The sequence below is a fragment of the Undibacterium hunanense genome, assembly GCF_014284335.1.
Taxonomy (GTDB): Bacteria; Pseudomonadota; Gammaproteobacteria; order Burkholderiales; family Burkholderiaceae_D; genus Undibacterium; species Undibacterium hunanense.
Genome location: NZ_JACOGF010000004.1, coordinates 461,373 through 519,043, shown reverse-complemented (window position 1 = coordinate 519,043; position 57,671 = coordinate 461,373). Strand labels below are relative to the sequence as shown.

Sequence of the window (57,671 nt, the reverse complement as noted above, 5' to 3'; positions counted from 1 at the left end):
GCCCACGCCCCAAGGTCGCGCTGGTCCTGTCTGGCGGCGGTGCCCGTGGCTTTGCCCATATCGGCGTCTTGCGCGCACTGCGCAAACTGCGCGTGCCGGTGGATATGGTCGTAGGCACCAGCATCGGTGCCGTTGTTGGTGGTGCCTATGCAGCCGGCCGTTCTGCTGACGAACTTGAACAGATCGTGCGTGACACCAACTGGGACAACGTGCTGGCCGACCGCCCTGCCCGTTATGACCTCGATTACCGGCGCAAGGAAGAAGATTTTCTACTACCTTCCCGCATAGAATTTGCGGTAACCAAATCCGGCGTCTTCCTGCCACCTGCAGCAGCTGGTAACGCAGCGCTGGAAAATGCATTGACCCGTCTGATGCCGGAAGGCATGCGCGACCAGCCGGTTGATCAGCTAACGCTGCCTTTCCGCTCGGTTGCCTCTGACTTGCTGACTGGGGACATGGTAGAACTGAACGACACACCTTTACTAATGACCATGCGCGCCTCACTGGCACTGCCTGGTGTATTTGCGCCGGTCCGTATCAAACAGAAACTGGTAGTGGACGGTGGACTGGTCAGCAATCTGCCGGTAGAACTGGCACGTTCCATGGGTGCAGATATCGTCATTGCCGTGAACGTGGGCACGCCGCTGGCAAAAGAAAGTGAATTGAACAGCGCTATTGATGTCACCAAACAAATGCTGCAAATCCTGACCGAACAGAACGTACAACGCTCGATCAGGCAAATGCATAGCAGCGACATCCTGATTGCGCCAGAATTATCCGGTGTCAATTTTCTCGATTTTGCTGAATATGTAAAATCCATCAAGGCAGGTGAAACCGCCACCCACAAAATGGCCGATAAACTGGCAGCCCTGCGCGTCACTGATGAGCAATATGCCAGCTTTGAATACCAGCGCTCCACCGGCACACTGACTGCCAAATCCAGCACCGGCAAACTGCCATTGGCCAAGGTGGAAGTGGAAGGCCCACGCTATATCAATCCCAAAGCACTGATCACGCAAACCGGCCTGCAGGAGGGACAGGTGCTGACGCCAGAACAGATACGACAGGCCTCTGCCCGCTTGTATGGACGCGGCGACATCGATAATGTGGAAACCGTTATCACCGATGCAGAAGGCAAGCGCAATGTGCTGATACGGCCAACAGAATCCAATTCCAGCCGCAATCGCCTGCGCGTGGGTCTGGAGCTGACCAGCGATTTTGCCGACGAAAACCGCTTCGCCTTAAGTCTCATGCATATCGCTTCATCACTCAACAGTTACGGTGCTGAACTGCGCAGCGTCGCGCGCATAGGCAGCGAACGTCAGTTGGGCACGCAATTCTGGCAGCCCATTGGATCAGGGTCCCCCTGGTTCCTGGCCCCTTCCATCCAATACAATGGCAAAAGCCTGGACTTGTTTAACGATGGCCGCAAGATTGCCCGTGTCGGTGTGCGTGCCACCCAGGCAACCATGACCTTTGGTCGTCTGCTGGACAACTGGGGCAAGATAGAAGCAGGTATCACGCGCGGTTTTGGTAAAGTCGATTTGCTGCTGCCAGCTAATACCAGCCAGGACAGTGTGCGTTATTTTGATACGACGCAATTTGTCAATTTCCAGCTCGATACACTGGATTCACTGGCTTACCCAAGCCGTGGAGATCGTATCGCCGTAACCTGGGAAAGAGCACCGTCCAAGGGACCAAGTGAACCTTCCCAGGCTCAGTCTGAAATCGACGTACTGACCGCCTTCCAGTTCGGCGAATGGGCTGGTCACGTATATGGTGAATGGGGTAAATCGCAGCGCGGCAGTGCGCCGAATCCGCTGGGTGGATTCCTGCGTCTGTCCGGCACGGCAAATAATTCATTGACGGGCAATGCCACCGCATTCAGCCGGATACTGCTGGCACGGAAGATAGGTTCACTCCCGAGCACAGTGGGCGGTGCCATACGCCTGGGCTTTTCTGCCGAGATCGGCAATGCCTATGGCGACAAGCAGCCGCTGCGCTTCAATACCCTGAAGCAGGCAGCCAGCGCGCACATATCGATTGATACCCGGTTTGGCCCGCTGTTTTTTGCCGCCGGTGCAACCCGCGGCAACGGTTCCTCGCTTTATCTTTTCCTTGGCCCTATCTGGTGAGTCAGGCTCTTGACAACGGGCGCTGCTTCCGGGCGGCGCAACGCAGTGAAGGCTGAAAACTCCCAGGAGCGGAAACCCACCAGCAAGGTGAAGCCATCACGCTCTTCCGGCTTCAGACGCCGGTCATCCTGATGCAGCCTGGCCAGCTCGGCTGCCAGTTGCTGGATCTTTTGCACCAGTTCCTGTGCGCTGTGTGAAGAAACCCTGGCCGGTACAAACAGCAGGGTTTCACCAGGCCCGTCAAAGCTGCCGGCGAAGTAATCGCTGACCACCACATCACGAAAATATTGCTGTATCGGGCCGTCCGGACGCCAGTGAAATGCGGGCGACACATTCAGGCGATAACGGTTATGCGGGCGCAGTTCTATCAGGGCCAGCTTGTCGAGCGCTATCATTTGCAATATGCATTCCGATTCGGACATGTGATAGGTTTCGATGATCTGTTCCAGCGTCCAGTGTCCAAGGCAGCAAATTGCCACCAGCAAAAGCTTGGGGTCAGCCATCAGCGATTGTTCCTGTTCCAGGCTGAGGGTGTCAGATTGCGGTGTGACATCCGCTGCCTGTCGCAATATATCTTCCATGGCAATGCCTGCTGCCTTGCAGATTTCTGCCAGACGCGAAAGGCTCATGTCCTTTTGCCCGAACATGCGCTTCATGCTGGATTCGCTCATGCCTATGCGTTCTGCCAGCATTTTGTATGTCACGCCTGCTGCCCGCAATTCTGAACGCAAGACTTTCAAGACCAATTCGGGTGAACTCATGAACGCTTCCTGAGGAAAAGTTAAATTTTGCAAATAGTACCGTATTTCAATACCAAAAATAGTGATAAACAATGCTTTTAGTAATTTTATGGTACGTAATTTTAATTATTGCGACACTTCGACTCGCAATAACAGTGTGAAGTTCAACCCGTTGTGAAACTGCTTAGGGATTTTCAAAAAGATCCTGCCTGTCACATCACTGTCGCGTAAATAGGGTGTTGTCGTGTATTTGCGCAGTCCAGTCCGATAGTGCCGTCCAGTTTTCAGCGCGATGTCAACTCTGATGCAGAGGAGCAAATATGGGCAGGGAAGTGGTAAGTAGAACAAGGCCGACAATCAAGGCCATCAATATGGAAACAGCCAGCAGATACCTCATCAGCATCTGCCTGACAATCACAATATTCGGGCTGGGCTATTTTTGCGGCACACAGGCAGAAAAAGAAACCCGCTTTAACAGGCATTTACATATCGGCACCCCTGCCACCAGTGCGACGGCAGATACCAGCCCCGCCAGCGTGCCTGCAGAAACACTGCGTCAGCAACCCATGCCGCGCAAGGCGGGATTGCTGGTGTAATAAAACAGTTCAGCTTGCCTGAAAAGACGGCAAAAACTGTCCGACAGGTGTGCCGTTAAAACCGTTTGTTTGTCACCGGATCAAACCAGTGCATTACATCGGCCGCAAAACCAACCGAAGTATGCTCACCGGCTTCCACTGCCGTACCGGTAGGCGTTCTTATCACCACAGGCTGTTCACCACAGAGTCCATGTACCAACAAATCCGCTCCCAGCGATTCCACCAGTTGTACTTCCAGTGGCAACCCAGGCATGCCTATGAACAAATGTTCTGGTCGCACGCCCAGTATCAGGTCACGGTGTGCGACGCGCTCTGCTTCGCTTTGCACCAGCGGCAATGACACCAGCGACTGCCCTATCTTCATCTGGCGGCCAGTTTCACTGAGCTTGCCGCGCAACAGATTCATCGGTGGCGAGCCAATAAAGCTGGCGACAAAGGTAGTGGCTGGTGCGCCATACACTTCTGCCGGGGTACCGATCTGCTCTGCCATGCCGGCATTCATGACGATCATGCGCTGCCCCAGCGTCATGGCTTCCACCTGGTCATGGGTGACATACAGGCTGGTCGTGCCCAGGGTTTTGTGCAGGCGTTGAATTTCCAAACGCATCTGCACCCGCAGTTTGGCATCCAGATTCGACAGGGGTTCATCGAACAGAAACACTGCCGGTTCCCGGACAATGGCACGGCCCATCGCCACCCTTTGCCGCTGCCCACCTGATAACTGGCGCGGCGTTCTTTGCAACAGCTCGCCGAGTTCCAGTATCTGCGCTGCCTTCTGCACCCGGATTTCGATATCGGCTTTGGAAAAGCCGCGTATCTTCAACCCATAAGCCATATTCTGGTAAACGCTCATATGCGGGTATAGCGCATAGTTCTGGAAAACCATGGCAATGTCGCGGTCCTTGGGTTCAAGTTCATTGACGATGCGTTCACCAATGATGATATCGCCGGACGTGATTTCTTCTAGCCCGGCCACCATGCGCAACAAAGTGGATTTACCACAACCTGACGGACCCACCATGACGATGAATTCACCATGCTGTATGTCTATGGAGATACCATGAATGATATCAACGGCCTTGTCCCCTTTGCCGTAGGTTTTTTTGACGTTTTTTAAATGAACCTGTGCCATATGTTTATTATGTAACTCCATACGAATTGAAGCCTGACCGAGCATTTGTCATTTTTTGCTAGGGCTTTTATTTCTCGGCATCGACCAGTCCTTTGATAAACCATCTTTGCATGACGACCACGACCAGAGCTGGCGGCAGCATGGCCAGCAGCAGGCTCGCCATCACCATATTCCATTCAACCGCAGAATCGCCACCGGCAATCATGCGCCGGATGCCGACGCCTATGGGGTACATATCCTGCTCTGTCGATACCAGCAAGGGCCACAGGTACTGGTTCCAGCCATAAATGAACATGATGACAAACAGGGCAATCACATTGGTGCGTGACAAGGGCCACAGAATATCGACAAGAAACCGTACGGGGCCAGCACCATCTATGCGCGCAGCTTCTGCCAGTTCATCCGGCACCGTCAAAAAAAACTGGCGGAACAGGAAAGTCGCCGTCGCTGATGCAATCAGCGGTACGGTCAACCCGGCATAACTATTGAGCATGGACAGATCAGACACAACCTTGTAGGTAGGACTGATACGTACCTCCACCGGCAGCATCAGGGTAATGAAGATCATCCAGAAAAACAGGCTGCGCCCCGGGAAGCGAAAATACACCAGCGCAAATGCAGACAACATGGAAATGGATATCTTGCCCACGGCGATCATCAGCGCCGACACCAGGCTGACCCACAACATGCGCCCTACCGGGCTGCTGGCAACATTGCCGGACGTGCCGCTGCCAAGTACCGCACTCAGGTTATGCCATAGCTGATCGCCAGGAATCAGCGACATCGGCGCCAGTGCCGACTGCTCCGCTGTTTGCGTGCTGGCGACAAAAGCAACATAGACAGGAAACGCCACCAGACTGACGCCCAGTATCAGAATAAGGTGGCTGAACATTCCCAGAAAAGGACGGCGTTCTATCATGTTCAATACTGCACTTTCTTTTCTACATACTTGAACTGCAATACGGTAAGGACAATGACGATGCTCATCAGTATCACCGACTGCGCCGCTGCACTGCCCAGGTCACCGCCCTTGAAGCCATCATTGAACACCTTGAACACCAGGATTTCAGTATCCTTGCCAGGCCCACCCTGCGTGGTTGCTTCCACGATCGCAAAGGTATCAAAAAAAGCATAGACAACATTCACCACCAGCAGAAAAAAGGAGGTGGGCGTCAGTAAAGGAAAAACGATGGTAAAAAAACGGCGCCAAGGCCCGGCACCATCAATCGCAGCCGCTTCTATCAGGGATTTGGGAATCGATTGCAAACCCGCGAGAAAGAACAGGAAGTTGTAACTGATCTGCTTCCACACAGCAGCCAGGACGATCAGTATCATGGCATGCTGGCCATTCAAAAGACTATTCCATTCGACACCCACATGCCGCAAGCCATGGGCCACAATACCCAGCGTGGGATTGAGCAAGAACATCCATAACACACCGACCACCACAGGCGATACGGCATAAGGTAGGATCAGCATGGTCTTGTAAAACGAACTGCCCCTGACCACGCGGTCAGCAAACACGGCCAGCAGCAATGAAATACTCAAGCCCAGCACCGCCACCAAAAACGAGAACAAGGCCGTCGTCTTGAAGGCCGCGAGGTAAGTGGGATCGGCAAACAAGTCCTTGAAATTATCCAGCCAGACAAACTGAGAAGCTATGCCAAATGCATCCTGCAACAGTACCGACTGATACAGGGCCTGGGCCGCAGGCCAGAAAAAAAACAGTATGGTTACCACGATCTGCGGCAGCAGCAACAGATACGGCAACCAGGCAGATCGAAAACGTGCGCGTTTTTCCAAAGAATCCTCGAATGCTTAAATACTAAAACGGTAAAACCAAAAAGCTCACCATAGAGGCACAGAGACACAGAGAAGACAAAAAGGAGAGGCTGTGGATCAAACCACTTACTTAATGAGAAGTTTTCCGCACTTCCTCTGTGCCCCTCTGTGCCTCAGTGCCTCTGTGTTGAGAGGTCTTGATTTTACTTATTCGCTTTTTCGAAACGTTCCAGCAATTCATTGCCACGGGCGACCGCGCTATCCAGTGCTGCCTTGGCCGGTTTTTTACCGCTCCAGACTGCTTCCAGTTCTTCATCCATGATAGTGCGTATCTGTACGAAACTGCCCAGACGTATGCCGCGCGACTTGTCGGTGGTCTTGACAATCATCTGCTGCACGGCGACGCCAGGGCCTGGTGTCTTTTCATAAAAGCCCGAACTTTTGGTCAGTTCGTATGCAGCGTTGGTGGTGGGCAGGTAGCCGGTTTCCTGATGCCATTTGGCCTGTACCTCTGCCTGTGAAAGGAATTTATAGAACTTGGCAACACCTTTGTATTCTTCCGTCTTCTTGCCATTCATGGCCCATAGTGATGCGCCGCCTATGATGGTATTTTGTGGCGCACCTTTGACGTCAGAATAATAGGGCATGGGCGACACGGCAAATTTGAACTTGGCGTTTTTTGCCACATTGCCATAAGCAGAGCTGGATGAGGTCAGCATGCCGCATTCACCGGAGTAAAACTTAGCCTCTGGCTCATTCTTGCGGCCAGCGTAGGTAAAGTAACCTTGTTTGGCCCAATTTTCCAGATTTTCTATGTGTTTGACGTGTAAGGGGCTGTTGAACTTCAGCCGCGCATCCAGACCGCCGAAACCATTGCCTTTGGATGCAAATTCGACGTTATGCCAGGCAGAAAAACTTTCCAAGTGCACCCAGGTTTGCCAGCCGGTGGTATAAGCACATTTTTCGCCATTGGCTTTCAGACGAGCGGCGGCGGCCACCACTTCCTGCCAGGTAGCGGGTGCCTTGTTGGGGTCCATGCCGGCTTTGGCAAACATGTCCTTGTTATAGTAAAACACGGTAGTCGAACTGTTAAAGGGGAAAGACAACATCTCCCCTTTCGGCGAGGTGTAATACCCGGCGACCGCCGCTACATAACCCGAGGTATCAAATTTCTCGCCCGCCACCTTCATGACTTCCGACACCGGCTTGATGGCACCTTTGGAATACATCATGGTAGCCGTACCCACTTCAAATACTTGCAGGATATGCGGGGCATTACCGGCGCGGAATGCAGCGATGCCAGCAGCCAGCGCTTCATCATAGCTACCCTTATAGACAGCCGTCACACGGTATTCTGTCTGGCTTTTATTGAATTGATCTGCCAGGCCGGTAACGCGGTCACCCAGCGCACCGGTCATCGAATGCCACCAACTGATTTCGGTCACGGCATGGGCAGAACCGGCAAGGCCCATGCACACGGCGGCACTTACCAGTTGCAATTTGGTCGTAAATTTCATAGATGTCCCCGAAGATTTTATTAGCGTACTGTTTCTTGCAATAACACTACGATAGCATTGCCAACTGTCCAATGTATAGATAACACTTATAATTCTGCCTATGTGCAACAACAAAGCTGAATCATGAACCGCCTGTATTCTCGTCTGCATCTGTATTTCAAGCTGGTCAGGCTGGACAAGCCCATAGGTATCCTGTTATTGCTGTGGCCAACCCTGGCGGCGCTGTGGCTGTCCTCACAAGGGCAGCCAAGCTGGCAACTGGTGCTGGTTTTCAGTGTGGGTACGGTGTTGATGCGCTCTGCCGGTTGCGCTATCAATGATTATGCAGACCGTGATTTTGACCGGCACGTCAAGCGCACAGCCGAAAGACCGCTGACCAGTGGCAAAATCAGTGGTAAGGAAGCCGTTGGCGTAGCCGTGGTGCTGGCCCTGATCTCTTTTGCCCTGATCCTGCCCTTGAACACGCTGACCAAGCAATTGTCGGTCGCTGCCGTGCTGGTGGCGGGCAGTTACCCTTATTTCAAGCGGTTTTTTGCCATCCCGCAGGCGTATCTGGGCATTGCTTTCGGCTTTGGTATCCCTATGGCTTATGCTGCAGTGCAAGATACAGTGCCCATGAGTGCCTGGATATTATTGCTGGCAAATGTCTTCTGGGCCGTCGCCTATGACACTGAATATGCCATGGTGGACCGTGACGATGACCTCAAAATCGGTATCAAGACCTCAGCCATCACTTTTGGCCGCTATGACGTGCTGGCCATCATGCTGTGTTATGCCATCAGTTTTGTCCTGATACTGGCAGTAGGCTGGCAAGCTGGCCTGCGTACCTGGTTTGTGGCGGGCATGGGTGTGGCCGTATTGTTCGCGATTTACCATTACAGCCTGATACGCGAGCGTGAACGCATGGCCTGTTTTGCCGCCTTTCTGAATAACAATTGGCTGGGTGCAGCAATCTTCGCTGGCATTGCGCTGGACTATGCAGTAAAGTAAAACCATAGATTGCTACTTATTCAATTTTCTTGCGGGTCCTTGCGTTTCGACAAACCAGCCCCCATCTTTTTGCATAGACTGAATTTAATTAACTTATTTAATTCACTTGTTAATTCACTTCCCAACCAGAAAGGAAACATCATGAGTACAGTAGATGAACATAAAGAACAATTGATGAATGACCTGCATCTTGTTATCCGTGATGCAGAAGATTTGCTGAAAAACACCGAGCAACAAAGTGGTGAAGGTTTCAGAGCAGCCAAAGCCAAGTTTGAAAAAACCCTGAAAAATGCCAAGGCAGAAGTCGAACGCATTGAAGACCTGGTCGTCACCCGCACCAAAGAAGCAGCGCGTGCCACCGACGTCTATGTCAAGGAAAACCCATGGCAGTCTGCCGGCATTGCTGCCGGTATCGGCTTGCTGGTAGGTTTGCTCATCGGCCGTAGTAAATAAGTTCATGGCCATTACCGATTCGCTGGCACAACTGGCATCGACACTGATCAACAGTGTCCATACGCGCCTGGAATTAGCCTCGGTAGAGCTGGAAGAAGAGCTGAGTCGCTTTTCTTCCAGCCTGTTATGGTCGCTGGCTGCCATGTTTTTTGCCGGTCTGGCGATACTGGTTGCCATACTGACGCTGATTGTCCTGTTCTGGGATAGCTATCGCTATACCGTCCTGTTATCGCTGCTGGGCCTGTTTTCGCTACTGGCCATCGGTATTTCCCTGCACGTACGCAGTGTCATGCGCAACAAACCGGCATTTCTGTCTTTCACACTGGCTGAACTGAAAAAAGACAGCAGCAGTTTAAGCAATGCTGACCGCACTGTAAGCAAGAAATAGGCATTCAGTCATGGTGAAACGGCAAGAAAAACTCGCACAGAAACGTCAGGCCTTATTGCTGAAAATACAGGCACAACGCAGCCTGATCACTATCTATGGCAAAGAAATCAGACAATCATTAAGCCTGGTGGATATGGCCAGTGAACTGTTCGGCAAGATGGGAAACTCTGCCCGTCGTCGCCCCATCGCCAGTCTGCTCATTACCGCCGTCGTCATGATATTCAAACCCGCACGCGCATTCGCTGTCGCCAGATCCGCCCTGATGGGCTGGCAAATCTGGCAAAGCCTGTCCAGCCTGGTGAAACACCTGCGTCAAAGCAGGGATAAGCCTGCAGGTTAAAGGCAAATAAAAAATATTTATTTAGCAATACCCGCTCCCATTTTACGCAAGTCCAATTTCTGCCGCATCCCTGTCCGCCCCCTCCAATAGCGACACCGGTCAACACAAGCTGTCAGATAGAAGAATGAGCAGGCTGCATAGCCTGTTAAAATGCATTCTTGATAGTAACTAAAACGTTTTTTGCAGCCAGGGAAGCGAAAATAAAATGAAAGCAGTGATCCTTGCTGGCGGACTTGGTACGCGGCTCAGCGAAGAAACCACGGTCAAGCCGAAACCTATGGTCGAAATTGGGGGGAAACCCATACTTTGGCATATCATGAAAACCTATTCCCAGCATGGGATCAATGATTTCGTGATTTGCTGTGGCTACAAGGGGTACCTGATCAAGGAATATTTTGCCAATTATTTCCTGCATAGCTCGCATGTTACTTTTGACTTGCCACGCAATGACATGCAATTGCATCAGAACAGTTCCGAACCCTGGCGTATCACACTGGTGGATACAGGGGAAAATTCGATGACGGGCGGTCGTTTGAAACGGGTGCAGGAATTTCTGGACGATGAAGATTTTTGCTTTACCTATGGTGATGGCGTCGCAGATGTTGATATCTCTGCCCTGCTTGCGTTTCACCGCCAGGAAGGACGACAGGCAACGGTCACCGCGTCCAAGCCACCGATACGTTTTGGCGTGCTCGATATCGTCGGCAACCAGGTTAGCCAGTTCCGTGAAAAATCAGCCGGTGATGGTGCCTGGATCAACGCCGGGTTTTTTGTGTTGTCGCCCAAGGTCCTGGATTTGATTGATGGCGATGCCACGGTCTGGGAAAGTGAACCCCTGGAAAAACTGGCTGCCAGCGGAGAACTGTCAGCCTATCAGCATCATGGATTCTGGCATCCGATGGACACCTTGAGAGACAAGAATCACCTGGAAAGCCTTTGGGAAGCTGGCAAGGCCCCGTGGAAAACCTGGGCCTGATCCTTGCGAAATGGCCACCATTGCAAGGATGATGCTTTTCAGGCTGATGCTGACTGTGCACCAGTTGGTCCTATCCTATGATTGAGTTATTCCCCAGCAGTCGAAATACCCGGATGTCAACATGACGCAAAGCGATAAAAAACAGATACTGCGAACACAAATTGCTGCATTGGTTGAGCAATATGCCGACCTGGCATTGAAACCGGACGCATTTTTCCCAGGGGCGACGGCGATCCCTCCTTCAGGCAAATTACTGGACGCCGCTGAAATCAAAAACATGGTGGATGCGGCGCTGGATGGCTGGCTGACCACTGGTCGTTTCAATACGCAATTTCAGGAAGAACTGGCTGCCTTCATCGGCGTCAAACACTTAATTACCGTCAACTCGGGCTCATCGGCCAATCTGGTTGCATTCAATACCCTGACTTCGCCCAAACTGGGTGAACGGGCAATCCAGCGCGGTGATGAAGTTATCGCCGTCGCTGCTGGTTTTCCCACCACGGTGAATCCCATTTTGCAGTTTGGCGCCGTGCCGGTCTTTGTCGATGTCGACAAACTTACGCACAATATCGATGCCAGCAAGATAGAAGCAGCGATCACACCAAAAACAAAAGCCATCATGCTGGCGCATTCGCTGGGCAATCCTTTCAATCTGGATGTAGTCACCGCTTTATGCAAAAAATACCAGTTGTGGCTGGTTGAGGATTGCTGTGATGCCCTGGGCAGCACCTATCGCGGCCAGATGGTCGGTACTTTTGGCGACATCGCCACCCTGAGCTTTTATCCTGCCCATCATATTACGATGGGGGAAGGTGGGGCCGTATTTACCAATAATGCTGAATTGATCAGCATTGCAGAAAGTTTTCGCGACTGGGGGCGTGACTGTTATTGTCCACCGGGCAAGGACAATACCTGTGGCCAGCGTTTTTGCTGGAAGCTGGGCGATTTGCCCGAAGGCTATGATCACAAATATACCTATAGTCATCTGGGCTATAACCTGAAAATCACTGACATGCAGGCTGCCTGCGGGCTGGCCCAGGTAGGTAAGGCGACGCAATTCATCGAAACCCGCAAAGCGCATTACCAGTTTCTCAGGCAGCGCCTGCAGGCCTGCGAAGAATTCCTCAACCTGCCTGTGCCCACCGAGCACGCTGATCCATCCTGGTTTGGTTTTCCGATTACGCTGAAAGAAAACTGTCCGGTCACCCGCCTCGATTTGCTGACGTATCTCGAGCAAAACAAAGTTGGTACACGTCTGCTATTTGCCGGCAACCTGACGCGCCAGCCGTATATGCGCGATGCCGTTTATCGCATCAGTGGCGATCTCAGCAACACCGACTATCTGATGAACAATACTTTCTGGATAGGCGTGCAACCATCGTTAAGCTATGAGATGCTGGAATTTGCAGCAAAAAAAATAGAAACCTATTTAGGTCTGAACTTCTGACACCAAAGCCTGCCCATGCGCACCGCGATATCACAACAAGGCCTGATCCTGCTGCATCCTGAAGACGATGTGGCCATCTGTCGCACACAGATGATGAGTGGCAGCACCGCAGACGGACTGAACATCAAAGGACTGATCCCCGCTGGACACAAGGTCGCCCGTCATGCCATAGCAGTTGGACAAGCTGTGCGACGCTATAACCAGATTATCGGTTTTGCTTCCAAAGCCATCCTGCCCGGCGAGCACGTCCATACTCACAATCTGGTCATGGGCGATTTCGACAAGGATTATGCCGTCGGTGCCGATATCAAACCGCAATCCTTCAAACAACATGCCGGTTTCATGGGCATCAAACGTCGCAACGGCCAGGTCGCTACCCGCAATTACATAGGTATCCTGTCCAGCGTCAATTGCTCTGCCACTGTCGCACGTGCGATTGCCGATCACTTCAGGTCATCCCAGGTACTGGCCGATTTCCCGAACGTTGATGGTGTGGTGGCGCTGACGCATGGTGCCGGCTGTGGCATGGATGATCATGGTGCCGGCATGCAGGTTTTGCAGCGCACGCTGGCAGGTTATGCATTACATCCTAATTTCTCTGCCATTTTACTGATAGGCCTGGGTTGTGAAGCCAATCAGATATCGTCACTGCTACTGAATGGCGGCCTGCAGGAAGGTGAACAGTTCAAGACCTTCAACATCCAGGATGTTGGTGGTACCGGCAAGGCGGTCGAACGCGGCATAGAGCTGATCAAGACTTTTCTGCCCACTGCCAATGCGGTACAGCGTGAACTGTGCGATGTCAGTCATATCGTGGTTGGTCTTCAATGCGGTGGCTCTGACGGATATTCCGGCATCAGTGCCAACCCGGCGCTGGGCCATGCAGTGGATTTGCTGGTCGTCCATGGTGGCACAGCCATACTCAGTGAAACACCGGAAATTTACGGCGCCGAGCATTTGCTGACACGTCGCGCCAGCGCGCCAGCCGTGGCAGACAAACTGTTGCAACGCATACGCTGGTGGGAACAGTATGTGCAGATCAACCAGGGCGAGATGAACAATAACCCGGCACCTGGCAACAAGGCAGGCGGCTTGACGACCATACTGGAAAAATCCCTGGGGGCGGTCGCCAAAGGCGGCACCGGCAATCTGAATGCTGTCTACGAATATGCCGAAGCAGTAACAGAACGCGGCCTGGTCTTCATGGATACACCAGGTTACGACCCGGTCAGCGCCACCGGTCAGGTGGCCGGCGGTGCCAATCTCATCTGTTTCACCACAGGCCGCGGTTCAGCTTATGGCTGCGCCCCCAGCCCATCCCTGAAACTGGCCACCAACAGTGATTTATGGCGCCGGCAGGAAGCTGACATCGACATTAATTGCGGTGAGATCATAGACGGTGTGGCAAGTATAGAAGAAATGGGAGAACGCATCTTCCATGCCATCCTGGCGACGGCTTCAGGCAGCAAGTCAAAAAGTGAATTGCATGGTTACGGGCAAAATGAATTCGTACCATGGCAATTGGGCGCAGTCATGTAATCATTTGCGGATATCCATGTACGCTTGCCTGAATGCAGTAACAACAGGGACAGACAGCCAACGTCAATCCAATATCAACCCAGTGTCAAAACCTGCTGCAACCAATGAACACAGATAAATCAAAACTCGTCAAAGTCTCAGACTATATCTGCTCCCGCATCAGGGAACTGACCGGGTCCAGCCATGTATTTTTGTTGTCTGGTGGTGGCATGATGCATTTGCTCGATAGTGTGGGTAGCAGTGAGCTGGCTTCCTTTCCCATGCATCATGAACAGGCAGCGGCTATCGCTGCCTATGCTTATGGCCGCACCATCAACAGCACCGGCGTCTGCTTTGCGACATCCGGCCCAGGGGCGACGAATACCCTGACTGGCGTGGCGGGTGCATTCACCGACAGCGTGCCCATGCTGTTTATTTCAGGCCAGGTTTCCACGCTGTTTTCGCAAAGACAACATGGCCTGCGCCAGCGCGGCTTCCAGGAATTCAATATCATCGACGTGGTCACGCCGACGACGAAATATGCGCGGTTTGTCGACAATGCCCAGGATATCCGATATGAACTGGAAAAAGCCTGTTTCCTGGCACGTGCCGGACGCCCGGGCCCGGTGTGGCTGGATCTGCCGCTGGATGTACAGGCAGCCAGCATAGACCCGGACAGCTTGCGTGGCTTCGACCCTGCTGCTGAAGGGCTGGACGACCTGAACCCTGCACCTGATCAGCAACTGGTGCAATCGATATTGACGCATCTGCGCAATGCCAAGCGGCCCCTGATCGTACTCGGTCACGGTGTCTGGCTGGCAGGTGCGAAAGACGAAGCCAGGCAATTGCTGGAACTGTTGAACATCCCCGTGCAGACCACCTGGAATGCGATAGACCTGGTACCGGAAGCCAATCCAAATTACTTTGGCCGCGCCAATGCCTATGGTCCCCGATACGCGAATTTCATTATCCAGAATGCGGACTATCTGCTCAGCATTGGTGCCCGTCTGGGTGTCCAGCATACTGGCTACAATGTCGAAGCTTTTGCACGTGAAGCCTTTGTCGACATGGTTGATCTTGATCCGGCTGAAGCCAGCAAACCATTCCTGAAAGTGGACCGCTTTTCTCGTTGCGACGCCAAAGCACTGATCACGGCTCTGATCAGCGAGTTACAAAAACAGCCGCGGGACATGACGCCTTCCACCGAATGGCATGCGTATTGTAATCGCATGAAAACCAGTTACCCGATGGCCCCCAGCCTGCAAGAAGCGGGACCGGAACAACCGGTCGATCCGTATTACTTCGTCGAAGCATTGTCCGACTTATTGCCGGATGACGCCCTGGTACCACTGGGATCGTCCGGAACTTCATTTACGGTTTCCGGGCAGGCTTTCCTGCCGAAAGCCAATCAGCGGGTATTCCATGCCAAGGGTATGGCAGCCATGGGTTTTGGCATGCCATCAGCCATTGGTGCCAGCGTGGCACTGAATCACAAAATGGCAGTTACCCTGGTGGGTGACGGCGGTTTTCAATTGAATGTGCAAGAACTGCAAACCATGGTGCACCATGCCTTGCCGGTCAAGATATTCGTGGTGAATAACGGCGGTTATCATGCCATACGCGTGACCCAGGAAAATTATTTCAATCAGCGTTATGTCGGTTCAACTACCGAAAGTGGTGTCTCTCTGCCTTCCCTGCAGAAGATAGCCGATGCCTATGGCCTGCACTACCGCGTCATTCAAAACAATGCAGCCGTCAGAGATGAAATTCATGCCACGCTGTCTAACCAGCTACCTGAAATCATCGAGATCATGGTTGATCCGCACAGACATCTGATGCCCAAACTGGGGTCGTATATCAAACCGGATGGCACCATGGCTTCACGTCCGCTGGAAGACTTGCTGCCGTTGCTGGACAGAGATGAATTTCGCGCCAATATGTACACCAAGCCTCTGGAATAAACACCGCTATGAAAACCAAAATCTTGTTCATGGGAGCAGGTGCAATAGGCCGGGGTTACCTGCCCTGGACACTGGACGCCAGCAAGCATGAATTTGTATTCATCGACAGCAATCCCGGCATAGTTGAACATCTCAATACCCACGGCGGCTATACCACTTACCGTGTGAATGCTGACGAGTATCAGCAGATGCGGGTAGAGGTCAGTGCAGCCTTTACACCAGCCGACTTCAAGCTGGAAGATCACCTGGATGCGGTAGCCTGCTTTTTTTCTGTAGGACCACGCAATGTCAGCAAGGCAGCGCAGATACTGGCAGGTTCTGCCATCCCGCTGATCATGTGCGAGAATGAACCGGAAACTGTCGCTGTCGCCAAACGTGTAGTCGGCCACGATGCTGTCTATTTTGCCGTCCCTGACGTGATTACGTCCAATACGGCACCGGCACATTTGCTGGCGCAGGATCCGCTTGCCATTACCACCGAGAATGGTGTGCTGTATGTCGAAGCCTGCCCGGCAGTCATACATGGTGACATGGCTCTGCTGTCACGCGAAGAACTGCTGCGCATACAGTGGACCCCCAAGCTATACCTGCACAATACACCGCATTGCATCGCCGCCTATCTGGGTGCGCTGATGGGTGCAACCTATGTGCATGAAGCCATGATGCACCCGCGTGCGGCGCAACTGGTAGAAGGGGCCATGACAGAGATGCTGCAGGCACTAAAACTGCTGTGGGATATTCCGCACGATTTCCTGGAATGGTATGCAGAAAAAGAACTGGCACGTTTCCGTTGCCAGCTCTTGTTTGATCCGGTGGCCAGGGTGGCCCGTGAACCACTGAGAAAACTTGAGCTGCACGGCCGCCTGATCGGCGCAGCCCAGATGTGCCTGACGCTGGGGGTACTGCCGCAATATCTGCTGAAAGGCATAGTCGGTGCGGTCCTGTTTGAAGATGTCAACGATCCGGATCATCATATAGGTCTGATGCATGAAGCCATGGATACCGCCAGCTTCAACCGCTATGTACTGGGTCTGCGTCCGGGGGAACCGCTGGATTTGATGTTGCGTGAAAAAATCGCCGCGATTACCACCGAACTACGTGAAATCGCAAAGGATTAAATGTGGCTATCCAAAATGACAACAATGTGAATGACAACGAACTCATCAGGATCGCGCTGGATGCCGTACTGGCCGCCACAAAGATTGCTGATGGCTTCAATGGTGCTGCAGCAGTCGGCCACAAAGGCAGCCTGCGCGATATCGTCACCCAGGCTGATATCGATATCAGCGAACTGCTGATCAAGCGCCTGAGCCTGAGCGGCCTGCCGGTCATTTCAGAGGAAAATTCAAATCAGAAAATACCTGTCGACACAAGTTGCTGGGTGGTTGACCCTATAGACGGGACCGTTAATTTTTCGCATGGCCTGCCACAATATGCCGTGTCAGCCGGTCTGCTGGACAATGGTTCTTTCAAGCTTGGGGTTGTCTGCGCACCAGCCCTGAATGAATTGTACTTCACGCTGAATACAGAGCGCGCTTTGATGAATGGCCGACCTTTCAGACATGAACATCTGGGCATACAGGATGCATTGACGGCAGCCAGTTTCAGCGCCAGGGTTCCCGAATCGCAATATACTCTTTTCAGGCAAGTAAACGAAAGTACACGCGGCTGTCTGCGTACTGGCAGCGCTGCCCTCAATATCTGCTGGGCCGCCACCGGCAAGCTGCAGGCGGCTTACGGCTTTGCAGCAAAAATCTGGGATGTGGCAGGTGCACTGGCAATTGCCCGTGCAGCGGGGTGTGAAATCCAGCTGCAGTATGCAGATGATCATCTGACTCTGGATTACTGTGTAGGATCGCGTGATGTCGTACAGCATATCAGCAAGCTTGCACAGCAGAATGGGCTGGCGAATTTTGGAACTGACGATGAATAAATCTATCAATGAATTTGCAGGCATTCCCGTTGTTATTCTTTGTGGCGGCAAAGGCGTACTTCTGGATGATCAGCAAACAGTCCGCCTTAATAAGGGGCTGGTCAACATTAAGGGCAAGCCTCTGTTCTGGTGGGTGATGTTGCACTATGCACTGCATGGTGCAAGCGATTTCATTCTGGCAGCCGGTGTGCAGTATGAGCAATTTAGCCAGTTCCTCAAAAATTCCGAAGCAACTCAAGAGATTGAGGACAGGTTCTGTTATGAGTTAAAGATTGGAAAGAACATCTGTCGCGTTCGTATCGTTGTTACCGCGCCAGATGACACGACCGCTGCACGCCTGCTGGCATGTCAATCTTTCCTAAAGCAAAAACAACAATTTGCCCTTACCTATTCGGATACATTGAGCGATGTTGATCTGACAGAAGAAATTCGCCTGCACAAGCGACAAAACCTGGTTGCCACCATGGTGGCAACCAAACTGCCGGTGCGCTTCCGTATACTCGGAATACGCACCGGGGAAACTCTGGTGCGCGCTTTTGCATCACGCCCAGTGATAGAAGCTGCGAATATCAACGGCGGTTATTACATCTTTTCGCATCGAATTTGGGAAGCAGGCTTCGGTCTGAGCGATCAGCTTGCACTGGAAAACCAGCCACTGGATTTGCTGGCTGCTGCTGGCCAGTTAAATTCATTTGCGCACAATGGTGGCTGGCAAACTTGTGATGCAGAGCGCGACATTACAGAGCTGTCGAGATTAGCCAGCTATCTGGAGACTGCCGCCCAGGCAAGCGACTGAACTTTATCAACAAAGGAAAAGCCGTGCGAATAGCCCTACTAGGTGCGACCAGTCAGATCGCCAGAGACTTGTTGCTGTCGCTCAACGCACAAGAAGAACTTGAAATCCTGCTGTATGCCCGCCGGCCTGAATATCTCGCATCGTGGCTGAACGACCATGACATGCAAGGCCGATATCAGATTGCCGGTTTTTCTGCATTCTCGATTGAAGAAGAATTTGATGCGATCATCAATTTTGTCGGTGTCGGCAATCCGGTACAAACGACAGCATTGGGTATAGCGATTATTGAGTTGACAAGAGCGTTCGATGAACTTGTCCTGGATTATTTGTCTCATTATCCTCGCTGTCGCTACCTATTCCTGAGCAGCGGTGCTGTATACGGTACAGGTTTTGACAAACCCGTCGACGAACAAACACGTGCCGAAGTTCCCCTCAACCAGATACAACCACAAGACTGGTATGCGCTAGCAAAGCTACAGGCCGAATGCAGGCATCGCAGCCTGTCGACAATGGCTATAGTAGATATCCGGGTTTTCAATTATTTCAGCAACAGGCAAGATATGACCACAGGTTTTCTGATGGGAGATATTGTCCGTGCCATCCAGAACAATACTGTCTTACATACTTCATCAGACTATATAGTGCGAGATTATCTGCATCCCAGTGATTTCTACAGGATGATTACTGCACTTCTACACGCCCCCCCCATCAATACAGCAGTCGATTGCTACAGCAAAGCACACATAGACAAAACCGCACTGCTGGCAGCCATGCAAAAAAAATTCGGCCTTCGCTTTGATGTCACAACGAGAAATACTGGTATCAATGCCACTGGCAACAAACCACATTATTATTCGCTGAACCGACGAGCTGCCACTTTTGGCTACGAACCAGAACTGACGTCTCTGGAAGGTCTTTACAAAGAAACGAGCATTATTCTAAACAACCCAAAAAGTTAACACTTTCTTAAATAAATATAAAAACACGCACAGAACAAGCGCTAGCAAATAACAAATGCAATGAAAAAAATACTTGGCCATATCGGCATGGACAACGCTGTCATTTATACCCTGCTTGGCAGGGGGTGGAGCATGCTGGCAGCATTGATTACGCTATGGTTTATTACACGTCATCTGTCGGCCAGCGAACAAGGGTTTTACTATACCTTTGTCAGTGTCATTGGCCTGCAGATTGTGTTCGAATTAGGCATGAGCAATGTCGTCATGCAGTTTGCCAGCCATGAGATGGCACGGCTCTCCTGGCTGCCTGAACGTATACTGCAAGGAGATGAAAAAGCGCTGAGCCGGTTGTACTCACTGCTTAAGCTGATCGCAAGGTGGTATGGGATCATTGCACTACTCATCATTATCTTTATCCTGCCTGCCGGTTATTATTTTTTCAATAGCAATGTAGCCGCCTTAGGTATTTCCTGGCAAATGGCCTGGATATGTTTGATCCTGGCCGCGGCTTTTAATATTTTGCTGACACCAGTGTTTGCTCTATTGGAAGGCTGTGGGCATGTAGCACAGATTGCCCGTTTGCGTATGTTTCAGAATATCGGTGGAAGCCTGGTCTGCTGGGGAATGCTGGCATCGGGTGCTGGATTATTAGCCATGCCTGCGATGAGCACCGTCATAGCTTTGACAGGACTGTGTTGGCTATTTATTGCGTATGGTAGATTTTTCAGGGCGCTGGCGACTACTTATTTAACCACAAGTAAAATTGACTGGAAAACTGAAATCTGGCCTTTGCAGTGGCGTATTGCCATCAGTTGGTTAAGCGGTTATTTCATTTTCCAATTCTTTGTTCCCGTGCTGTTTGCTTATCGTGGTGCAATCGAAGCTGGGCAAATGGGTATGAGTCTGAGCGTAGTCAGCGCTATTTCCACCATAGCCATCGCCTGGGTCAATACCAAGGCACCTCAATTTGGCAGACTGGCCGCATTGCAACATTTTCGCGAACTCGATACCATCTTTTTCCGCATATTGAAACAATCAACGGTGGTCATCATCCTGGGTGCAATCAGTCTGTTATTAATCAAATTATTTCTGATTCACACTGACAGCTCTCTGGATGCAAGGATATTACCACTGGCACCATTTATATTGTTATTACTGACTACTATCGTCAACCATATCGTGTTCGGCCTTGCAATTTACTTGCGCTCACATAAAGAAGAACCGTTTACGTTATTGTCATTCGTCATGGCCATGTTGATCGCAACGGCAAGCTTGCTGTTAACGAAACGTTTTGGTGCAACCGGCATGATGGCAGCTTATTTTGTACTGACATTGAGTATAGGATTTATCTGGGCTTGCTGGCTTTTCAAAACCAAGCGGCAGGAATGGCAGGCAACAAACAAAGGAGAACAGATTGTCTAAACTGGCGCTATCCATTTATATTCCCACGTATAACAGAGCGGGTTTATTGCAGCATTTGCTAAAGTCTATTGTCGCGGGAATGACGGCATGGCCAGATGATCTGGAACTGATTGTTTCAGACAATGCATCAACAGATAACACCCAGGAAGTGGTAGCTAACTTTATCCAGCAAGGCTTTCCTTTCATCAGCCTGCGTAACGCTGAAAATATCGGGGCTGACAGAAATTTTTGCCAGGGCTTTAGCAAGGCAAACGGAAAATATTTCTGGGTAATCGGTGATGATGAAATCCTGTACCAGGGAACGGTTAACTATGTACTGGAGCAATGCCGGTCTTTGGACATTGGCGTTTTATATCTTGCCAATGATGGTTTTGGTCACAATGAGCAAGAGCACATCCTGGAGCGTAAGGCCCCCAAAGAGATCAGCGCAAGATTACTGAACTCAAATGATTTTTTCAAATCAACCAACGTCTTTCTGACATTTATTTCGGCGAACGTCATCAATCGCGAGGCCGTGCTCGCCTACACACCAGACTTTGATCCCAGCACTGAACTCAATACCTATCTGGTCCAGCTTACCTGGACCTTCACGGCAATCAAGGCATGCAGGCAGCATTTGTATGTGAATAGCCGAATCTTTGCAGCACTGAGAGAAAACAGCAGCGGCTATCGCCTGGTCGAAGTGTTTGGTGTCAATCTGGTACAGATGACCAAAAAACATCTGGGCGCCAGCATACCGGACGCAGAACGTATCATGGCCAATGCCGTGATTACCCGTTTTTTCCCACGTCAGTTGATGAGTCAGTTCAGCAATGCTGCCAGTAAAAATAAATTTCTTGATGAAGATATTGTCGATGTCAGCACGAAATGTTTCAGCGCTTATCCACTATTTCATATTTTCCTGAAACCTATCCTGACCGGCTCCTGGCTGACGAGACAGATTGCTTTCTTTTGCGTCAGGGCATTCAACAGTATCAATCGCTGGACAAAATACCGCTTTCTTTAAACTGACCAGGGACGTGAAGATAGGTGGGTCACGCTACTTCATCAACACATCCAAAGCGACACTGCCCCAGTTGCGCGCATAGCGTGCATAAGCGCCTGACTGCAGTTCTGCGGCGATTGCTGGCAGACGCCGCCATCTTGGCTTGGGAAAATCCATGCGTCTCTGCAGATGAGCACATTTATCATCAATGCCAGACAGGTGTTCCGGGATGACCTGCCCACTGCGCGGCAGGCGTTGCTGCAGCGTAGTCCACAATGCCAGTTCATCGCGCAGATATGTCTCGCGATCTACTTGCAGGGCATTCTGTATCTGCGACAGCAGGGATTTTTTCCGTCCGCCGATCTGATTATTGCCGTGCTGCCGGTATTGCAGCAGACATTCATCAATCGGCGCAATATTGCCGCAAGCAGCTGCCAGCAAGGCTATCCATGCATCGTGGTGCCAGGCCGGAGGAATTGGCAAAATCATTTCCCGCAACGAGGTACGAAACGCCAGGCTGGCCCCCATCACCAAAAAACGCTTGAGCAAGAGTTCGAAACCGGCGCCCGCCTGCATATACTGTATGGCATGGGCATCAAATTTAAGCCCTTGCCACATGCTGTAGCCAAGCGATTGCAATGATGCATCGGTAACTTCGGCATCACTGAAAACGGCAGTGACGCTGTCATCGATAAACGTCTGGCTTATTTTTTCCAGTTTGTCGCCACGCCAGACATCATCCTGATCCGACAAGGCAATGACATCACCGCTGCACAGGGCGATTGCCCTGGCAAAATTAAGCCTTGAACCCAACCTGTCCTGGTTGATAGAAAGACGCACGGGAAATGCGACCTCGCTGGCGAAAGCACGAATCAGCTCTGTGGTTGCATCCGTGGATTGATCATCGCAGACGACAAGCTCATACGGCCTATGGGATTGCGTACGAAAACTCTGCAATTGCTCCTGCAAATAAGTGGCACCATTGTAGGTACACAAAGCAATCGAGATGCGTGTGGATGTCATAGAGAGATCAAAGGTGCGCTAAAGACCTGTGTCGACGCGCATGAGAGAATGATCTGCATCATAGATATGATACGCACGCCATAGCAATAACACAGACCGTACCGACTACGTCCAGCCACTTGCACGGTAACAGTCAGTCGCCACACAAGAATAAATGGAACAGAATTTCATCCCATGAATTGCAGCTTTGCACTGTTCAGCTCTATGACATCATTGTTTTTGAGTTGCACCGGCTTGGACTCAATAACAACATCATTCAGTTTCGGTTTGGTAGTGCCTTCGACATGAGCAATAAAATAATTCTTATCCTGCCGCGTAATGGCGACCACCTGAACCGAGGGGCTTCCTATGGTAGTGACAGGCTTGGATAGCACCAGCTCCTTACCGGCATTGGCACCTGTCAACACTTTGACTTTGGCAGGCATATTCGCTGCGGCGGGTGCTGCAACAGAGGCAGCAACCCCAGCAGCAACCTGTGCAGTTGGACTCACTGACTGGGTGACCTTGCCCTGGGTATCTTTTTCAACCTGGAAACGCAATTTGTATTTGCCGATGTCGATGATATCGTCATGTTGCAGCAAATGCTTTTTTACCGGCTGGCCATTGACCATGGTGCCATTGGTACTGCCCAGATCAAGCACAAATGAACCGTTCGAAGAAGTATCGATCGCAGCATGCTGGCCGCTGACTGTCAGGTGATCAATGACCACGTCATTACTTGGCCTGCGACCTATGGTCAGCCTTGATTTGGTGATTGTCAGTTCTTGTTGTACCAGACCATTAAAGGTGACGACAATTTTCGCCATAAATCTCTCATCAATTCGTAAGCCCCAGAACTACCGGGTAAAGGTTCTTTGCAACCAGGATTTGTTTTCTTCGCCAACCAGTCTGAACAGGATAACCGATATATTGTCGAGGCCGCCACGATCATTCGCATGATCGATGAGTGCACCGCAACATAACCGCATATCCGAACCGTAGCGACTAAGGATGGTGAGGATTTCATCATGACTGAGCATATCGGTCAATCCATCCGAACAAATCAGGTAAAGATCGTCATCCTGGGTATGGTGTATATGCAACTCCACCAATAGTTCTTGCTGTGTGCCGACGGCGCGGGTGATCAGGTTCTTGATCGATGAGAAACGGGCATCGGCTTCTGAAATCAGGCCGGCATTGAGTTGTTCTTGCAGTACAGAGTGGTCTTCTGTGAGTTTGGTCAGATCACCGTCACGATAGCGGTATGCCCTGGAATCACCCACATGAGCCAGCAAAAGCTTATCCTGCAGACAACAGGCGGTTACTACTGTTGTCCCCATGCCCGCACATTCGGGATTGGTTTGTGCGACATTCAAGACGTTACGATTGGCGGATTCAATCGCCTCTGTCATCCAGCGCGCCATGGCAACCGGTCTGGGCCCCATGGATGGAAACCACAGGCCATCCATTTTGGTACACAGATATTCGGCGACGATTTGCGACGTCATCGCACTGGCCACTTCACCGGCGTTATACCCACCCATGCCATCCGCCAGCACGGCGCAGCCATAATCAGCGCAAACAACGATAGCATCTTCGTTATGCGCTCTGACTCGCCCGGTATCAGACAAGGCGGCAAATTCTAAAACACGCTGGTATGGCATCAATAAACGGCTGACTAAAATTTTTTGCAAATTAATTAACAATCATCAAACCCAAAAACTGGATTGATTTTTTCTCTATAAGTTAAGCTTAACATTAAGGAAATCTATTTGCACTGGATATCCTCAGTAAATGCAAGCATAAACAAAAAGAGTCGCAAAATCTGCGACTCTTTTTTTGACCAACTTTTTTTACCAAAAAAACCTTACAGCATGGCTTTCAACAAACGTGCCATTTCAGATGGGTTTTTGGTTGCTTTGATGCCACATTCTTCCATGATATCCAGCTTGGCTTGTGCTGTATCAGCACCACCAGAAATCAGGGCGCCTGCATGGCCCATGCGCTTGCCTGGAGGCGCCGTCACACCAGCGATGAAACCAACAACTGGTTTCTTCATGTTGTCGCGTACCCAGTAAGAAGCATTGGCTTCATCAGGACCACCGATTTCACCGATCATGATGACGGCGTCAGTATCTGGATCATCATTGAACATCTTCATGATGTCGATGTGTTTCAGACCATTGATAGGATCACCACCGATACCTACAGCAGAAGACTGACCCAGACCCAGTGCAGTCAATTGACCCACTGCTTCATAAGTCAGCGTACCGGAACGGGAAACCACGCCGATACGACCTTTACGGTGGATATGGCCTGGCATGATGCCGATCTTGATTTCGTCTGGCGTGATCAGACCTGGGCAGTTAGGGCCGAGCAATTTTGTTTTGCTGCCGGACTTTGCCATGCGGTCTTTCAACATCATCATGTCACGGACAGGGATGCCTTCAGTAATGCAAATTGCCAGGTCCAGGTCAGCTTCAACAGCTTCCCAGATGGCAGCAGCTGCGCCTGCTGGTGGAACGTAGATAACGGAAACTGTCGCACCAGTTGCTGCCTTGGCTTCAGATACGTTAGCAAAAATCGGGATGCCTTCGAAATCTTCGCCAGCTTTTTTCGGGTTCACGCCAGCGACGAAACAGTTTTTACCGTTTGCGTAATCGCGGCACATGCGAGTATGGAACTGGCCAGTTTTGCCAGTAATACCTTGGGTGATGACTTTAGTGTCTTTATTGATCAGGATGGACATATCTGTTCCTTGCGATTATTAAGCTTGAGCTGCAGCAGCGGCAACAACCTTCTGCGCTGCTTCTTCCATCGTGTCAGCCGCGATGATAGGCAGGCCAGAGTCAGCCAGCATCTTCTTGCCGATGTCTTCGTTAGTACCCTTCATACGCACAACCAGTGGTACTTGCAGGGAAACTGCCTTGGATGCAGTGATCACGCCTTCAGCGATCACGTCACAACGCATGATGCCGCCGAAAATGTTGACCAGGATGGCTTTCAGGCCTGGGTTTTTCAACATGATCTTGAAGGCTTCTGTTACTTTTTCTGCAGTCGCGCCACCGCCTACGTCGAGGAAGTTGGCTGGTTCGCCGCCGAACAGTTTGATGGTATCCATCGTTGCCATCGCCAGACCAGCACCGTTGACCAGGCAGCCAATATTGCCGTCGAGGGAGATGTAAGCCAGGTCAAATTTGGACGCTTCGATTTCAGCTGGATCTTCTTCATCCAGATCGCGGTAAGCCACGATTTCTGGTTGACGGAACAATGCATTCGCGTCGAAGTTGAATTTTGCATCCAGTGCGATGACTTTGCCGGAGCCGGTCAGGATCAAAGGATTGATCTCAGCCAGGGAACAGTCAGTTTCCATGAAGGCTTTGTACAAACCTTGCAACTGTACGCGCGCATCAGCGATAGAACCTTCAGGCACACCGATTTTACGGGAGATGTCGTCAGCTTCAGCATCTTGCAGACCATTGGTCGGGTCAATCGCCAGGTTGTGGATCAGCTCAGGATGTTTTTCTGCCACTTCTTCAATATCCATACCGCCTTCGCTGGAAGCCATCAAGACCACGCGCTGGCTGATACGGTCAGTTACCATACTCACGTACAGTTCTTTCTTGATATCTGCGCCTTCTTCGATCAGCAGGCGACGAACCTTTTGACCTTCAGGGCTGGTCTGATGCGTGACCAGTTGCATACCCAGGATGGCATCTGCGTATTCACGCACTTGTTCCAGGGATTTGGCGACTTTCACGCCACCACCCTTGCCACGGCCACCGGCATGAATCTGGGCTTTAACAACCCAGACTGGTCCGCCCAGTGTTTCAGCTGCTTTGACAGCTTCGTCAACAGACAGGCATGGAATACCGCGCGGTACTGTCACTCCGAATTTGCGGAGGATTTCTTTACCCTGATACTCATGAATTTTCATACGACTTCCCTTCAGACACTGAGGTATAAATAATTAAACAAACAAACTAGCTGGGTGATTTCACGCTGGACAAGGTCTTTGACCAGCGCGGGTAATACTTGACAACCGCAGGCCCATCAGTACGCAGGGCATGGCAGCGATCGAGTTGAAAAGGTTGTTCTGACTGCTGCGCGTCATCGGTCGCGCCATCGCGGGTGTCAATCACATCACCGGCGAAAGCCTGGACTGCTGCAGTGGGTAAAATTTGCGCCATTTCGGTTAAATGGGTACAGCCATGAGTGCCGGAAAGACGCTCTTTCACGCCCTGGCGAAACTGCCGCAGCAGATTCAAACCGATCAACTTTTTGTAATCGGGAGCAATTTCTTCACAATAACCAGGATAAGGAACCGCGTCGGAAGCCGCCTCAACATCCACGACATTGAGCTGCAAATCGATGGTCAGGCGTAAATTAAGGTCGTGAAGAGCCGCACCATTCGGGCGCGTGCCGGAGGCAAGAGTGATATCGCGTGGCTTGTAATCAGTAATACGGGCGTCAAGATCCCACAATCCATCATCGCGCGCGAACGCTTCGATCTGGATAGTACGCGTATGCTTCAAGGCGCGTCTGTTGGTTGACGAAGATAAGGGCATCATGCCTGCTGGCGGCTCATTCTGGATAAATAGCCACAATTGCGTGTCGTTACCGCAGCTTCTACGATAACAGCCGCTCCTGCGGCCCTGCAAAAAAACCAGCAGAGTTTAGCACAGACCAGCCGGGAACTCATCATATGACTACAATTTAAGCAGTTTTCTGAGTATGCTTATGCAGAAATCTAAGCAGAAAATTAAGTTTTTTGTAGTATAAGAGGTAAAAAGCAGGCAAGCAGCGAGCAATTTTCAGATAAATTTCTACTCTTGCAAAATCAACATGTGATTTAAGTGCCCGCTTATTCTTGGCACAAGCCAAAGCATATCTGAAAGCCTGATCTGAAACTTTGACACTCTTGCACTCGTCAATCCTTAGTAAATATGAATATCTTTCACTTCGTCATTCCTGCGAAGGCAGTAATCCATGGGATTAAAGCCCTAAGCGCTTGATTCACTATGATCTTTTCCTGGATTTTTTGAGTTTGGGCTTTTGAGTTTTTACAAATAAATGATGGGCAAATGTAATCAGGCAAAGCCGCCAGGCCCCAGCTTAGGCTGGGTCGACCTTATTGAAATTGCGGCACGTTGAAATTGTGAATACTATTCATCATCCTCATCCCGCGATGCCCGCATCGCTGCCTGCGTCGCCCGGCTGGAAAATCCCCTCTGCTGCAAAAACGCTGCCTGCTTCATTTTCTCCTGATGATCTTGCGGTGCATGCGGGAATTTCCTGTGCAAGACCTGAACTGCCCTCTCCGCCTCAGATTCTTTCAAATCCTCTTTCACGTTTTCTATATCCTGCGCATCCAGGCCATGGCTTTGTAACTCCGCCAGGATACGGTTATTGCCAAACCTGGCCTGCCGCCGGTTCACCAGCGATTCAGAAAAACGCTCGCCTGACAGATATTTTGCCGCCTCCAAAAAATCCAGCACGGCAGCCACATCATCGCCCTCTTCCGCATACCGTGCCAGCTTGCGCTCCAGCTCCATGCGGCTATGTTCACGCATGGACAGATAACGAAGGGCACGGGCTTTCAGGCTAATGGCAGGTTTTTTCATACTTCGGATACAAAAATGCCAGTCGGACAGCACAAGTACATTGAAGTACATCGCACCAGCCAACTGGCATTATTTTAAAGAGCAAACATAAAGCGAGTAGCCAAATAGCGAAACTGCTTAGTTAAGTTGCTTAGTTAAACTATTCAATCAAACCGCTTATTCAGTCGTTGCTGCCGCCACCAACAAAGGCACCCCCAGATGCAGACGCACTTTGTTTTCAATTTCAAATGCCAGTTCAGGACGCTCTTTCAGGTATGTACGTGCATTATCCTTACCCTGACCAATGCGCTCACCATTATAGCTATACCAGGCACCGGCTTTCTCTATGATCTTGGCATCTGCCGCCAGATCCAGAATCTCACCTTCACGGGAAGTCCCTTCGCCGTACATGATGTCAAAGTGTGCTTCTTTAAATGGTGGCGCCACCTTGTTCTTGACAACTTTCACCTTGGTTTCATTGCCGACCACTTCATCACCAGACTTGATAGAGCCAGTGCGACGGATATCCAGACGCACAGAAGCATAAAACTTCAGGGCATTACCACCTGTCGTTGTTTCCGGGCTACCAAACATGACACCAATCTTCATACGGATCTGGTTAATAAAGATTACCAGCGTATTAGTGCGCTTGATACTGCCTGTCAGCTTACGCAAAGCCTGAGACATCAGACGTGCCTGCAAACCAGGCAGGGAATCACCCATGTCGCCTTCGATCTCCGCACGTGGCGTCAAGGCTGCCACAGAATCGATGACCACCAGGTCAACACTGCCGGAACGCACCAGCGCATCCGTAATTTCCAGCGCCTGCTCACCAGTGTCTGGCTGAGAAATCAGCAAATCAGACAGATTCACACCCAGCTTCTGGGCATAGCCCACGTCCAGCGCATGTTCTGCATCGATAAATGCACAAGTACCACCCAGTTTTTGCATTTCAGCAATAGCTTGCAGTGTCAATGTGGTTTTACCTGAGGATTCAGGACCATAAATCTCGACCACACGACCACGTGGCAAGCCACCGACGCCCAGTGCAATATCCAGACCCAGCGAACCTGTGGACACAACCTGCACCTCTTCCACCACCTCGCCATCGGCCATACGCATGACCGAACCTTTACCAAACTGCTTTTCTATCTGTGCCAGTGCGGCAGCAAGTGCCTTTGCTTTTTCTGAGGCATTTTCTGGTTTCTTATCGTCCATACATTCTTTCATTCAATAAGCGGCGGGTGGAAAAATGAAGCGCAGATTTAATTTCCTGCGTTTTGCAGCACTGTATAAAAAAACAGTGATTTATGCAAGAGACTTTTTGCATTGATTGTTGAACGGGGGGATTTTACAGTGAAGTGTTGGTAATCATCTAATTATTATTCGTTTGACAAAATTTCTTGTCGATTTTCATTTAACTCTGAATTTTTTCACTTAACTCTGAACCCTGAACGACACTGATATAGCGCCAGATAATTTCCCGGGAGGAAGATATAACACCGTATCATATTGATTTGATTTTCATAAAAATTTCTAATGCCTCGTCGTCTCCTTCTCGTTTTCTTGCTCGCCACTGGTAGCAGTCACGCTCAAAAGGAAACCGCAGCACCGGTTGATACCGCGCCAGTAGTTGTGCGAAAAGACGCGGTGCCTGCGCCCGCGCTGAAAAATGAACCAGCCACAGCCGATGCTGCGCCGGCGGCGCCGTCCGTTGAAATTCGTGGTGCCGTCGATGCAATACGTCGCAACGAAACCGCCACCAAAATCGTCGTTCCCAATGAAGAACTGGTCAAATACGGCGACCCGAATGTGCTCGACGCAATGAAGCGCTTACCAGGTGTGACCGTGCAAGGCACCAGTGTGCGTATGCGCGGCCTTGGCAATGGCTACACCCAGATCCTGGTCAATGGAGAGCGTCCATCGGCTGGCTTCTCGCTCGATACGTTGGCGCCGGACATGGTGGAGCGGGTCGAGATCGTGCGTGCTGCCACTGCCGAATTCAGTACCCAGGCGATCGCTGGTACCATCAACATCGTGCTCAAGAAGGCAGTTACCAAGGGTGCCAGCGAAGTGAAAGTGCTCGCCGGTGGTGCGCATGGCCAGCACAACGCCAGTACCAATTTGTCGACATCGGACCGCTCGGACAATCTGTCCTATACGCTTGGCGCTAACTTGAATTTCAACCAGAATGCCAATCCATCGTACGCCACGGTTGAGGGGCACGCTGTCGATGGTGCGCTGACCGAAAAGCGTAACACGACCTCAGTCAACACCAGTCAAGCCGAGGGTATCAATCTCAATAGCCGTTTGAGCTGGAAGCTAAAAGGAGAAGACAGCTTTACCTGGCAAACCTTTGCCAATCAAGGATACTTCAAGGGCAACAACGACGACCGCACTGCGACCTTGACGGAACCGGCCTACCCTTACCCCTTGCTGGTGGCTAACTTCAACGGCATGTTCCGCAACCTGCGCAGCGATATGAACTGGGTGGCCAAGTTTGTTGACGGTGGCACGCTTGATGCCAAGCTGGGTGTCTCCGGTTCGGACAATGAGCGCTTCGTTGGGCGCCAGGGTCGCAGCACGGCCAACGCCCGGGTGCTTGACCGCGACTACACCACGCGCGGTAACGACCGTGGCGTTAGCACGACCGGTAAATACACGGCGCCCTGGCTGACCGGCCACTCAATCGCGTTTGGCTGGGACTTCGGCTACGCCAGATATCACGAAAACGAAGTGCAGGATGACACCGACGTGAAGCTAGACTTCAACAATAACTTCAGCGCGACCATCACCCGCCTCGCTGCGTTTGCGCAGGACGAGTGGGACATTACCAAGGACTTGTCACTGTACCTCGGCGCACGATGGGAAGGCGTGCGCACCCATGCAACGGCCATTGGCATTGATTCGGGCTCGCATCTGTCGGTGCTGAGTCCACTGATGCAGACCCTGTACAAGATCCCGGGCCGCAAAGGCGACCAGCTGCGTTTCGCGCTGACCAGGACCTACAAGGCACCAGGATTGTGGCAACTGGTACCACGCCATTTCTACAGTTCGTTCAACACTGCTGTCTCACCTGACTCCAGCGGCAATCCGAACCTCAAGCCAGAACTGGCACTGGGCATCGATGCTGCCTTCGAACACTACTGGTCCGAGGGCGCATTGCTGTCGATTGCGGTGTCGTCGCGCGAGATCGAAAGTTTGATACGCAATGAAGTACTTCCCGTCGGCGACCACTATGTGTCGGCACCGTATAACCAGGGCAAGGCCCACGTCAAGGGCCTGGAACTGGAAGCGAAATTTCCGCTCAAGGCCGTAATGAAGGATGCACCAAACGTTGACGTGCGCGCCAGCGTCAGCCGCAACTGGTCTATCGTCGATGGCGTGCCAGGCCCAGGCAGTCGCCTCGATAACCAGCCACGCATCTCGGCCAACTTTGGCGCTGACGTCAGGCTTGGCCAATGGAATGGCGGGGCCAGTTTCTCGTATGTGGAAGGTTCGTGGTCCCGCACCTCGTTGACAGATTCGCGCTTCAATTCCTCGCGGCGCGACCTTGAAGCGTACCTGCTATACAAGTTCACGCCGAAGATCCAGTTGCGAATCACGGTGCGCGACCTGCTGCGCCCTGACAATGTGAGTAAATTGCGCTTCGATGATCCAAATGGCAGCTACGAGAGTATGTCGACCAGCCCAGTGCGTCCGGGCTGGCGCATCGCCTACGAGCACAAGCTGTAAGAGCAGAAAGGCAATGCGATAAGCTTCCAAAAAGCAACGCGCCTATAACAGGCAGGATAGCTTACCAAACGCGGTTCAAATTTTAGGGCGAATCAACAGCAAGCTCAATTTATCAAGCAGGCTTTATTCTACAAATGCAGCAATGGCGCTGCTGCTGGATGCAGCCTGTTTTGCCTTGTACATGGCGATGTCGGCTTCTTTCAGGAACTGCTCGGCATCCGCCGGGGAATCGTAAATGCTGATCCCAATACTGGTTGACATCATAATCGCAGAACCAGGTACCGGCACGTCCAGTGTCGTGACAATTTTCCGTGCCAGGATCTGGGCATGTTCCAATACCCGCACACCTTCGGCAAGCACGACAAATTCATCGCCCCCGAGGCGGGCCATCGTGTCACTTTCACGCAAACAGCCAGAAACTCTTTTTGCAAATTCTTTCAGGACCTGATCGCCAGTGTCATGGCCGTTAGTGTCATTTATTTTTTTAAAACCGTTCAAGTCCATGAACAATAAAGCCAGGCCATTGTTTTGTCGTAGTTGCCGGACAATCGATTGATGCAAGACTTCCATAAAGTGCCGCCGGTTCGGGAGTCCGGTCAATCCGTCCGACAAGGCCATTTCATTCAGCGCCTCTTCCCATTTCTTGCGTTCAGAAATATCGTGCAAAAAAGCAGTGAATTCAAGCCGGTCTGCAACATTATTGACGTTCAAACTTACCTCAACGGAAATTTCTTTGCCGTCTCGGTCAACAGCGAGGAATTCCCGCCGCGCAGTCGTTGCTGTTTTTGCAAATTTATCCAGATGCTTCAAGATATTGACAAAGGAATTTCTGAAAGCAGGCGGCACGATCAGATCGGTGATATTGCGTCCCATGGCTTCATGATTGTTCCAGCCAAACAGGGATTCGGAAGAACGATTCCATTGCGTCACAATTCCTGCATTGTCTATCGATATCACTGCGTCGTTGGCGTGCTCCAGGATAGTGCGTATGCGTTCTTCACTTGCACGAAGTTGCGCCTGCACACGCAGCATCTCGTCAAAGGCGACCTGCTTGCCAAGCGCAGCTCCCAGCGCAGCTCCCATGAGTTCCAGCGTCTGTAAATCTTCCTCATCAAAACCGTTTGCCTGCTCCGACATGACTTTAAGAACACCAACTGGCAGGCCACGTTCAAAAAGGGGAGTACAAATCATGGAACGAACACCTACTCTTTTGCAGGCATTTGCATCAACGCGCGGATCGGTTTCTGCATCGTCACACCGAAGAATCTCTGCGCTGCTGACGCATAAGCCTGACAAGCTATTCGCTCTCAACAGGCGCAAACCAACATGCTGGGATATCGCACCGCTGGCGGAACGGTAAACCATGTAATCACCATCTACCAGTTCAACTACCGCACCTTTGGCGTCGGTCAATTCTTGCAATGTGTTTACGACAAGCTGCATGAATGCCACAAGATCCAGATCTGCCAGGGCGAGGAGTGATTGTGTCTCAATGATTCGCTCTAACCGGTCAAGTTGCCTTTTGCTTTTCTTCATTTTCCGATCCCAGACAGTTTTTATACGTTCCATTTATTTTATGGTATTTCTGCGCAATTTCACTTTCAATATATGGCGGATTCGCTACTTTTTTTGTAAATTATTGCGCCTTGACCTTCAAGGATTTTGCAAGGAAAGCAAGTGGGTCGCCGCCCAGCTAAAACTGATAGAAAATCGACATTTTCATATCAGCCAATGTTGTTCATTTTGCTCTGAACTTTTCGAATTCCATACAGTGCCTGGTTACCAATTGTAGGTTTTGGTAACAAAAAATCATTGCGATTGTGAATAAATGCTAAATCTGCCAGCATTTGCTTTGTATTTTTTCAACATGACAAGGCCCTGCCTGTTCTACCGGGAATCACTCTTTCAAAAGGTAAAGTGATGTACACAATTCGCAAGTCTGGATGGATGTCGTGGATGCTGCAAGCGAGCATGGTCGCCCTGTTAAGTGCATGCGGAGGCGCAAACGATAAGGCAGTTTCGGGCAGCCCGCAGGCAGTCATCTCCAACCCACCACCAGCGTCTACTGCCAGTTCTTCATCGCCTGGCACATTGAGCGCATTGACGCAAACCACAAAAAGTACGTCTACAATTTTAAGCCTCGTGCCGCAAGTCTTGTATACAGATACCCTCAGCGGGCCGACCACGGGTGGAGAAAACAACCTGGGCGCCTATCTGTCTATTTTCGGCAGAAATTTTGGCTCTGCCAGCGACCTGGGCACAAATACGAAAGTCTATATAGGTGACAACGAAGTCGCTAACTATCGCTATTTAGGAAACGCGAAATCAAGCGACAAGACGGGCTTGCAACAGATCACCGTACAGGTGGGCTCACTTGCAGGTGCCCCTGCCGGGACGGCACTGCCCGTAAAAATCGTGTTTAACGGTGCAGCTTCCAACACAGACAATAGCTTTACACCCAGTTCCGGACGTATCCTTTTCGTTGCATTGTCTGGTTCTGACACCAGCGCGGTAGCAAATAATATTGCCAAACCATGGCGCTCGCTTCAGAACATGAGTACCTTAAAGGGTGCCTACTTTGCCATGCAGGCTGGCGACCAGATCGTATTGCGCGGCGGTGCCTGGCACGACACCAACGGCCAGGATAAAACATGGATGCGTTTTGGCAGCGGTATCTATGCCAGAAACGGCAGTGCTTCAGCATGGATACATATCACCGCCTATCCCGGCCCCATCAACGGCAACGCCATAGAAGATGTGCACTATACGACGCCAGCCGGTGCATCAGGCGGTATCGCTGGCCCCTGGTCCGCCATCGCAGGTACGTCAGGTGAGTTCATCGCGGTGTCCAATTTAAGGATGGATGTGGCGGGTGGTGCCAGCCGTGATGCTGCCCCGATTAACCTGCAATACACCGCAGGCCCATGGCGCGTAGTCAACAATGAGCTTGGCCCATGGGTTGCCGGCAATTCTGCCACGCTGAACGCTGCGGGCGTTTCTGGCCACGGTAACGGCAACAAGGTTCTGGGTAATCACATCCATGACATTGCCGGTACGTCTGAACTGCAGAATCATGGCATCTATGCCGACACCACGGCACAAAACTGGGAAGTTGCCTATAACTGGATACACAATATTACTGGCGGTTCAGCCGTACAGTTCAATGATAATGAAGGCGGTGCAGGCTCAGTTACGCTGCCGCACGGCGGCATCTGGCAGGGCTTCACCGGCATACGGATACATCACAACTGGCTGGAAAACGCCGCCAAATATGGTATCAATTTCAATGACCAGGGCAGCACACATAAGGGAACTTATGAAGCCCAGAGCTGGAACAATGTCATTACCGGCACAAAGCTCTACCCGATACGTATCAATTCAACAGCCACCACACAAAACATGTGGTTTGCCTTTAACACGGTCTACAACGCCATGACCGGTGCGGCCGGAAATAAAGCCTACATCATGGATGAAGGCTTTGGCAGTGGTGCGGGTATTCACAACAAGTTCTATAACAATATTTTTGCATTCGGTCCTGATACTCAGGCCGGCACCACATGGCTGATTGATTACAGTACGCCATCCACAACCACCAGTTATGACTTCAAGCAGAACCTTTACTTCAGCAATGGACAAGCTGTGCCATCACCGGCCACACTGGGCGACAACGCGGCTATTTCTACCAATCCGCTGTTCAATAATGCCAGCGCAGGAAATTATTCTTTGCAGGCGACCAGCCCGGCGGTGGATGCGGCCAGCCAGCCAGGTCTGTTTGCCGTCGATGACGACATGGTCAATGCCGCACGTCCGCAAGGTGCCGTCAAGGACATTGGTGCGTTTGAACTCATCGGTGGGGGCACGGTACCCGTTTCAACACCTGTCAGTGGCCTGTGCGGTAGTGCGAACACTCAGTCATTCAGTGTGGCACCCAGCAGTAATCTTTGTTCGACAGGCATCGCATCATCCGTATCATTAATCAATAGCAGTGGTGGTGGTAGCGGGAGCGGATCATGGGCCTGGAGTTGTGCGGGATCGAATGGAGGAGCGACAGCAAGTTGCAGCGCGACAGTCGCTTCAAATCCTGATCCATCCACCCCACCCAGCGTCCGGCAGCAATACTCCGGCGTCATTACACCAGGATCAAGCACACATCATTTTGCGGGTAACGTGTCGGCGGGTAACTGGATACTGGTGACAGTGGGCGTGAACAATAATGCGGTCGGTGTATCAGGCACACTGTCCGACAACCAGGGCCATACCGATATCGGCGCTTTCACATCGCTGGGCAACATTTATGTTGACGGTATGGGCACCGATGTCTATGCGGTGAAGGTATCGACATCGGGTGCGTACACATTGACCGTAGCGATTCCAAACCAGGGCAGCATACACATGCTGGAAATCCAGAATGCAGACGCGGTTAATTTGCTGGATGTTCCTTTGGCGACCAGTGCTGGCCCACGATTTGCAACTACTGCACAATCTTCACCAACGCAGATCACCACCAGGACCAATGATCTTATTCTTGCACTGGTTGATTTGGGTATCGGCAATGCCATTCCGTTTAGCCCAACGGGATCGTGGCAACTGGTAAGCCCACAGGCAGGCACAGGCATCACTTCGCGTCTCTATGAATGGCAACCGGGCACCACAGGGGTATTCAACATTTCCGGAACCGTCAGCGGTAGCGGTGCCGGGTATCCGGGTTGGGAAACAGTACTCATTGTGATCAAAGGACGGTAGAACCTATTTTTCTGCTGTTCGCTCCTGCTGCTGAAATACGTTCCGCCCCCTTGTCGGGAGTGTCATTCAGGTAATGACATTCCCGGCAAATGCGCCTGTCTATTCCATAGAAACCGTTCCATCTCCATATTCTTCTACCGCAGGGTCCAGGTTTTCAGGTGCATGGAGTATCGCAGGCCCTCTGGAGCAAGCCTGTCTGGTCAGGTATTCTGTCAAACCTTCGGCTTGTACGGCAGGTGGAATCGTCGCCTGCATTTCACTCAATAATTCTTCCGTCGCTCTGACTATCCATTCCACGCTGCGATACTTGGGCGAGACGATCTGGATATTTTGCGAATCAGTCTGATCAAAGAAACCATGCTGCAGTTTGTGTCTGACGTAAGAAAGCGCAGTGATACCAGGGATGGTACGCTGTTCCAGATAGGCCTGTTTGCCAGTCTCATCATAACGGACGACGATATCCGGAAACTCGTATCCTTCATCTTCCAGCAGCGCTTCGCTGACGATATGTGGCAACAGCGGTCTGGCATCCTCATGACCCACTTCGAACAAAAGAATTTTCTTGAGTTTCTTCATTTCTTTCTGCTCTTCCGTGTCGGTCTTTTGAATGGCAATAGTCGGGAAGTATTCGCGGATGAAGGCATTGGATTTACTGATCAGTTCATCTCTGCTGGTCTCTGGCCGGTGCTGGAAGAAACGGTCATCCATGTCCATCATCTTCCAGGCATGATTGAGGTCATGAATGAGGAATTCGAGCGGAGACTGCCAGAATTCATCGACGTACACAGGCTCGGTTGATACGCCGATAAAATAGACTGGTGTGCCCCGTATTTTCATGAGGTCAGTAGCAGAGATATTGTCGAACGTAGGGATGATGATGACTTCGGGAATCCGCCGCATCAACTCTTCGTAGCGGTACCAGTACTTCTTTTGGAAATGGGTACTCAGGTTTTTCTCGGTACGGCATGCGATATCAAAGAAGCCTACTGCTTCGAACAGGACACGCAAGGTCGGGGCATAGGGACACATCGCGCCGTTCTGTATCGTCACATGATGGAATTTATGCAGCAACTGATCGCGCATAAAGGAAAGAGCAGCATTGTCGCGGCACTTCTCATCCATCGCCGCCAGGGTCATCTGGCTACGGAAATAATCGACCACTGGCAAGAGTTCCAGCACTGGCGTATCCAGGCTGCCATTATGCAACTCAAACCGTGCACGTAATCCGCGATATAACTCCACGGGATTCCTGACCCATTCCCGTATCCATTCGTGATGGGAAATACCCTGCGTTTTGCTGAAGTTTTTTGCCACCAGCGCAGCGGCAATCTGTTTGTGATGACCAAAGGCAAAAGAACCTTCTTTCGCATTTGGTGTGGTCATCACACTCTCGGGCAGCCACCTGCCCTGCACGCCTTCTGTGTCGGCAATTTCTACGAGAAACCCGATCGTGTCCACGATATGACGCGGATCTGATGGCAGGGCAATCTCTTTGAGATGGTCGCGATATCCGTGAGAAACGGTTCTGTCCATGTAGATGCGGGCTTCGTTTTTCTCTTCATTTTTCGCATCCTTCGTCCCTGCGTCTTTTGCCTTGCCCTGTACAAAATAATATTTACGCCCGTCTTTTTCTGAAATCCCGTATTCGGGTGTTACAGATCCGAACACTTTGCTGCCTGTTACCCGGAGTGCCGCAAAAATATTGCCCGGTATTCCAAATTCGTTTTGTTCATCTTCATCTTGCAGTAGCCCACCCGGCAGGGACATGCCTTCAGGGAAAAACGTCCGGTCCAGGACAAGAAATTCCCGTCCTTGCTGGCCGTCGCGCATCACAAGCACGTCAACAGTCTTGCGAACCATGACCCCCTGATCAATTCGCTGCTTCGCCTGGACTTTAAGCCTCTGATCGGACAATAAGGCGCTCACTACTGCGGATTGACGATCCACATTTAAATAGTTTGCCACGCAATCTTCGATCCCATTCTTGCGGATGGGATCACGCAGACGATGAAACCAGTACACCATATACAGGAGCGATTCTGCATACAGACTTGCCGAATGGCTTTGCGTATCGACGCTTACCGCGTGTTGATTCAGTATCTCAAAAACGATATGCGCTGCACTGGCCTCTGCTGCCTGCATGTCTGAGAGCGAAGGCGACAGATTGAGCATCTTTTCTGAGGATTCCGTGTTATCCGGTAGCCCGGGGGTCGGTGTAGACGCATTCAATGTCATATTATTTTCCGTAAGAATTTCTTGCATGTTGCTGATTCACATAAAACTTGCCAATTGCTGTCATTGCAATATTGCCAGTAAATCACATCTGAAGGCAGGAAAATCGATGCTTTTGACAGAAATCGCTACCGGCCTCAATTCTTATGCCATCTGCACATTGATTATTCTCAATATTTATATTTCAATATAATAAAGAATTACTTTGCACATAATCTTTTGCAACATAAGATCAGTTCGACTTAATCATCTTATGGAAAATAACTATGACAGTAATACGTCAAGCACTCGTTATGCGCCTGGCCACAAGCAGTAGCTGCACAGACAGCATTCAAGCGAGGTTGCCAGAGACTACCAGATGGGGGCGACTATCGTGTACCCCTCAGTTACAAATTCTGATGCTGGTAAGATGACGACTGATTTTGCATGGAATATCCCTACAACGACATGAAAATAGATGACATCAGCGCCTTCGTCGCAGTTGTGCGCAACCAGTCGATCAGTGCCGCAGCCGACGCACTGGGCTTGACCCAATCTGCCATTACACGCCGGGTACAGAACCTCGAACACGCGCTGGGCGTGGAACTGCTCGACCGCAGCGTCAAGCCGCCCAAACCCAGTGCAATGGGGCGGCAGGTGTTCGATCAATGCGGCAAAGTGCTGCAGGAGGTTGACCGCCTTCGCAACCTGGTGCAGGACGACCATGCACCAACCGGGGTGTTCCGCATCGGCGTGATACAGACCATCGGCGATGTGGTGCTGCTCGATACCTTGCAACGACTAAGCCGCAACTTCGAAGGCCTTCATACCGAAGTATCTTCTGGCTGGGGCTCGCAACTGGTGGAACGCGTCGCCAAGGCCGAAATCGACGCTGCGGTAGCGCTGTTCCCGGCCACCAAGGTGCTGCCAGAGGGATTACGAGGTCGCGGGCTGGGCAGCATCGAGCTGGTCGTTGTCGCAAAAAAGAATGCAATGCCCAAGCGCTCTTACAAGCTTCGCGATATTTTTAGTATCGGCTGGGTGCTCAATCCTGACGGTTGCGGTTTCCGCGCGGGTCTGGCACGTGCGCTGGCAGAACAGGGTCTGTCGTTCAAAATCAACCTGGAAACCTTCGGTACCGACCTGCAACTGGGCCTGGTCGCCAATGAAATGGGCCTGGGACTGATGCCGCGCCCTATTTTCGAGCACAGCCGTCATCGCTCGCAGCTCGATATCGTCAACGTCAGCGATTTCAAACCGGTACTCGATATCTGGCTGGTGCAACCCTTGCAGCCAGGCCCGGTGCAGCATGCGATCGATTTTTTTGCCGAGGCGGTGCAGCATGCCTTTGCAGAGACGCCACTCAAGGTAGTCGCACGCTGACATTAAGATTATTCCTGAAAATCATATATCAATAGTAGAAACAATTAGTTTTAGCATAATCATTTGCTCTCTATACTGATTTCAATGGCTAGAAAAGCCTTCGGATCAACAGTATAGGAAAGCAAAGATATGTCGGTTTCCACCCACTCTTACGGCGCCGCTCCCGCATCTGTGCATGATGCTGCGCCGGTTTCTAAAGTTTCGCAAAATCCGCAAGATTCGAGAGCGTCGCAAGTGTCTCGGATATCAATTCAGCGTTCGATTCTCGTTTCCCTGTTTCGCCGCGCCCTTAGTCCACTGGTGTTGCTTGCGCTGTGGGAGCTTGCTTCTCGCACCGGCGTGCTGCCAGAACGCATACTGGCAGCGCCTTCGCAAATATTCGTCACGCTTGGTGACCTGATTGTTTCTGGCGAGATGGGTGCCAATGTGCTGGTGTCCCTGCAGCGCGTGGTCACTGGTCTGGTAGTGTCGCTATCACTGGGTACGGCACTGGCGCTGGCATCCGGTCTGTCGCGTCAGGGTGAGATCGCGATAGATTCGACCATGCAGATGGCGCGTACCCTGCCCTTCCTGGGGCTGGTACCGCTGTTCATCTTGTGGTTCGGCATTGGCGAGTTCACCAAGATCGCACTGATTGCCTTTGCTACCACCTTCCCGATGTACCTGACCTTATACAGCGGCATCCGTGGCATTGATGCAAAGCTGGTGGAAGCAGCCCGGCTATTCGGCTTGAGCTATCCGCAACTGATCGTCCATGTGATACTGCCTGGTGCTCTGCCATCTTTCCTGATCGGCTTGCGCTACTCGCTGGGTGTAGGCTGGTTGTCACTGGTGGCGGTAGAACAGATCAATGCCACTGCCGGCCTCGGCTACCTGATCAATAACGCCCGCGACTTCATGCGTACTGACGTCATCGTGGTCTGCCTGCTGGTGTATAGCCTGCTGGGTCTTGCCACTGATTTGCTGGTGCGTACGATCGAACATTATCTGCTGGCATGGCGACCGACTTTTATCAAGGACTGAACATGACCAGCATACAACTCAATCTGTTAGACGTGCAGCTTCGCAATGACAGTACGGTGGGCCAGCGCGCTGATACGCCAACGCTGCCGCCAACGCACACGCCAACGCACACGCCGACACATACCCCGGCGCATACTCCAGTGCACGCGCGTCAGTTAACCAAGCGTTTTGGCGACAACGTCATCCTTGATCAACTGAACCTTGATATTCGTGCCGGTGAATTTGTTGCGCTGCTGGGCCGCAGCGGTTCTGGCAAAACCACGCTGTTACGCGCTTTGGCGGGACTGGATCGCATCACTTCGGGTACGCTGGAAGTACCTAAAGCCTGCACTGCAGTTTTCCAGGAACCACGCCTGATGCCCTGGAAACGCGCCTGGCGCAACGTGACGCTGGGTCTGAAGCTGGATCAGCCGCGACAGCACGCACGCCAGGCTCTGGCCGAAGTAGGGCTGGCGCATCGCGAGAACGCCTGGCCTGGCACCTTGTCCGGTGGCGAAGCACAGCGCGTAGCGCTGGCACGTGCACTGGTGCGCGAGCCACAGCTACTGCTGCTGGACGAACCCTTTGCCGCACTCGATGCACTGACCCGTATCCGTATGCATCAGTTGATTCTTTCACTGTGGCGGCAGCACCGCCCGGCGGTACTGTTGGTCACACATGACGTCGACGAAGCCGTACTGCTGGCCGACCGCGTGCTGGTGCTGGAACAGGGCCGCATCGTCTCTGATATCGCCATCACCCAGCCACGTCCACGCAGCGCCGAACTACCGCAATTCCAGCAGGTGCGCGCGCAATTGCTGGAGCTGCTGGGTGTCGAAATTGACACTCCGGTCACAACAGAGAATGCACCAGCGCCGGTAGTCATGCCTTTCAACTTCAGTAACTTCTCGATCTGATCATGTCTACTTCTGTCCTTCGCCTGCCTTCCGTCCAAAATGCCCACCAGCTGGATAGCCCGGAATTTGCCGCGTTGCTGAAAACGCTGACGGCGGAATTTTCCGCCACCGCCGAACAGCATGACCGCGACGCCAGCTTCCCGCACCGGAATTTCGAGCGGCTGCACGAACTGGGTCTGCTCGGCCTGACAGTACCGCGTGCCCTGGGTGGCCTGGGTGCCAACCTGGCACAGACTACACGCGTGGTGGCTGCTGTCGCACGCGGCGAGCCATCCACCGCGCTGGTACTGACCATGCAATACCTGCACCACGCATCCGACCGCAAGACACGCTGGCCACAACATCTGCTGCAGCGGGTAATCGACGAGACCTTACGCGATGGTGCCCTGATCAATGCACTGCGCGTGGAGCCTGAACTGGGCACGCCTGCACGTGGTGGCCTGCCAGATACCATCGCGCGACGCACGCCAGAGGGCTGGCGCATCAGTGGTCGTAAAATCTACTCGACCGGCATACCACGTCTGACCTGGCTGGGTGTGTGGGCCCGCAGTGACGATGCTGAACCATTGGTCGGCAGTTGGCTGGTGCGGCGCGATACGCCGGGCATCAGTGTGATTGAAACCTGGGATCACCTTGGCATGCGCGCCACCGGCAGCCACGAAGTGGTGTTCGACGATGTGCTGGTGCCACTTGACCACGCAGTCGAAGTGGCGCCAGCCGGATCCGCGCCTGATATTGATGCCTCGCTGCTGCTATGGATGTCGGTACTGCTATCTGCCATCTATGATGCCGTGGCCCGCTCGGCGCGTGACTGGCTGGCCGGATGGCTGGAAGGACGCGTTCCGGCCAATCTGGGTGCGCCACTTGCCAGCCTGCCGCGCTTCCAGGAGGCACTGGGCGAGCTGGATGCATGGCTGTTTTCCAACCGGGTACTGATTGATGCAGCTACCAGCGGTGCGATAGCAGCATCTGACGGTTTCCGGGTGAAGTATCTGGTGACCAACCAGGCGATCCGGGTAGTGGAAAAGGCCATCGAATTAAGCGGCAATCCAGGTCTGTCACGCAGCAACCCCTTGCAACGCCACTACCGAGACGTACTGTGCAGCCGCATCCACACGCCACAGAACGACACGATTCTTGTCAATAGCGGCCGTGCGGCATTTGCAGCACGTGCCTCAGGTGCCGTAGGTGCCGTAGGTGCCGTAGGTGCCGTAGGTGCTACAGGTGCTGCAAATGCCATACATAACACCCCTCTCGCCGGCGCGGCCGGCATTTCATCCATCTCTGCAAAGGAAGCATCATGAGCATCGAATTCATCGGCTTTAGCGCCACCCAGGAAGTGTCTGAAACAGTGTTGCCGCAAGGCGCAGTTGTGAATAAGAGTTTTCTCGCGGCGGTCGCCAATGCCCACGAGTACGCAGGTTTTGACCGCGTGCTGGTAGCTCACAGCAGCGGCTCTGTAGACGGTTTTCAGGTTGCCTCGTACATCGCTTCGCAAACTGAGAAAATCGGCATTTTGCTGGCGCATCGTCCCGGCTTCGTGGCACCGACGCTGGCAGCGCGGCAACTGGCCACACTCGACCACTTCAGCGATGGCCGCGTGGCGGTACACATCATCAGCGGCGGTGATGACACTGAGCAGCAACGCGACGGCGATTATCTCGACCATGACCAACGCTACGCACGCACAGAAGAATATCTCGACGTGGTCAAAAAAACCTGGACTTCGGAAGGCCCGTTCGACCATGAAGGCGCCAACTACCGCCTGAAAGGTCAAAATGCAGGCGTACGCCCATTGCACAACCAGCACCTGCCGATCTACTTTGGTGGTTCGTCCGACGTCGCTATCGAGGTCGCTGGCAAGCACGCCGATGTCTATGCCTTGTGGGGTGAATCGCTGGCCCAGGTTGCAGACACCATCGCCCGCGTGCGCGCTGCTGCTGCCAAACATGGCCGCGCCGACAAAATCCGTTTCAGCCTGTCGTTGCGTCCGGTGCTGGCCGCAACTGAAGAAGCTGCATGGGCCAAGGCCGACGCTATCCTCGCTGCCGCTACTGATCGCGTCAAACACAATGCCCATTTCAGCAAGCGTCCGCAGGAACCTCAGAATACAGGTGCCAAGCGACTGCTGGAAACCGCGGCACAAGGCAAAGTGGTCGACGAACGCCTGTGGACTGGCATCACTGCACTGACCAAGGCTGCTGGTAATTCCACTGGGCTGGTGGGCACGCCAGAACAGGTGCGCGACGCATTGCTCAAGTACTGGGAACTGGGCGTCACCACCTTCCTGATCCGCGGCTTCGATCCTGTTCAGGACGCGCTGCAGTACGGTCGTGACCTGATACCGCTGGTGCGTGCCGCCGTGGCGGAACGCGAGGCGCAGGTACAGCGCCTGGCCGCCTGATAAGGAGCCGGCGATGAGCGAGTCAAAGATTGAGTCAAGGAACGCGTCGAAGAGCGAGCTGATTGTAGCCAGCCAGTTCGACCCCAGGGTGAACCAGTTGCTGGCACAGCGTACCGGTCTGGCAGTGCATGATGTACCACTTGGCCCCCTGACCGAATTGCCGCCGGGTGCGGATGTGCTGTTCGTGCTACCGGCACCTAACGGGCAGACACTGCTGCAGACACCAGCACCCTGGGGCTGGGACAAAGTACGCTGGGTGCAACTGGCTTCCGTTGGCATCGACTACTACCCGGACTGGCTGTTCGATGGCCCGGTGGTGACTTCGGCGCGAGGTACGGCATCCATCGCCATCGCCGAATACGTACTGGCAGCAATCTTCAGCGCGGCCAAGCGCATCCCGGATATCTGGCTGAAACAGGCAGCCGACTGGCGCCGCCTGTCGCTCGGCCTGGTCCAGGGCAGCACCCTGGGCCTGTATGGTTTTGGTTCCATCGGTCAGGCGCTGGCACAACGTGCACTGGCGCTGGGCATCAAGGTAATCGCGCTACGCCGCTCCGACACGCCGTTTGAAGTGGATGGCGTGGAACGCGTTGCCACGCTGGAAGAACTGCTGCAACGTTCCGACCATCTGGTGCTGGCAGCACCGTCAACCGCAGAAACCCGTCACGCCATCAACCGTGCTTCGCTGAAGCACGCCAGAGCCGGTCTGCACCTGATCAATATCGCACGCGGTAACCTGGTCGATCACCAGGCGCTGCTGGATGCACTGGACGAAGGCAAGCTGGCCCTGGCGACACTGGATGTGACTGACCCCGAACCACTGCCAGCGGGCCATGCCTTCTACAGCCATCCGCAGGTACGTCTGTCACCACATATTTCGCCCAGTACCGACCAGATCGTGCCCGCATTGATAGAAAAATTTGTACTCAACCTGGACCGCTTCCGTAGCGGAAAACCGCTGGCCGACGTGGTCGATACTGCACGCGGCTACTGAAAACGACCAATAAGGAAACATCATGAGCAGTTCTTCGCCTTTATATTCCGCGCCACTGTCGCGGCCCCATCTGCGCCAGGTTGGCAATACACATCAGCACCAGCACCAGCATCAGTATCCGCGTCCGGCCATCTACAGCGCACCGCGTGATGCCAACGGCGGCATCATCTTCGCCGAACCACCACCGCCACCCACGGTGGAAGAACAACGCCAGCATCGCAAGGAAAGGCTGGCCGTATCGTTCCGCCTGTTTGCCCGCTATGGCTACGACATGGGCGGCGCCGGCCACATCACGGCGCGTGATCCCGAGTTTCCGGATCATTTCTGGGTCAATCCTGCCGGTGTGTATTTCGGCCATATCCGCGTGTCGGACCTGATTCTGGTCAGCCACAACGGCAAGGTTGTGGAAGGCGATGGCCTGTTGAACCGCGCCGCTTTTGCGATCCACTCCGAACTGCACAAGGCGCGTCCAGACGTGATCGCCGCCGCCCATTCGCACGGCCTGTATGGCAAGGCATTCGCCGCGCAGGGTCGCCTGCTCGATCCGCTGACCCAGGATTCATGCGCGTTCTACGAAGACCATGCGGTTTTCTCCGACTTTAGCGGCGTGGTTCTGGATTCAAGTGAAGGTGAACGCATCGCCACCACGCTGGGCGCACGCAAGGCAGTCATTCTGCAAAACCACGGCCTGCTGACAGTAGGCGCATCGGTGGAATCGGCAGTATGGCGTTACATCGCCTTTGAAAACGCGGCACAGGCGCAACTGTTGTCGGAAGCGGCTGGTCCGACCAAACCGATACCGCATGAGGTGGCGCGCCACACAGCCAAACAAATCGGATCCGATGCCGGCGGCTGGTTCAGCTTCCAGCCCTTGTGGGACGTAATCACCCGCGAAGAGCCGGACCTGTTCGCTTAAGTTAAATTCAGTTCGATTCAGCGAGGAAAATAAACATGACAAGCGCCATTCTATTGCAGTACGACGCACAGGCGGGTAACACAGGCGGCAGCCTGCGCAAGCCAGGTGCCGCGATATCGGTACTGATACACGGAGCGGCATTGCTGGCTATCTGGGGCTGGTCTGGCCGCACCGTGCAGGTAGCGCCGCCACTGGCAGTGGTAGAGTTGATACGCCTGCAGGCAGAACCCAGACAGGAGCTTGTACCGCCAAAGCCTGAACCTAAAAAAGCGCCAGTAGAACTGGCACCACCCACACCGGTAGCACAGACGGTTCCAGTGCCGAAGACCGTGGAGACATCCGCGGCCAAGGCCGAAACCTATACGCCGCCCGCAGCGCCAGTTCATGCCGAAGCCATACCCGTATTACCGGTGACTCCGGTTGCAGCAACCCCGGCTCCGGCACAAGCACCTGCACCTGCACCCACACCGGTAGCAGCCACCCCAAAGCAAATCAGCAATGAAGGCATACCGACAGATTATGTGAACCAGGTGTATGCGCGTATCAACAGCAATACCGACTATCCGCGTGAAGCCAAGATACGTCGCCAGCAGGGCAAGGTCGGCTACAAGCTGACACTGAATCCGGCAGGTGCACTGATCTCGTTCGATATCCAGTCGTCCGGTTTGGATGTGCTGGACGAAGCGGCCCGCGAAGCCATACGCCGTGCAGCACCCTTCCCGCGCCTGCCCGATTTGGGTGGCAGCAGCTATCTGCTGGCCGGAAATATCATTTTCAAAATCAACTAGATCAAGGAAACATCATGAGTACCACACCTATTGCCGCACACCTGTCGCCGCTGGAACTGTTCGAGCAGGCTGATTTTATCGTCAAGTCCATCCTTGTCTTGCTGGCCCTGGCCTCCTTCGTAAGCTGGGGTGTCATTGTCGACAAGCTGCTGCGCTTTGCCCGTCTGCGCCGCAATGCGGCGGCCTGGAGCACTGCACTATCCGGACAACGCTCATTGGCACGGTTATCACAAGAACTGCGACAGCAGCCACTGGATCCGTTCGCCCGCATCTTCGCCACCATCACTGAAGAATGGCACGTCAGCCACCGTCAGCGTCTGCACCTGGATGCAACAGGACGCGACAACTTGAAGGAACGCATCAACCGGGTCGGCCAGATCGCTGGCAATGTCGAAACCGAACAGTTGCAGAAAGGCTTGTCCATACTGGCAACAATAGGATCGGTAGCGCCTTTCGTCGGTTTGTTCGGTACCGTGTGGGGCATCATGAATGCCTTTCAGGGCATCGCTGCCAACAACAACACCAGCCTGGCGGTGGTTGCGCCAGGTATTGCAGAGGCACTGTTTGCCACCGCGCTGGGCCTGGTCGCGGCGATTCCTGCCGTGGTGGCATATAACCGCGCCTCCGGCGATTTGAACAGTTATGCAGCGCGCCTGGCGACGCTGACCGGGCTGGTCGAGGTGCAGTTGTCACGTCAACTCGATTCGGGTGAAGCGCTTGCCGAAGTATCCGAAACTGCACCACCACCGGCAAAGGCCGAACGCAGTACCCACAACGTCACGCCGCTGGCGGCGCAGGGAGCCTGACATGGGAGTGCGCTTATCTTCCGGGCCTTCGCACCGGGTTGGTCCTGTCAGTGACATCAACGTCACACCACTGGTGGACGTAATGCTGGTACTGCTGATCGTCTTCATGGTGGCCGCGCCGATGATGACGGCTGGCGTCAAAGTTGACTTGCCAACCTCCAGCGCCAAGCCGCTACAGGAACCCAAGCCGCCCATCGTCGTCAGCATTGATGCGGCCGGCACGGTCTATGTCAACCAGGCAGCTACCACAGCGGAGACCCTGCTAACCCTGATGGCGCAAGAGGCCAGTGGCGACAAGGAACGCCGTATCCACCTGCGCGGCGACCAGACACTGGCCTATGGCCGCATCGTACAAACCATGGGGACGCTGAACGATGCAGGGTATGCCCGCATCGCCCTGGTGTCGGAAGCGCCGCAGCACTAAACCCTTATTTGAACAGGAACAAAAAATGGATTCGATCATTTCGAAGGGCGACGCTCGCCGTCAATTTTTGCGACATAGCGCAAAACTCGGTGCCGGTGCTGGCCTGGCCGCGCTGTTCGGCAGCTGGAGCAATGCCACCCGTGCTGCAGCGACACAGTTAAGAGACACGACGTTGCGCGTCGGTACCTATAAAGGCGGTGACTCCAGTTATTTCAGCGAAGCCGGCGTCGCCAACATACCGTACAAAACCGTACTGGCCGAATTTGCAGCCGGCAATCTGATCGTCGAAGCACTGGCGGCGGATTCACTGGACTTTGGCAGCATGAGCGAAATCCCGCCTATTTTTGCCGCCGCCAGCGGTGCACCAATGAAGGTCATCGCGGTCCTGCGCGGCGATGTCAATAATCAGGTGGTGCTGGTACCAAAGGATTCGCCGATTACCGACCCGGCACAGTTCAAAGGCAAGCGCATCGGTTATGCGCGTTCGACCACATCGCACTACTTCCTGCTGCAAATGCTGAAGGAAAATGGTCTGAGCTTCAAGGATATCCAGCCAGTGGCACTACCGCCACAGGATGCCCTGGCAGCATTCAAGAGCGGCCAGCTGGATGCATGGGTGATCTATGGCCTGGTGGTAGAACTGGCCAAGAACCAGGGCGCACGCGTGCTGCGTACCGCCGACGGCTACCTGTCCGGCAATTACGTCATCAGCGCATCGAACAAGGCGATAGCCGATCCGCTCAAGCATGCCGCCATCGGCGACTACCTGCAACGCCTGGCCAAGGTCTACGACTGGATCAACCGCAATCCAAAACCCTGGGCCACCAAGAGCGGCCAGATCGCCGGTGTGCCCTCGCAACTGTTCCTGAATCAGGTCAGCCAGCGCAGCCAACCCTACAAGCTGGTGGCAGTGGACGATGCGGCAATTCGCTCGCAACAACAGGTGGCCGATGTATTTGCAGATGCCGGCCTGCTGTCACGCCGCCTCGACGTGCGCCCACTGTGGGACCGCAGTTTCGCTTCTTATCTTTAACTTATTTTTAGCTTATTTTTTTAACTGATCCATTACTTAGCTATTACTTACCTATCACTTATTTTTAACCCTACTTGAAATCAGAAGGAATGACGACATGCAGCAATCAAAGAATAATAAGAGAAGCGCACCGCGACTGACCACCTTGCACCGGACGCTGCTGGCGGCGGGTCTTCTGGGTGGTAGCGCGGCGATGGCACAGACCGGCGTCGGCCAGGTGCAGGATGTGGTAGTGACCACGGGCGTGCGCGGCGAAGCCCGCACCGTAGCGGACAGCCCTGCCCCCATCGATGTCATCAGCGGTGAACAACTGATACACACCGGACGTGCAGAGCTGGCCGAAGCACTTGCGCGTCTGCTGCCGTCGTTTAATTTCGGTACCAACCAGGCCGGTGTCAACTCAGTGGTGCGCCCGGTCAGCAACCGTGGGCTGGGTCCGGCCTATACGCTGGTGCTGGTCAACGGCAAACGTCGCCACAATGCGGCCTTATTGACCAACGGCGGCGGCGATACCAGCGGTGTCAATGCCATCGACCTGGACACCATTCCGCTCAGCGCCATCGACCACATCGAAGTACTGAAGGACAGCGCTGCTGCACAATATGGTTCGGATGCGGTGGCCGGCGTGGTCAACGTCATTCTCAAGAGCAGCAATCATGGTGGCTCGATCTCGGCCAGCTACGGCAAGCTGAAAGATGGCCAGGGCGATCTGACCAGCAAGAAGCTGGAAGCTGACATTGGCTTCGCACTGGGCGACGACGGCTTCATACACCTTGGTGCTGTGCTGCGCAAGCGCGGTCAGGCCTGGTACAACTTCCCATCCACTAACCTGGTAGCGTATTCACCGGCCTCGAATCCGAAAAATGCTACCTGGGACCGTGACGGCGCGCACAATGGTGACCCTGGTATCGAAGCCTACGACGTCGCCTTCAATGCCGAAAAACCGTATGACAAGGACATCACGCTGTATGCCTTCGGTACCGCAGGCACACGCAACACGGTGGCGGGCAATAACTTCCGTCGTCCGAACGGACTGGCAACCATAGGACAGTTGTTCCCGGATGGGTATTTCGCCCTGAATAATATGAGTGCCTACGACTTCCAGTTGAATGCCGGTGCGCGTGGCCGCAATGCTGGCTGGGTCTGGGATATCAGCTCGGGCTATGGCAGGAACCGTGCCCGTCAATACAGCAACCTGACATCGAATCCTTCGCTGGGACCAAGCTCGCCGACCAGTTTCGACAACCTGGCAACCTACCAGTTCGAGCAGTGGACCACCAATGAAGATTTCACCCGGACGGTGGATATTGGCCTGAAGAAACCGCTGCAATGGTCATGGGGGCTGGAGCAGCGTATCGAACGCTTCAGTACCTATGCCGGTGATCCGCTGGGCTATATCAATGGTGGCTACATCTTCAAGACTGGCGACCAGGAAGGTAATCCCAACGTCGGCAAACCGGCAGCAGTAGGCGCACAAGCCGGTGTGGCACTGTCGCCCGCTGATGCCACCAGCATCCGTCGCACGGTGCTGGCGGTGTATAACGATCTCGGTTTCTATCCAGTCGAAAACCTGTTTGTCGATGGCGCGGTACGTGCCGAACACTATAATGACAGCGCAGGAAACACCGCCAGCGGCAAGATCAACAGCCGCTACGACTTCACACCGGTGCTGGCGATACGCGGCACTGTCGGCACCGGATTCCGTGCGCCATCACTGACGCAGAGCGGCTATTCGCAGACCGATAACCGCACCAATATCAATCCCGTCACCGGTGTCGTCGGCCCCAGTCTGTCCAAGCTGCTGCGCAATGATTCTGCACTGGCACACACGTTTGGCGCGCGCGATCTGGTACCTGAAAAATCAGTCAACTTCGGTATCGGCGTGGTGCTCAAACCGGCCGATAATATCAATGTGACGCTGGACGGCTACCAGGTCAAGGTCAAGGACCGCATCGTCCGCACCGGCTACATGTTCGGTCCGGCCTTCGCACCGACGCTGATCGCGGCAGGGCTGACCGGAACCGAATGGATACAGTACTTCGCCAATGCGGTCGACACGCGCACGGAAGGTGCCGACCTGGTAGCTGACATCACCAGCGACTACGGCAAATATGGCGTGGTACGTTGGGGTGCAGCGGCAAACTGGAACCGCACGACGGTCACCCGTATCAATGCCACACCGTCCGAAATCACCGGCCTGGGTGCCAATCCAGGCGGCAGCTCGGTATGGTTCGGCTACGCAGCCGGTGGCGGCATCGGCGACCTGAGCGCGACGCCGCGCACCAAGCTGATACTGTCGGCACGCTGGTCTGTCGGCGCACTGGAAACCAATCTGCAAACCACGCGCTACGATGCCTACCTGTGGCAGACAACCGCCAACCGTGCACAGGACTACCATTTCGGTGCCAAGTGGCTGACCGACCTGGATGTCAGTTATGGCATTACCAAGCGCGCCAAACTGGTGGTGGGAGCGGCCAACCTGTTCAACGTCAAGCCAGACAAGAATGGTCCTGGTGATGCCAATTCCGGCGGCAACAGTTTCGTCTACGGTCCGGCGCCGTTCGCGCCGACTGGTGCCTACTACTACGCCAAGGTGACATATGACTTCTGATCCCAATAGAATCCGGCGCTTGCTGACGATGTTGCCGGCAGCCGCATTGCTTGGTGCCTGCGGCAAGGCGGCGACACCACAGGCAAGCGGCCCGGTTGCTGCACCAGACCTGTCCAAAGTCAAACTGGTATTGGGTGACCAGGTCAAGCTGCTACGCACCAAGGCAGAAGCGGCCGGGGTGCTGGAAGGCATACCGTACCAGATCGAGTGGGCCAGCTTTCAGGGCGCTGCACCGCTATTCGAGGCGGTAGTGTCGGGCGACGTCGATACCGCAATGGCAGCCGATACCCCGGCACTGGCTGCAGCAGCGGGCGGCGCACGGGTGAAAGTAGTGGCGGCCAGCGTATCGTCACCGACGGGTGTAGCGATACTGGTCCCGCCCGGTTCACCGATCAAAACAGTGGCCGATCTCAAAGGCCGCAATGTCATCGTGTCGTCGGCGCGTGGCAGCGTGGCGCATTACCTGCTGTTCGGTGCGCTGCGTGAAGCAGGTTTGAAAACGGAAGATGTCAATACTGGCTTTCTGCTGCCCAGCGATGCGGCTGTTGCTTTTTCCAGCGGCAAAATCGAAGCCTGGGCTACCTTTGGCACCTACCAGGCCAGCGCCGAAATCAACGGTGCGCGCGTGCTGCGCAACGGCGTTGGCATCAATTCCGGCATCGGCGTCATCGCTGCATCCGATGCCGCACTGGCCGATGCAGGCAAGCGTGCGGCGCTGGCGGACGTGCTGCGTCGCCTGGCGCTGTCTAACACCTGGGCCAACGCCCATCCTGAAGAATACGGTGAGGTCTTTCAGCGCCTGACTGGTCTGCCAGCCGATGTGGCCAGGCTGGCGGTCAGTCGCGACCGCCCCCAGTTGCGCGCAGTTGACGGCGAAATCGTGCGTCAGTTGCAACTGGTGGCCGACACGTTTTTTGAAGCCAAACTATTCCCGCGCCGGGTCGATGCCAGCCTGCTGGTCGACGCCACGCTGTATCGCCCCGTCTGAACCCACTCAAGGAACACAATCATGAGCACACGACAATTGAAACTCGGCTTTATCCTGCATGGCGTAGGCCCCGGTTGGGGCGACTGGCGGCATGCCGACGCCGACCCGACAGCAAGTACCAACATCGATTTCTACCTGCGCCAGGCAAAACTGGCCGAACAGGGAAAATTCGATTTTCTGTTTGTGGCTGACAGCGTCCACATCACCGAAAAATCCAGCCCGCACTACCTTAACCGCTTCGAACCCCTGACCATTCTGTCGGCGCTGGCTACCGCAACCACGCATATCGGCCTGGTCGGCACGCTGACGGTCAGCTACAGCGAGCCTTATACAGTAGCACGCCAGTTCGCATCGCTGGATCACATCAGCCGTGGCCGTGCGGGCTGGAACGTAGTTACCTCATGGCTATCAGGCAGTGCAGAAAACTATGGCAAACCTTCACATCCACCACATGAGGTACGTTACCGCATTGCGGCCGAACACTTGCAGACGGTACAGGGCCTATGGGATTCGTGGGAAGACGATGCGCTGGTGCGTAACAAGGCCAGCGGTGAATTTCTGGACCCTTCCAAGCTGCATACACTACACCACCAGGGCGAATTTTTCTCGGTGCGCGGACCGTTGAACATCAGCCGTTCACCACAGGGCCAGCCGGTGATTTTCCAGGCCGGTGCATCGGAAGATGGTCGCAATTTCTCGGCGCGCCATGCCGAAGCATTTTTCACCGAAGGTTCAACCTTCGAATCTTCGCAGACATATTACGCCGACATCAAGAAGCGGGCAGCCACCTTTGGCCGTCCTGCCCAACGTCTCGCTGTGCTGCCGGCGCTGCGCGCCATCGTTGGTCGTACCGCAGAGGATGCAGAACGCCTGTACTCGGAAGCCGTGGCGCTGATACGCATTGAAGATGCACTGGTGGCACTTGCACGTTCTTTCAACGAACATGACCTGGGTCAGTACCCGCTGGATGGTCCGTTTCCCGACATCGCCCATTTCGGCAGCGAAAGCAACCGTAGCGCATCGGAGCGCATTGTCCGCACCGCACGCGAAGAAAACCTGACGCTGCGCCAGACTGCGCTACGCTACGCCAGTCCACGCCGGGAATTCGTCGGCACTGGAGTGCAGGTAGCGGACGCAATCCAGCGCTGGTTCGATGGTGGTGCTGCTGACGGCTTCATCCTGTTCGAATCACTACCGTTCCAGCTGGATGCCTTCATCGCCGAAGTGGTGCCTGTGCTGCAGCAGCGCGGCTTGTTCCGGCAGGAATATGAACATAGTACGCTGCGTGGTAATCTGGGCCTGGAAGTGCCGGAAAACCGCTACACCGCTGCCCGTCGCCAGGTGGCCTGATTGTTTGATTGTCTGATTGCCTGACCCCGGAGAGCAAGATGAGCGATATAAAAAAAAGCGACCTGCCACCACGATTGCTGGGCTTCGTCGAAGGGCTGGAAAACCTGATCGGCCAGGACGAGCCACATATTGTCGAGCAGGGATCAATATTGCTAAGCGATCTGGTGGCACACGACGACTGGCTACCGCAATCTGCATCGCTGCCAGACCCGCAGTATTACCGGCAGTATTTGTTATACCGCGATCCAGCCGCACGCTTTTCAGTAGTCAGCTTTGTCTGGGGTCCCGGGCAATCGACACCCATCCACGACCACACCGTATGGGGCCTGATCGGCCTGCTGCGTGGCGCCGAGATATCGCAGGACTACCGCCGCAACACCAGCGGTGTGCTGGAGAAAGCCGGCACGCCACAACGTCTGGAAACCGGTGTAGTGACAGCAGTTTCGCCATCGCTGGGCGACATCCACCAGGTTTTCAACGCCTATAATGACCGCGTCTCGATCGGCATTCACGTCTACGGTGCCGACATCGGTGCCGTAGACCGCAGCGTATTTACCACCGATGGCAAGATCAAGCCTTTCCGTTCCGGCTATGCCAATGCCACATGACTCAATAAAGAATCCAATACCATGACTAAAAACCTGCTTCAATCCGGCCTTTTTGATTTCCCTTACCGAAGCTACCATCAGGTTCGCGAAGCGCTGCTGGCTGGCGACGAGATCGCCCTGTTGGACGTACGCGAAGAAGATCCACATGCCCAGGCCCACCCGCTGTTCGCCGCCAACCTGCCTTATGGCCGCATTGAACTGGACGCTTACAGCAAGCTGCCACGCCACGACGTATCCATTGTGGTGCTGGACAGCGGTGAGGGTCTGGCGATTTCCGCCGCCAGCCGCCTGCGTCGGCTTGGCTATTCCAATGTCTCACTGCTGGAAGGTGGCGTCGAAGGCTGGCATGCGGCCGGCGGCGAGTTGTTCCGCGACGTGAATGTACCCAGCAAGGCATTCGGTGAACTGGTGGAGTCAGTGCGGCATACGCCGTCCCTGTCGGCACCAGAAGTACAGGCACTGATCGATAACGGCGACAACATTGTCATTCTCGACGCACGCCGTTATGACGAATACCAGACCATGAGCATTCCTGGCAGCGTCAGTGTGCCCGGTGCCGAGCTGGCGTTGCGGGCACGCGAACTGGCACCCGATGCCAGCACACGCATCATCGTTAACTGCGCCGGTCGTACCCGCAGCATCATCGGCACACAGTCCCTGATCAACGCCGGTGTGCCGAACCCGATTGCAGCGTTACGCAACGGCACCATAGGCTGGACGCTGGCGCAGCAAAAACTGGAACATGGTCAGTCACGCACTTATCCACCAGCATCAGAAACCAACCGCACACAGGCAGCGCAGGATGCAAGAGCACTGGCCGACCGCGCCGGCGTGCTGCGACTGGAACATGCGGGACTGGGTGAGCTGCATGCTGATGCAACACGCACTACTTATTTCTTCGACGTCCGTAGCCCGGCAGAATTTGACCATGGGCGGCTGCTACACTTCCGCTCAGCCCCCGGCGGCCAACTGGTCCAGGAGACCGAGCAATTTGCGCCTGTGCGTGGCGCCCGCATCGTGCTGGCAGACAGCGACGGCGTTCGCGCCAACCTGACGGCGCACTGGTTACGGCAGATGAACCACGAGGTATATGTGGTGGATGGCCTGCAAGCGGCAGATTTCAATGTCACTGAACCATGGAAGGCCGAACTGGCACCGCAGCCGCAGGTGGCCGAGGTTGATGCCGCCACCTTGTCGACATGGCTGGCCGAAACACCGGAAGAAATCGCGGTGCTGGACTTTACCTCCGGTGTCAACTATCAGAAGCGTCACATTCCTGGCGCCTGGTTTGCGCTGCGTTCGGAACTTGCGGCCATACTGACGACGCTGCCTAAAAGCGTCCGACGCTATGTGCTTACCTGTGGCAGCAGCCTGCTGGCACGCTATGCCGCAGCCGACCTGCGCACCCTGACCGAACTACCGGTACATGTTCTGGACGGCGGTACCGGCGCATGGGTAGCAGCAGGCTTGCCGGTGGAATCCGGCGCAACGCGACTGGCATCGCCGCTGATAGACCGCTATCGCCGCCCCTACGAAGGCACTGATAATCGCGCCGAAGCGATGCAGGCTTATCTTGACTGGGAGTTCGGGCTGGTGGACCAACTGGGGCGCGATGGCACACACGGCTTCCGGGTGATCTGATCACTATTTGATATTGCTCGATATTGCTTAATATCGCTTAAGAAAGGAGTTCATGTTGAATATCTTGTTACTGGGTGCAAGCCCATCCCGGACCTCCAGCAGCAGAGCCTTGCTGGCAGACGTGGGCGAACGTCTGGCGGGCCTGGGGCACCACCTGTCCTGGTTGGAAGTATGCGATTTGCCTTCACAGGCACTGCTGCACGCCGACTTTCACAACGCAGATATCCTTGCCGCACTTGCCCAAGTGGAAGAGGCAGAGGCAGTGGTGATCGCCACGCCCGTCTATCAGGCGTCTTACACCGGCATATTGAAGGTATTTCTGGATATCCTGCCACAGGACGGGCTGAAGAATAAGCTGGTGTTACCACTGGCGGTAGGTGGCAGCCAGTCACACATGCTGGCGATCGATTATGCCTTGCGACCGGTATTGCAGGCGCTGTCT

Annotated in this window: 49 protein-coding genes and 1 pseudogene (2 of these 50 cut by a window edge); 35 read left to right on the top strand and 15 right to left on the bottom strand. The window is 53.5% G+C overall.

Annotated features, from left to right (window positions below; genetic code table 11):
- Positions 1-2,135 carry the 3' portion of a patatin-like phospholipase family protein gene (locus H8L32_RS11025; RefSeq protein WP_186947231.1) on the top strand. Its footprint begins 145 nt before the window's first position, so 2,135 of the gene's 2,280 nt are visible here — the last part of the coding sequence; its start codon lies off the left edge, out of view; it ends in the stop codon at positions 2,133-2,135.
- Here H8L32_RS11025 and H8L32_RS11020 read toward each other — a convergent pair.
- The gene (locus H8L32_RS11020; protein ID WP_186947230.1) at positions 2,108-2,896 is read right to left on the bottom strand and encodes a helix-turn-helix domain-containing protein; all 789 of its coding nucleotides are present in this window, start codon (positions 2,894-2,896) and stop codon (positions 2,108-2,110) included. The two genes, H8L32_RS11025 and H8L32_RS11020, sit on opposite strands and share 28 nt — an antisense overlap.
- 350 nt (positions 2,897-3,246) lie before the next feature.
- Here H8L32_RS11020 and H8L32_RS11015 point away from each other — a divergent pair, with 350 nt between their 5' ends.
- A complete protein-coding gene (locus H8L32_RS11015) occupies positions 3,247-3,471 on the top strand; it encodes a hypothetical protein (RefSeq protein WP_186947229.1) in 225 nt (74 codons plus the stop codon).
- Between the two features lie 55 nt (positions 3,472-3,526).
- Here H8L32_RS11015 and H8L32_RS11010 read toward each other — a convergent pair whose 3' ends face one another.
- From H8L32_RS11010 to ugpB, 4 genes are all read right to left on the bottom strand, one after another.
- Positions 3,527-4,603: a sn-glycerol-3-phosphate import ATP-binding protein UgpC gene (locus tag H8L32_RS11010; protein WP_186947228.1), complete on the bottom strand. Its 1,077-nt coding sequence runs from the start codon at positions 4,601-4,603 to the stop codon at positions 3,527-3,529.
- Between the two features lie 67 nt (positions 4,604-4,670).
- A complete protein-coding gene (ugpE, locus tag H8L32_RS11005; RefSeq protein WP_186947227.1) occupies positions 4,671-5,522 on the bottom strand; it encodes a sn-glycerol-3-phosphate ABC transporter permease UgpE in 852 nt (283 codons plus the stop codon).
- A 2-nt stretch (positions 5,523-5,524) separates the two neighbouring features.
- Complete coding sequence (gene ugpA, locus H8L32_RS11000) at positions 5,525-6,406, bottom strand: sn-glycerol-3-phosphate ABC transporter permease UgpA (protein ID WP_186947226.1); 882 nt, start codon at positions 6,404-6,406, stop codon at positions 5,525-5,527.
- A gap of 182 nt (positions 6,407-6,588) precedes the next feature.
- A complete protein-coding gene (ugpB, locus tag H8L32_RS10995) occupies positions 6,589-7,902 on the bottom strand; it encodes a sn-glycerol-3-phosphate ABC transporter substrate-binding protein UgpB (protein ID WP_186947225.1) in 1,314 nt (437 codons plus the stop codon).
- A 123-nt stretch (positions 7,903-8,025) separates the two neighbouring features.
- Between ugpB and ubiA the strand changes: the two genes are divergently transcribed.
- From ubiA to H8L32_RS10925, 14 genes are all read left to right on the top strand, one after another.
- Complete coding sequence (gene ubiA, locus H8L32_RS10990; RefSeq protein WP_186947224.1) at positions 8,026-8,892, top strand: 4-hydroxybenzoate octaprenyltransferase; 867 nt, start codon at positions 8,026-8,028, stop codon at positions 8,890-8,892.
- Positions 8,893-9,033: 141 nt separating this feature from the next.
- Positions 9,034-9,345, top strand: coding sequence for a DUF883 family protein (locus H8L32_RS10985; protein WP_186947223.1), 312 nt, complete (start codon positions 9,034-9,036; stop codon positions 9,343-9,345).
- A gap of 4 nt (positions 9,346-9,349) precedes the next feature.
- Entirely contained in the window at positions 9,350-9,733 is a 384-nt protein-coding gene (locus tag H8L32_RS10980) for a phage holin family protein (protein ID WP_186947222.1), read from the top strand.
- A gap of 10 nt (positions 9,734-9,743) precedes the next feature.
- Positions 9,744-10,073 (top strand): YqjK family protein, encoded by a 330-nt coding sequence (locus tag H8L32_RS10975; RefSeq protein ID WP_186947221.1) that lies wholly within the window; start codon positions 9,744-9,746, stop codon positions 10,071-10,073.
- 205 nt (positions 10,074-10,278) lie between these two features.
- Positions 10,279-11,049 carry a glucose-1-phosphate cytidylyltransferase gene (rfbF, locus tag H8L32_RS10970; RefSeq protein WP_186947220.1) on the top strand — a complete coding sequence of 257 codons (771 nt, stop codon included), beginning with the start codon at positions 10,279-10,281 and terminating at the stop codon, positions 11,047-11,049.
- A gap of 121 nt (positions 11,050-11,170) precedes the next feature.
- Positions 11,171-12,496, top strand: coding sequence for a lipopolysaccharide biosynthesis protein RfbH (rfbH, locus tag H8L32_RS10965; RefSeq protein ID WP_186947219.1), 1,326 nt, complete (start codon positions 11,171-11,173; stop codon positions 12,494-12,496).
- A gap of 15 nt (positions 12,497-12,511) precedes the next feature.
- Complete coding sequence (locus H8L32_RS10960) at positions 12,512-14,035, top strand: UxaA family hydrolase (protein WP_186947218.1); 1,524 nt, start codon at positions 12,512-12,514, stop codon at positions 14,033-14,035.
- 104 nt (positions 14,036-14,139) lie between these two features.
- On the top strand, positions 14,140-15,975 hold the full coding sequence (locus H8L32_RS10955) for a thiamine pyrophosphate-binding protein (RefSeq protein ID WP_186947217.1): 1,836 nt from the start codon (positions 14,140-14,142) through the stop codon (positions 15,973-15,975).
- An 8-nt stretch (positions 15,976-15,983) separates the two neighbouring features.
- Positions 15,984-17,093: a mannitol dehydrogenase family protein gene (locus H8L32_RS10950; RefSeq protein ID WP_186947216.1), complete on the top strand. Its 1,110-nt coding sequence runs from the start codon at positions 15,984-15,986 to the stop codon at positions 17,091-17,093.
- A 2-nt stretch (positions 17,094-17,095) separates the two neighbouring features.
- Complete coding sequence (locus tag H8L32_RS10945; RefSeq protein ID WP_186947215.1) at positions 17,096-17,908, top strand: inositol monophosphatase family protein; 813 nt, start codon at positions 17,096-17,098, stop codon at positions 17,906-17,908.
- Positions 17,901-18,704 (top strand): sugar phosphate nucleotidyltransferase, encoded by an 804-nt coding sequence (locus H8L32_RS10940; protein WP_186947214.1) that lies wholly within the window; start codon positions 17,901-17,903, stop codon positions 18,702-18,704. Before H8L32_RS10945 ends, H8L32_RS10940 begins: the two co-directional genes overlap by 8 nt.
- Positions 18,705-18,727: 23 nt before the next feature.
- Positions 18,728-19,663 (top strand): NAD-dependent epimerase/dehydratase family protein, encoded by a 936-nt coding sequence (locus H8L32_RS10935; protein ID WP_186947213.1) that lies wholly within the window; start codon positions 18,728-18,730, stop codon positions 19,661-19,663.
- Positions 19,664-19,795: 132 nt separating this feature from the next.
- Positions 19,796-21,085: a polysaccharide biosynthesis protein gene (locus H8L32_RS10930; protein ID WP_186947212.1), complete on the top strand. Its 1,290-nt coding sequence runs from the start codon at positions 19,796-19,798 to the stop codon at positions 21,083-21,085.
- Positions 21,078-22,091, top strand: coding sequence for a glycosyltransferase family 2 protein (locus H8L32_RS10925; RefSeq protein WP_186947211.1), 1,014 nt, complete (start codon positions 21,078-21,080; stop codon positions 22,089-22,091). Before H8L32_RS10930 ends, H8L32_RS10925 begins: the two co-directional genes overlap by 8 nt.
- 33 nt (positions 22,092-22,124) lie before the next feature.
- Here H8L32_RS10925 and H8L32_RS10920 read toward each other — a convergent pair whose 3' ends face one another.
- The 8 genes from H8L32_RS10920 to recA form a co-directional block, all read right to left on the bottom strand.
- Complete coding sequence (locus tag H8L32_RS10920) at positions 22,125-23,093, bottom strand: glycosyltransferase family 2 protein (RefSeq protein WP_186947210.1); 969 nt, start codon at positions 23,091-23,093, stop codon at positions 22,125-22,127.
- 167 nt (positions 23,094-23,260) lie between these two features.
- Positions 23,261-23,899: an FHA domain-containing protein gene (locus H8L32_RS10915; protein WP_186947209.1), complete on the bottom strand. Its 639-nt coding sequence runs from the start codon at positions 23,897-23,899 to the stop codon at positions 23,261-23,263.
- Positions 23,900-23,929: 30 nt separating this feature from the next.
- Complete coding sequence (locus tag H8L32_RS10910) at positions 23,930-24,766, bottom strand: Stp1/IreP family PP2C-type Ser/Thr phosphatase (RefSeq protein WP_230412149.1); 837 nt, start codon at positions 24,764-24,766, stop codon at positions 23,930-23,932.
- Between the two features lie 173 nt (positions 24,767-24,939).
- On the bottom strand, positions 24,940-25,821 hold the full coding sequence (gene sucD / locus H8L32_RS10905; RefSeq protein ID WP_186947208.1) for a succinate--CoA ligase subunit alpha: 882 nt from the start codon (positions 25,819-25,821) through the stop codon (positions 24,940-24,942).
- Positions 25,822-25,839: 18 nt separating this feature from the next.
- The gene (gene sucC / locus H8L32_RS10900; RefSeq protein WP_268977622.1) at positions 25,840-27,024 is read right to left on the bottom strand and encodes an ADP-forming succinate--CoA ligase subunit beta; all 1,185 of its coding nucleotides are present in this window, start codon (positions 27,022-27,024) and stop codon (positions 25,840-25,842) included.
- A 31-nt stretch (positions 27,025-27,055) separates the two neighbouring features.
- Positions 27,056-27,640: a DUF2889 domain-containing protein gene (locus H8L32_RS10895; RefSeq protein ID WP_186947206.1), complete on the bottom strand. Its 585-nt coding sequence runs from the start codon at positions 27,638-27,640 to the stop codon at positions 27,056-27,058.
- Between the two features lie 597 nt (positions 27,641-28,237).
- A complete protein-coding gene (recX, locus tag H8L32_RS10890) occupies positions 28,238-28,696 on the bottom strand; it encodes a recombination regulator RecX (protein ID WP_186947205.1) in 459 nt (152 codons plus the stop codon).
- A gap of 156 nt (positions 28,697-28,852) precedes the next feature.
- Positions 28,853-29,893 carry a recombinase RecA gene (gene recA / locus H8L32_RS10885; protein WP_186947204.1) on the bottom strand — a complete coding sequence of 347 codons (1,041 nt, stop codon included), beginning with the start codon at positions 29,891-29,893 and terminating at the stop codon, positions 28,853-28,855.
- Positions 29,894-30,214: 321 nt separating this feature from the next.
- Between recA and H8L32_RS10880 the strand changes: the two genes are divergently transcribed.
- Positions 30,215-32,410 carry a TonB-dependent receptor plug domain-containing protein gene (locus tag H8L32_RS10880; protein WP_186947203.1) on the top strand — a complete coding sequence of 732 codons (2,196 nt, stop codon included), beginning with the start codon at positions 30,215-30,217 and terminating at the stop codon, positions 32,408-32,410.
- 123 nt (positions 32,411-32,533) lie between these two features.
- Here H8L32_RS10880 and H8L32_RS10875 read toward each other — a convergent pair whose 3' ends face one another.
- Positions 32,534-33,946 carry a diguanylate cyclase domain-containing protein gene (locus H8L32_RS10875; protein WP_268977620.1) on the bottom strand — a complete coding sequence of 471 codons (1,413 nt, stop codon included), beginning with the start codon at positions 33,944-33,946 and terminating at the stop codon, positions 32,534-32,536.
- 384 nt (positions 33,947-34,330) lie between these two features.
- Between H8L32_RS10875 and H8L32_RS10870 the strand changes: the two genes are divergently transcribed.
- The gene (locus H8L32_RS10870) at positions 34,331-37,153 is read left to right on the top strand and encodes a choice-of-anchor Q domain-containing protein (RefSeq protein WP_186947201.1); all 2,823 of its coding nucleotides are present in this window, start codon (positions 34,331-34,333) and stop codon (positions 37,151-37,153) included.
- 99 nt (positions 37,154-37,252) lie between these two features.
- Here the strand turns inward: H8L32_RS10870 and H8L32_RS10865 are convergent, their stop codons facing one another.
- On the bottom strand, positions 37,253-39,388 hold the full coding sequence (locus H8L32_RS10865) for a hypothetical protein (RefSeq protein WP_186947200.1): 2,136 nt from the start codon (positions 39,386-39,388) through the stop codon (positions 37,253-37,255).
- A gap of 444 nt (positions 39,389-39,832) precedes the next feature.
- Between H8L32_RS10865 and H8L32_RS10860 the strand changes: the two genes are divergently transcribed.
- The 17 genes and pseudogenes from H8L32_RS10860 to ssuE form a co-directional block, all read left to right on the top strand.
- Entirely contained in the window at positions 39,833-40,747 is a 915-nt protein-coding gene (locus H8L32_RS10860) for a LysR family transcriptional regulator (RefSeq protein WP_186947199.1), read from the top strand.
- A gap of 234 nt (positions 40,748-40,981) precedes the next feature.
- Positions 40,982-41,770 carry an ABC transporter permease gene (locus tag H8L32_RS10855; protein ID WP_329605175.1) on the top strand — a complete coding sequence of 263 codons (789 nt, stop codon included), beginning with the start codon at positions 40,982-40,984 and terminating at the stop codon, positions 41,768-41,770.
- Positions 41,771-41,772: 2 nt separating this feature from the next.
- Entirely contained in the window at positions 41,773-42,666 is an 894-nt protein-coding gene (locus H8L32_RS10850) for an ABC transporter ATP-binding protein (RefSeq protein ID WP_186947197.1), read from the top strand.
- Between the two features lie 2 nt (positions 42,667-42,668).
- Complete coding sequence (locus H8L32_RS10845) at positions 42,669-43,970, top strand: acyl-CoA dehydrogenase family protein (protein ID WP_186947196.1); 1,302 nt, start codon at positions 42,669-42,671, stop codon at positions 43,968-43,970.
- Positions 43,967-45,070 carry an LLM class flavin-dependent oxidoreductase gene (locus H8L32_RS10840; RefSeq protein WP_186947195.1) on the top strand — a complete coding sequence of 368 codons (1,104 nt, stop codon included), beginning with the start codon at positions 43,967-43,969 and terminating at the stop codon, positions 45,068-45,070. Before H8L32_RS10845 ends, H8L32_RS10840 begins: the two co-directional genes overlap by 4 nt.
- Positions 45,071-45,083: 13 nt before the next feature.
- On the top strand, positions 45,084-46,064 hold the full coding sequence (locus tag H8L32_RS10835; protein ID WP_186947194.1) for a D-isomer specific 2-hydroxyacid dehydrogenase family protein: 981 nt from the start codon (positions 45,084-45,086) through the stop codon (positions 46,062-46,064).
- Positions 46,065-46,086: 22 nt separating this feature from the next.
- The gene (locus H8L32_RS10830; protein WP_186947193.1) at positions 46,087-46,980 is read left to right on the top strand and encodes a class II aldolase/adducin family protein; all 894 of its coding nucleotides are present in this window, start codon (positions 46,087-46,089) and stop codon (positions 46,978-46,980) included.
- Positions 46,981-47,015: 35 nt separating this feature from the next.
- Positions 47,016-47,768 (top strand): TonB family protein, encoded by a 753-nt coding sequence (locus H8L32_RS10825; protein ID WP_186947192.1) that lies wholly within the window; start codon positions 47,016-47,018, stop codon positions 47,766-47,768.
- 14 nt (positions 47,769-47,782) lie between these two features.
- Positions 47,783-48,574, top strand: coding sequence for a MotA/TolQ/ExbB proton channel family protein (locus H8L32_RS10820; protein ID WP_186947191.1), 792 nt, complete (start codon positions 47,783-47,785; stop codon positions 48,572-48,574).
- Position 48,575: 1 nt separating this feature from the next.
- Entirely contained in the window at positions 48,576-48,998 is a 423-nt protein-coding gene (gene tolR / locus H8L32_RS10815; protein ID WP_186947190.1) for a protein TolR, read from the top strand.
- A gap of 25 nt (positions 48,999-49,023) precedes the next feature.
- Positions 49,024-50,031, top strand: a complete 1,008-nt coding sequence (locus H8L32_RS10810) for an ABC transporter substrate-binding protein (RefSeq protein WP_186947189.1) — start codon at positions 49,024-49,026, stop codon at positions 50,029-50,031.
- A 97-nt stretch (positions 50,032-50,128) separates the two neighbouring features.
- Positions 50,129-52,453 (top strand): annotated as a pseudogene (locus H8L32_RS10805) (TonB-dependent receptor plug domain-containing protein); the annotation flags it as partial.
- A gap of 178 nt (positions 52,454-52,631) precedes the next feature.
- A complete protein-coding gene (locus tag H8L32_RS10800; protein ID WP_186947187.1) occupies positions 52,632-53,630 on the top strand; it encodes an ABC transporter substrate-binding protein in 999 nt (332 codons plus the stop codon).
- Positions 53,631-53,651: 21 nt separating this feature from the next.
- Positions 53,652-54,980 (top strand): LLM class flavin-dependent oxidoreductase, encoded by a 1,329-nt coding sequence (locus tag H8L32_RS10795; protein WP_186947186.1) that lies wholly within the window; start codon positions 53,652-53,654, stop codon positions 54,978-54,980.
- 38 nt (positions 54,981-55,018) lie between these two features.
- Positions 55,019-55,588, top strand: a complete 570-nt coding sequence (locus tag H8L32_RS10790; protein ID WP_186947185.1) for a cysteine dioxygenase family protein — start codon at positions 55,019-55,021, stop codon at positions 55,586-55,588.
- A 21-nt stretch (positions 55,589-55,609) separates the two neighbouring features.
- Positions 55,610-57,229, top strand: a complete 1,620-nt coding sequence (locus H8L32_RS10785) for a rhodanese-related sulfurtransferase (RefSeq protein ID WP_186947184.1) — start codon at positions 55,610-55,612, stop codon at positions 57,227-57,229.
- A gap of 55 nt (positions 57,230-57,284) precedes the next feature.
- Positions 57,285-57,671, top strand: partial view of an NADPH-dependent FMN reductase gene (ssuE, locus tag H8L32_RS10780; RefSeq protein ID WP_186947183.1) — the 5' portion only. 207 nt of this gene lie beyond the right edge of the window; the window shows 387 of its 594 coding nt (coding positions 1-387); its start codon is at positions 57,285-57,287; its stop codon lies beyond the right edge, outside the window.

Excerpts from the sequence above, each read along its gene's own strand:
- H8L32_RS10895 (WP_186947206.1), bottom strand. The coding sequence starts at position 27,640 with ATGCCCTTATCTTCGTCAACCAACAGACGCGCCTTGAAGCATACGCGT.
- H8L32_RS10800 (WP_186947187.1), top strand. The coding sequence starts at position 52,632 with ATGACTTCTGATCCCAATAGAATCCGGCGCTTGCTGACGATGTTGCCG.
- H8L32_RS10845 (WP_186947196.1), top strand. The coding sequence starts at position 42,669 with ATGTCTACTTCTGTCCTTCGCCTGCCTTCCGTCCAAAATGCCCACCAG.
- H8L32_RS10920 (WP_186947210.1), bottom strand. The coding sequence starts at position 23,093 with ATGACATCCACACGCATCTCGATTGCTTTGTGTACCTACAATGGTGCC.
- H8L32_RS10915 (WP_186947209.1), bottom strand. The coding sequence starts at position 23,899 with ATGGCGAAAATTGTCGTCACCTTTAATGGTCTGGTACAACAAGAACTG.
- H8L32_RS10955 (WP_186947217.1), top strand. The coding sequence starts at position 14,140 with ATGAACACAGATAAATCAAAACTCGTCAAAGTCTCAGACTATATCTGC.
- H8L32_RS10930 (WP_186947212.1), top strand. The coding sequence starts at position 19,796 with ATGCTGGCAGCATTGATTACGCTATGGTTTATTACACGTCATCTGTCG.
- H8L32_RS10870 (WP_186947201.1), top strand. The coding sequence starts at position 34,331 with ATGTACACAATTCGCAAGTCTGGATGGATGTCGTGGATGCTGCAAGCG.
- ugpE (WP_186947227.1), bottom strand. The coding sequence starts at position 5,522 with ATGATAGAACGCCGTCCTTTTCTGGGAATGTTCAGCCACCTTATTCTG.
- H8L32_RS10860 (WP_186947199.1), top strand. The coding sequence starts at position 39,833 with ATGAAAATAGATGACATCAGCGCCTTCGTCGCAGTTGTGCGCAACCAG.
- sucD (WP_186947208.1), bottom strand. The coding sequence starts at position 25,821 with ATGTCCATCCTGATCAATAAAGACACTAAAGTCATCACCCAAGGTATT.
- H8L32_RS10880 (WP_186947203.1), top strand. The coding sequence starts at position 30,215 with ATGCCTCGTCGTCTCCTTCTCGTTTTCTTGCTCGCCACTGGTAGCAGT.
- H8L32_RS10825 (WP_186947192.1), top strand. The coding sequence starts at position 47,016 with ATGACAAGCGCCATTCTATTGCAGTACGACGCACAGGCGGGTAACACA.
- H8L32_RS10810 (WP_186947189.1), top strand. The coding sequence starts at position 49,024 with ATGGATTCGATCATTTCGAAGGGCGACGCTCGCCGTCAATTTTTGCGA.
- H8L32_RS11020 (WP_186947230.1), bottom strand. The coding sequence starts at position 2,896 with ATGAGTTCACCCGAATTGGTCTTGAAAGTCTTGCGTTCAGAATTGCGG.
- H8L32_RS11010 (WP_186947228.1), bottom strand. The coding sequence starts at position 4,603 with ATGGCACAGGTTCATTTAAAAAACGTCAAAAAAACCTACGGCAAAGGG.
- H8L32_RS11015 (WP_186947229.1), top strand. The coding sequence starts at position 3,247 with ATGGAAACAGCCAGCAGATACCTCATCAGCATCTGCCTGACAATCACA.
- H8L32_RS10835 (WP_186947194.1), top strand. The coding sequence starts at position 45,084 with ATGAGCGAGTCAAAGATTGAGTCAAGGAACGCGTCGAAGAGCGAGCTG.
- ugpB (WP_186947225.1), bottom strand. The coding sequence starts at position 7,902 with ATGAAATTTACGACCAAATTGCAACTGGTAAGTGCCGCCGTGTGCATG.
- H8L32_RS10940 (WP_186947214.1), top strand. The coding sequence starts at position 17,901 with ATGAATAAATCTATCAATGAATTTGCAGGCATTCCCGTTGTTATTCTT.
- H8L32_RS10960 (WP_186947218.1), top strand. The coding sequence starts at position 12,512 with ATGCGCACCGCGATATCACAACAAGGCCTGATCCTGCTGCATCCTGAA.
- H8L32_RS10850 (WP_186947197.1), top strand. The coding sequence starts at position 41,773 with ATGACCAGCATACAACTCAATCTGTTAGACGTGCAGCTTCGCAATGAC.
- H8L32_RS10840 (WP_186947195.1), top strand. The coding sequence starts at position 43,967 with ATGAGCATCGAATTCATCGGCTTTAGCGCCACCCAGGAAGTGTCTGAA.
- recX (WP_186947205.1), bottom strand. The coding sequence starts at position 28,696 with ATGAAAAAACCTGCCATTAGCCTGAAAGCCCGTGCCCTTCGTTATCTG.
- H8L32_RS10975 (WP_186947221.1), top strand. The coding sequence starts at position 9,744 with ATGGTGAAACGGCAAGAAAAACTCGCACAGAAACGTCAGGCCTTATTG.
- H8L32_RS10795 (WP_186947186.1), top strand. The coding sequence starts at position 53,652 with ATGAGCACACGACAATTGAAACTCGGCTTTATCCTGCATGGCGTAGGC.
- H8L32_RS10985 (WP_186947223.1), top strand. The coding sequence starts at position 9,034 with ATGAGTACAGTAGATGAACATAAAGAACAATTGATGAATGACCTGCAT.
- rfbH (WP_186947219.1), top strand. The coding sequence starts at position 11,171 with ATGACGCAAAGCGATAAAAAACAGATACTGCGAACACAAATTGCTGCA.
- ubiA (WP_186947224.1), top strand. The coding sequence starts at position 8,026 with ATGAACCGCCTGTATTCTCGTCTGCATCTGTATTTCAAGCTGGTCAGG.
- rfbF (WP_186947220.1), top strand. The coding sequence starts at position 10,279 with ATGAAAGCAGTGATCCTTGCTGGCGGACTTGGTACGCGGCTCAGCGAA.
- H8L32_RS10980 (WP_186947222.1), top strand. The coding sequence starts at position 9,350 with ATGGCCATTACCGATTCGCTGGCACAACTGGCATCGACACTGATCAAC.
- H8L32_RS10865 (WP_186947200.1), bottom strand. The coding sequence starts at position 39,388 with ATGACATTGAATGCGTCTACACCGACCCCCGGGCTACCGGATAACACG.
- H8L32_RS10830 (WP_186947193.1), top strand. The coding sequence starts at position 46,087 with ATGAGCAGTTCTTCGCCTTTATATTCCGCGCCACTGTCGCGGCCCCAT.
- H8L32_RS10950 (WP_186947216.1), top strand. The coding sequence starts at position 15,984 with ATGAAAACCAAAATCTTGTTCATGGGAGCAGGTGCAATAGGCCGGGGT.
- H8L32_RS10785 (WP_186947184.1), top strand. The coding sequence starts at position 55,610 with ATGACTAAAAACCTGCTTCAATCCGGCCTTTTTGATTTCCCTTACCGA.
- H8L32_RS10875 (WP_268977620.1), bottom strand. The coding sequence starts at position 33,946 with ATGAAGAAAAGCAAAAGGCAACTTGACCGGTTAGAGCGAATCATTGAG.
- tolR (WP_186947190.1), top strand. The coding sequence starts at position 48,576 with ATGGGAGTGCGCTTATCTTCCGGGCCTTCGCACCGGGTTGGTCCTGTC.
- H8L32_RS10820 (WP_186947191.1), top strand. The coding sequence starts at position 47,783 with ATGAGTACCACACCTATTGCCGCACACCTGTCGCCGCTGGAACTGTTC.
- recA (WP_186947204.1), bottom strand. The coding sequence starts at position 29,893 with ATGGACGATAAGAAACCAGAAAATGCCTCAGAAAAAGCAAAGGCACTT.
- H8L32_RS10790 (WP_186947185.1), top strand. The coding sequence starts at position 55,019 with ATGAGCGATATAAAAAAAAGCGACCTGCCACCACGATTGCTGGGCTTC.